General features: G+C 34.8%; 32 protein-coding genes and 1 pseudogene (1 of these 33 running past the window's edge). 29 read left to right on the top strand and 4 right to left on the bottom strand.

Translation table 11 applies throughout. The annotated features are described in order from the left end of the window. Positions 1-443: 443 nt before the first annotated feature. Complete coding sequence (locus ASD98_RS09235) at positions 444-1436, bottom strand: proline-specific peptidase family protein (protein WP_369814758.1); 993 nt, start codon at positions 1434-1436, stop codon at positions 444-446. 191 nt (positions 1437-1627) lie between these two features. Here ASD98_RS09235 and ASD98_RS09240 point away from each other — a divergent pair, with 191 nt between their 5' ends. Together ASD98_RS09240 and ASD98_RS09245 are read left to right on the top strand one after the other, a co-directional pair. Beyond that, a complete protein-coding gene (locus tag ASD98_RS09240; protein WP_056203323.1) occupies positions 1628-6832 on the top strand; it encodes an HYR domain-containing protein in 5205 nt (1734 codons plus the stop codon). 3 nt (positions 6833-6835) lie between these two features. After that, on the top strand, positions 6836-7753 hold the full coding sequence (locus ASD98_RS09245) for a type IX secretion system membrane protein PorP/SprF (RefSeq protein ID WP_056203326.1): 918 nt from the start codon (positions 6836-6838) through the stop codon (positions 7751-7753). A gap of 1 nt (position 7754) precedes the next feature. Here ASD98_RS09245 and ASD98_RS09250 read toward each other — a convergent pair whose 3' ends face one another. Next, entirely contained in the window at positions 7755-8396 is a 642-nt protein-coding gene (locus ASD98_RS09250) for a response regulator transcription factor (RefSeq protein WP_056203329.1), read from the bottom strand. Between the two features lie 12 nt (positions 8397-8408). Further along, positions 8409-10598 (bottom strand): sensor histidine kinase, encoded by a 2190-nt coding sequence (locus ASD98_RS09255; protein ID WP_056203331.1) that lies wholly within the window; start codon positions 10596-10598, stop codon positions 8409-8411. 304 nt (positions 10599-10902) lie between these two features. Between ASD98_RS09255 and ASD98_RS09260 the strand changes: the two genes are divergently transcribed. The 22 genes and pseudogenes from ASD98_RS09260 (at position 10903) to ASD98_RS09365 (ending at position 44520) form a co-directional block, all read left to right on the top strand. Next, positions 10903-11340, top strand: a complete 438-nt coding sequence (locus ASD98_RS09260; protein ID WP_056203334.1) for a PepSY-like domain-containing protein — start codon at positions 10903-10905, stop codon at positions 11338-11340. Between the two features lie 138 nt (positions 11341-11478). Beyond that, entirely contained in the window at positions 11479-12507 is a 1029-nt protein-coding gene (locus tag ASD98_RS09265) for a LacI family DNA-binding transcriptional regulator (protein ID WP_056203337.1), read from the top strand. 65 nt (positions 12508-12572) lie between these two features. Next, on the top strand, positions 12573-13433 hold the full coding sequence (locus tag ASD98_RS09270; protein ID WP_056203340.1) for an AraC family transcriptional regulator: 861 nt from the start codon (positions 12573-12575) through the stop codon (positions 13431-13433). A 66-nt stretch (positions 13434-13499) separates the two neighbouring features. Next, positions 13500-14041, top strand: a pseudogene (locus tag ASD98_RS09275) (YbhB/YbcL family Raf kinase inhibitor-like protein). Between the two features lie 302 nt (positions 14042-14343). Further along, positions 14344-16494, top strand: a complete 2151-nt coding sequence (locus tag ASD98_RS09280) for an alpha-glucuronidase family glycosyl hydrolase (RefSeq protein WP_056203344.1) — start codon at positions 14344-14346, stop codon at positions 16492-16494. A 17-nt stretch (positions 16495-16511) separates the two neighbouring features. Further along, positions 16512-17249 carry an SDR family NAD(P)-dependent oxidoreductase gene (locus ASD98_RS09285; RefSeq protein WP_056203348.1) on the top strand — a complete coding sequence of 246 codons (738 nt, stop codon included), beginning with the start codon at positions 16512-16514 and terminating at the stop codon, positions 17247-17249. 49 nt (positions 17250-17298) lie between these two features. Further along, a complete protein-coding gene (gene uxuA, locus ASD98_RS09290; protein WP_082577835.1) occupies positions 17299-18462 on the top strand; it encodes a mannonate dehydratase in 1164 nt (387 codons plus the stop codon). 158 nt (positions 18463-18620) lie between these two features. After that, positions 18621-21491, top strand: coding sequence for a glycosyl hydrolase 115 family protein (locus ASD98_RS09295; RefSeq protein ID WP_056203353.1), 2871 nt, complete (start codon positions 18621-18623; stop codon positions 21489-21491). A gap of 162 nt (positions 21492-21653) precedes the next feature. Further along, positions 21654-22763 (top strand): endo-1,4-beta-xylanase, encoded by a 1110-nt coding sequence (locus ASD98_RS09300; protein ID WP_056203356.1) that lies wholly within the window; start codon positions 21654-21656, stop codon positions 22761-22763. 269 nt (positions 22764-23032) lie between these two features. Further along, positions 23033-24466, top strand: coding sequence for an MFS transporter (locus ASD98_RS09305; RefSeq protein ID WP_056203358.1), 1434 nt, complete (start codon positions 23033-23035; stop codon positions 24464-24466). Positions 24467-24489: 23 nt separating this feature from the next. Then, entirely contained in the window at positions 24490-25524 is a 1035-nt protein-coding gene (locus tag ASD98_RS09310; RefSeq protein WP_056203362.1) for a glycoside hydrolase family 43 protein, read from the top strand. 263 nt (positions 25525-25787) lie between these two features. Continuing rightward, complete coding sequence (locus ASD98_RS09315) at positions 25788-26798, top strand: GntR family transcriptional regulator (protein ID WP_056204351.1); 1011 nt, start codon at positions 25788-25790, stop codon at positions 26796-26798. Positions 26799-26800: 2 nt separating this feature from the next. Further along, the gene (locus ASD98_RS09320) at positions 26801-28282 is read left to right on the top strand and encodes a xylulokinase (RefSeq protein ID WP_056203366.1); all 1482 of its coding nucleotides are present in this window, start codon (positions 26801-26803) and stop codon (positions 28280-28282) included. Between the two features lie 8 nt (positions 28283-28290). Next, positions 28291-29616 (top strand): xylose isomerase, encoded by a 1326-nt coding sequence (xylA, locus tag ASD98_RS09325; protein WP_056203368.1) that lies wholly within the window; start codon positions 28291-28293, stop codon positions 29614-29616. 633 nt (positions 29617-30249) lie between these two features. Then, positions 30250-30906 carry a fructose-6-phosphate aldolase gene (fsa, locus tag ASD98_RS09330; RefSeq protein WP_056203373.1) on the top strand — a complete coding sequence of 219 codons (657 nt, stop codon included), beginning with the start codon at positions 30250-30252 and terminating at the stop codon, positions 30904-30906. A gap of 533 nt (positions 30907-31439) precedes the next feature. Next, on the top strand, positions 31440-34607 hold the full coding sequence (locus ASD98_RS09335; protein ID WP_128414809.1) for a TonB-dependent receptor: 3168 nt from the start codon (positions 31440-31442) through the stop codon (positions 34605-34607). A 13-nt stretch (positions 34608-34620) separates the two neighbouring features. Further along, positions 34621-36252, top strand: coding sequence for a RagB/SusD family nutrient uptake outer membrane protein (locus ASD98_RS09340; RefSeq protein WP_056204357.1), 1632 nt, complete (start codon positions 34621-34623; stop codon positions 36250-36252). A gap of 34 nt (positions 36253-36286) precedes the next feature. Next, a complete protein-coding gene (locus ASD98_RS09345) occupies positions 36287-37654 on the top strand; it encodes a glycan-binding surface protein (RefSeq protein WP_056203378.1) in 1368 nt (455 codons plus the stop codon). Positions 37655-37666: 12 nt separating this feature from the next. Then, positions 37667-39865 carry an endo-1,4-beta-xylanase gene (locus tag ASD98_RS09350; RefSeq protein ID WP_056203380.1) on the top strand — a complete coding sequence of 733 codons (2199 nt, stop codon included), beginning with the start codon at positions 37667-37669 and terminating at the stop codon, positions 39863-39865. A gap of 82 nt (positions 39866-39947) precedes the next feature. Then, complete coding sequence (locus ASD98_RS09355; RefSeq protein WP_056203382.1) at positions 39948-41576, top strand: DUF5597 domain-containing protein; 1629 nt, start codon at positions 39948-39950, stop codon at positions 41574-41576. A 196-nt stretch (positions 41577-41772) separates the two neighbouring features. Next, positions 41773-43686, top strand: a complete 1914-nt coding sequence (locus tag ASD98_RS09360; protein WP_056203385.1) for a sialate O-acetylesterase — start codon at positions 41773-41775, stop codon at positions 43684-43686. A 222-nt stretch (positions 43687-43908) separates the two neighbouring features. After that, positions 43909-44520 carry a DapH/DapD/GlmU-related protein gene (locus ASD98_RS09365; RefSeq protein ID WP_056203388.1) on the top strand — a complete coding sequence of 204 codons (612 nt, stop codon included), beginning with the start codon at positions 43909-43911 and terminating at the stop codon, positions 44518-44520. A 304-nt stretch (positions 44521-44824) separates the two neighbouring features. On the opposite strand, the gene ASD98_RS09370 is transcribed toward ASD98_RS09365, so the two are convergent. After that, positions 44825-48775 carry a two-component regulator propeller domain-containing protein gene (locus ASD98_RS09370; protein ID WP_056203391.1) on the bottom strand — a complete coding sequence of 1317 codons (3951 nt, stop codon included), beginning with the start codon at positions 48773-48775 and terminating at the stop codon, positions 44825-44827. Positions 48776-49165: 390 nt separating this feature from the next. Here ASD98_RS09370 and ASD98_RS09375 point away from each other — a divergent pair, with 390 nt between their 5' ends. The 5 genes from ASD98_RS09375 to ASD98_RS09395 all read left to right on the top strand — a co-directional run. Next, on the top strand, positions 49166-52174 hold the full coding sequence (locus ASD98_RS09375) for a TonB-dependent receptor (protein ID WP_056203394.1): 3009 nt from the start codon (positions 49166-49168) through the stop codon (positions 52172-52174). Between the two features lie 17 nt (positions 52175-52191). Then, positions 52192-53715, top strand: coding sequence for a RagB/SusD family nutrient uptake outer membrane protein (locus ASD98_RS09380; protein WP_056203397.1), 1524 nt, complete (start codon positions 52192-52194; stop codon positions 53713-53715). A gap of 84 nt (positions 53716-53799) precedes the next feature. Beyond that, on the top strand, positions 53800-54975 hold the full coding sequence (locus tag ASD98_RS09385) for a cellulase family glycosylhydrolase (RefSeq protein WP_056203400.1): 1176 nt from the start codon (positions 53800-53802) through the stop codon (positions 54973-54975). Positions 54976-55098: 123 nt separating this feature from the next. Beyond that, entirely contained in the window at positions 55099-56133 is a 1035-nt protein-coding gene (locus ASD98_RS09390) for a glycoside hydrolase family 43 protein (protein WP_128414810.1), read from the top strand. A 252-nt stretch (positions 56134-56385) separates the two neighbouring features. Beyond that, positions 56386-57671 carry the 5' portion of a glycoside hydrolase family 2 protein gene (locus ASD98_RS09395; protein WP_056203406.1) on the top strand. It continues 529 nt past the right edge of the window, so only the first 1286 of its 1815 coding nucleotides appear in the window; its start codon is at positions 56386-56388; its stop codon lies off the right edge, out of view.

Below are 57671 nucleotides of genomic sequence, written 5' to 3' on the forward strand. Positions count from 1 at the left end.
GAGTAGTTAAGCCCGCCTGCGCAGATGGTACTGCAGTATTGTGGGAGAGTATGTCGTCGCCTTTCTTTTAAGAATCCTCATCATTTTTTTGATGAGGATTTTTTGTTTTATAATACTTTTGGAATTAATTACTAAATCTCCCTCCTTTTAGAAATCTTTAATATAAAAAATACTGGCTAGTTCTAAAGTCATGTATCGAGGCCATCTAAAACGATCCTGCGGTTTCAACCGCAGGCAATATTTTTAAAGCTTAGAATTGGAAATTCGAAAAGAAATATTATGATACCATTACGGATCGAAGTGATATTTCTTTGATTTTTTTCTTTAAAAAAATCAAAGATTCAACTGATCGTCCGGCATGAAGGGAAGCACTCTAATCATTAAATAATTATTTTTTAATAATTAAAGTGTTTTAAATCAATGTGTTATAGATTTGTATCTCTTTATATTTTTTTATTGTCAACATCGTTTATAAATTGAATTACGCCATTCATAAATATTTTTTGATCATCCCACATGGCTAAATGACTTCCATTTGGGCAATATAGATAATGCCCTTTTTTGACTAATTTGCTTTGTTCTTCCATTGCTTTTGGATCCATTGTGTCATATTTTGCACCAATCATAAGTGTTGGAATCGTAATTTCATGTAATCTGTTTTTAATATCCCATTTGGCTAATCTTCCACTTATTCCAAACTCACTTGGCCCTTGCATTAAAGTGTAAACTTCTCCATTTACATGTTTGATCGCTCGATTTAACCCGTCTGGCCATTCTTTTAATCTGCATAAATGTTGTTTGTAAAAATTAGGAATTAGTAATTCCATATATCTTGGATTGCTGAAATCTTTTTTAGCTTCAAGAGCTCTAATTTCTGTCAAAATTTCGGGTTTCATTTGCTTTGCTAAAACTTCATCGGCATATTTTCCATATTCTGGAGCACTTGCCATCATATTTGATACTAATAAACCTTTCATATTTTGTTGATATTTTAGAGCATATTCCATGGCAAGAATCCCTCCCCAAGAATTTCCTAAAACATAGAAATTATCTTTATCTGCATTAATTGCTTTTCTTACTTGCTCTACCTCATCGACAAATCTGTCTGTTGTCCATAAACTGCTGTCTTTTGGCTGTTCGCTGTAATAAGACCCTAATTGATCATATTCATAAAATTCAAAACCTTCCCTTTGAAAAAATGTTTCAAAGCATTCCATATACTCATGTGTCATTGCGGGACCTCCATGAAGCAGTAGGATCTTTATTTTTGGATTATTCCCAAAACGTTTTGTCCATACCTTGAATTCTCCTGCAGCTGTTTTTATGGGAATCATTTTAACTCCAGCCGATTCTACATTATTTTGATTGTAAGTAAAATAATTTGTTAGTACATCAGATTTGGTCTCATTTTTACATGATGTTAAAAGTATAATCATTGATATGATTGCGGTATAGCGCATATGTTTAAAATTTAATGGTTTAGACTAAATTACAAATTATTATTTAATGAATTTTGATAGGGATATAGTTAACTTAATTGTTAAAATCATTATTTATAGTGATGTATGAAATTCAGTTGAGTTATAGTTTTGCAACTTGTGAAAAAGGTAAAATATATAGCTGCAGAATGAAAAGTAATAGAACTATTTTAAAAAAAGCGCCAAAGTTTCAAATTTTCGTATTCCTGTTTTTTTTTGCTGGAATATGCATTTCAAAAGGTCAGAATGGTTGCCCGCAAATACCTGTTTCTGTTTTAAACGGATCGAATGGGTTCTTACTGGAAGGTAAATCTAACGAAGACGATTTTGGTTATACGACAAAAAGTGCTGGAGATATCAATCATGATGGTATACCCGATATTATGATTGGAGCTCCAGGAATAGATTTTGGAGGAGTTAAAAATGTTGGCGAGATTTATATCATTTTTGGCGGATCGGGATTTTCATTTAAAACTTTTGATGTTGCTGCCTTAAACGGAACTAACGGTTTTATAATTCGAGGCATTACTGCCGACGAAAAATTAGGAAGTATGTTAAGTTCGGCTGGTGACTTTAATAATGATGGTATTGATGATATTATTATTGGAAATTATTCTGAGGACGGTATGGCAACCGCACAAATATTTTTTGGAGCCAATACGTTTCAGGCACTTTACAACAGAACCGATATTGATAATACAAAAGGAATCTCTATTACCTTTGATGGAGGTGCAAATACATATATAAGAGATGTGAGCTATGCTGGTGATGTAAATCACGATGGTATATCTGATGTTGTTATTACTGAATTTTACAGTGGAAGAACTAATAATTATGTTGTTTTTGGAGCTGCAGCTATTACAGATTTAGTTACTTCATCTTTAAATGGTACAAATGGATTTAAAATTGCAGGCTATTCAGTTTGGTATGGAGACACTATTAGTCGCAATGCAGGAGATATAAATAATGATGGAATCGATGATTTGGCTTTAGGATATCCGTCCTATGAGGATGGAACTAATCCATATTCAGGAAGAGTTGTTCTAATATTTGGTAAAAACTTAATTTTTCCTGCAATAATTGATTTAGATGTTTTAAATGCGTCACAGGGGACAGTCATCACAAATTCAATAAAAGAAAACCGGATGGGAAAATCAGTTGCATCTGCAGGTGATTTTAATAATGATGGTATTGATGATGTTATAATAGGAATTCCAAATAAGGATCTTGACGGAGTTACCAGTGTTGGTGAAGCCTACGTTGTTTTTGGTAGAAATACATTTCCGGCTTCATTTTCTATAACAAGTATAACACCAGCAACAGGTATAGTTTTTCAAGGAAATAAATATAATGATCAGTTTGGGTTTTCAGTAGCTGGTGTAAAAGATATTAACCATGATGGAAAGGATGATATTGCAATTTCGTCTAAAAGAGGAATCTCCAACAATGGTGCCTTATACCTTGTTTTTGGAGGTAATACCGCCACAGGAATTGTAAAAGAAAAGAAAATTTTAAATACGGTTGGGTATCAGATTTTTGATGATTTTGTTGGTTATTCTACTGAGACTTTTGCACGTGACGCAGCAGGAATAGGAGATTTTAATAACGATGGGACAAATGATTTTATACTGGGATCTACCAGGAAAGAAGATTATTATTGGGATCACGGAAGTGCATATATTTTTTACGGAGAAACTTTAGACCGTATAGATAATGTTAAACCAATTATAGAGTGTCTTGTAAATCAGGAGCTTTATGTAAATTCAACATTGCCTAATTATATTACGTTATTACCTAATGTAACAGATAATTGTATGTTTACCAGCAATTATGATTTGGTAATAACTCAAAATCCACCTCAGGGCACTTTATTTAAAAACGATACTAATGTAACCATAACTGTTACGGATTTATCTGGAAATACAAATTCATGTAGTTTTTTAGTAAAATTGAAAGCACCTCCGCCAGCACCTGTATGTAAAACTGTAAATTTTTCGTTGGAAGAATTAAATGGTACAAATGGTTTTGTAATATATGGAGAGACAGGCTTTATACAAACGGGGTTCAGTGTGAATAAAGCAGGGGATATAAACAATGACGGTATTCCAGATTTTATATTAAGTTCAGTAGGAGATATAAGGAGTTCTTCAGGAGCTTTTAAAAATGCGCAGGATATAATAAAAGGAAGTGTATATATAGTGTATGGTAAAACCACCGGATTTCCGCCTACTGTTCATTTAAAAGATTTAAATGGGACGAACGGATTTGTTATCCGTGATGATGTAGATCTAATTGGAGAATACGAAACAGGCACCGTAGTAGCTTCTGCAGGAGACATAAATGGTGATGGAATTGATGATTTAATGTTGAGTGCGCCTCACAAAAAAAACGTTAATTATGATGCCGGTGCAGTTTATGTAATTTTTGGAAAAACAGGAGGCCTAGCCGCTCAATTCTTTTTATCAGGTTTAAACGGAAGTAATGGATTTGTGTTTTCTGGTACAGAATATTACGAAACAGTAGGTGCAGGTATTGATTCTATTGGCGATTTTAATAACGACGGTTTTGATGATATTGCCGTTTTAGGAAGCGGACAATTAAAAAAAGGATACATAATTTATGGTAAAAACGGCGCTTTTCCCGCTTTACTATTATCGACAGATTTAAACGGAAACAATGGTTTTTCTATTACCGGTGATCCCGCAGTTGATAAAATTGCTAATTCCTTAACAGGATTAGGAGATGTTAATGGAGATGGAATTCCTGATATTGGGGTAGCTACTTATGAAGGAGAGAAAAGATATATTATTTATGGAGGCTCTGGTTTTCCAAGTGTATTTGATGTTACAACTCTAAATGGCAGTAATGGTTTTATTGTACAGCATTCAACATCATCATTAAAATACACCGGGATAAATAAAGTAGGAGATCTTAATCATGACGGCTTAAATGATATTGCATTCAATAGAGATTATGTTCTTTTTGGTTCTGCCAGTATTCCGGCTTCCGTAGATTTAAAGAATCTTGACGGTACAAACGGATTTAAAATAGAAAATATCTTTGGCTCAGTAGGCAAGTTTGGAAGTATCGGTGATTTTAATAAAGATGGAATCGATGATTACCTTTTTGCAGTGAATAATTCAGGAGCTGTTATTATTTATGGTAGAGATAGCTGGAAAAATTCTATAGATATGTTCAATTTTACTGCTAAGGATGGTCAAAGACTGACCTTTTCTCAAGGATATACAACAGCATTTAATTTTACCGGAGATATTAATAATGATGGTTTTGATGATATTATTGGAAGTAATATTATATATAATTATTCGAATTCTTTAAAAATAAATGAAGACCCGGGAAGAGCGTATGTTATTTACGGGAGAAAAAATATAACCGATTCCGAAAATCCAGTTATAGCTAACTGTCCATACAATGAAATTTTTGCCGAAGGAGAAATAATTCCGGATTATAGAACCAATATAATGGTAACCGATGATTGTGATGAAAATCCTGTAATCGAGCAAAGCCCGCCTCCGGGAACCATTTTTACAGGAGGAATTCAAACAGTAACCTTAAAAGTAACCGATGCCAGCAGTCATTTTCAAACTTGTACTTTTACTATCTCAGATGGTATTGATCATCTTCCACCAGTTTTAACCTGTCTGGGAAATCAACAATTAGCTTGTGGGGAAAAAGTTCCTAACTATCTTCCTTTACTAACTGTAACAGATGATATAGATACAAATGTAGGGCTTATACAAAATCCGCCCGAAGGAACCGCTTTTTATGACGGAATGGAAATTGTTTTTACAGCACAAGATGATGCTGGACATAGCACTATTTGCAGTACAATTATCAATGCGTCTGGTCCGGATACCAAAGCGCCAACATTTACAATTCCATCAAATGTAACGCTATATTGTGGAGAATTTATTCCCAATTACGCATTTAGTCCTATAATGAATCTGGAAGATAATTGTAGTGATGATATCACAGCTGAAATGACGCCGCCAGCCGGAACCCGCTTTTATGACGGAATTTCAATCCATATAAAATACACAGATGAATCTGGAAATTGGGATGAATGTACTTTCGTTGTACATTCAGCAGAACAAGATTTTACACCGCCTGTAATTAATTGTATAGGAAACCAGACTTTGGATTGCGGTTCAACAATTCCAGATTATATGCTTTTACTTTCAGCAACAGACGAATGTGATCCTTCGCCAGTAATTACTCAAGATCCAGTTGCGGGAAGTCCTTTTACAGACGGAATGACGGTTACCATAACCGCTACAGATGCATCAAATAGATATTCAGAGTGCAGTTTTATAGTCAACGTTTCTGCAGATACTACTCCGCCAGTTATAACCTGTATTGGAGATCAGAATCTGCTTGTGGGTACGTCGCTTCCAGATTATCGTTCAATGATTACAGTTTCAGATAATTGCGATTCAAACTTAACGATAACACAAACCCCGAGCCCTGGTGCTGCAATTTCTGATGGAATGAATGTAGTAATGAGTACTACAGATAATAGTGGTAATGAGATAAACTGTTCCTTTACGATACATATAGTTTTAGATAATCAAGCTCCAGTTTTTATTTGTCTTACAGATCAAACACTGGAATGCAATACAACCGTAATTCCAGATTATACAAAAATGATTATTGCAACAGATAATCTAGATCCAAATCCTTCAATTGTTCAAAATCCCGCTGTAGGAAGTAATTATTCAGAAGGAATGACAGTTAAAATAACAGTTTCGGATCAAAGTGATAATTCAAAAGATTGTTATTTTCAATTATTTACAAATCCAATTGTTGTGGAGGCAGGAAATGATCAGCAAATTACAGAAGGACAATCTGTAAACCTTGAAGCGGTGACTTCAGAAAATGGAACTTTTTTATGGCTGCCATCAGATGGATTAAGTAATAATGCTATTGCAAACCCAATCGCAACACCTTTAACAACAACAACCTATAAAGTGGTTTTTAAAAATGAATACGACTGCGAAGCCGAAGATTTTGTTACAATAACAGTTGTTCCGGTGGACACAGACGAAACAAAATATGGCTTTTCTCCAAATGGGGACGGAATAAATGATTTTTGGCAAATCGATGACATAACGAATTATCCTAATAATCAGGTTTTGATTTACAGCCGCTGGGGCGATTTAGTTTTCGAAACCGAAAACTATGATAATACCACAAATGTATTTACCGGAATCGCAAACAAAAGTCGAAATCTAGGCGCCAGCCAATTACCAGAAGGAACTTATTTCTTCGAAATACGTGTAAATCAACCACATCATTTTAAAAAACTCAAGGGATATCTTGTTTTAAAACGTTAATTCATGAAAAGTATAATAAATAGTATTGCAGCCTTACTCCTCATAATCATTTTTTTAGAAAAAGCCTACGCACAGCAAACACCGGTTTTTTCAAGTTATAATTATAATACCGTTTTAATAAATCCGGCTCAGGCCGGATATTATTCAGATATAGATATTGCAATGACAACAAATGGATATTTTAACTCTTTTGATGGAAGTCCCAAAAATGTTGATCTTTCGGTAAACAAATCAGCATGGTCAGATAGATTGGGGTTAGCTGCCGGAATATCTCATGATGAGATTGGAGTAACAAATACAACCAATTTTTTTACTTCTTACTCATATAAAATTTATTACGGTTCAGATTATAAAGCCGGACGGCCAAGATCAGCCAATTCAAAAATGATTTCGTTTGGAGTCACAGCCGGAGCAATGCTTTATAATGAAAATTTAACAGAATTAGGGTTAGAATTTGATCCGGAATTTCAAGAAAACATCCACACTTTAACGCCAAGTGTAGGAGTAGGTTTTTTATACAATTACAATAAATTTTACTTAGGATTATCAGCACCAAACTTGTTAAACGAAGCCTTCAATTCAAAGAATAATACCAATTTAAAAAACGTGTATTATAGTTATTTAGGCTACCGATTTTTTACAAACAGCCATCAAGATCTACTTTTAAACCCAAGTGTTTTAGTAAAATATATGGAAGGTGCGCCTTTTCAGGCCGATTTTAATTTATTAGTAAATTACAAAAACAAACTCGAATTTGGAGGAGGTTATCGAACTTCAAATACAGTGAATGCTCTTGCAGGATTTCATATTTCAGATAATTTCAGAGTAATCTGTACTTATAATAAATCCTTTGATAATGTAGTAATTCCAGATACTTTTGGGCTCGTTTTAAATTACAGAATGGGAAAAGGATTCGAATAAATTAATCAACCAAACCATTTTCAACTGCATATTTTACTAATCCCGCCGTATTTTTAGCATTCAGTTTTGATAGTAAATTACGGCGGTGTGTATTTACAGTATTTAAGCTTATAAAAGTTTTTTCGGCAATTTCAGCCGTATTATATTCGTGCGCAATCAAAACTAAAATTTCCTTTTCGCGCGAACTCAGTTCCGTTAAATTAGAAACCTGTTTTTCAATTTTAGAACTGTTCGAAAGATGTTTTTCTTCCAGCTCTTCAGCAAAATAATTTTCTCCCGAAGCAATCGTATTGATTGCTTTCAAAAGTTCAGATTTCTCAGCATTCTTGAGCAAATAACCATTTACGCCAATTCTAATTAATCTCGAAATAATCATCACATTACTGTGTGTGCTCACAATCAGAATTCGCACATTCGGATGTTCTTTTTTTAGAATCTTACTCAATTCAATGCCATCCATTTCCGGCATACTAATATCCAGGATAATAAAATCAATATTTCCCTTTTTAATTATTTCCAATGCTTCAATCCCGTTTATTGCCGTATCAACAATCGTAATATTCGGTTCTTGCTCCAGTAAAGACATAATTCCCTGAAGGAACATCGTATGATCATCGGCAATAAGTAAATTTATTTTATTCATCAAACAAGTATATTAGTTGCTTTTTAATTCGTCGAGCTGATTTTTAAAATCAATGCCCTTAATTTTATTTTTTGATTTTTTTTCTAAAACCGGAATCTCAATATTGGCAATCGTGCCGCGTTTCAATTTAGAATCAATTACAAACGAGCCCTTTAATTTATCAATTCGCGTTTCTAAATTAATAAAACCAATTCCTTTTGAACTTTTATCTGTATCAAAACCAACACCATTATCCTCAAATAAAAGATTTAGAATATTCTCAATATAATTCAATTGAATCTCCACTTCAGAAGCCTTTGCATGTTTAATTGTATTTGTCAAAAGTTCCTGAATAATTTTAAAAGTTTCAATTTGAATATCTTCATTCAATTCATTAATCTCTTTTTTCGGATACGGGATAAACGAAATTTTAATCTGACTGGCATCGCTTATATTTTTCAAATAAGATTCTAAAACTTCTAAAAATTTATTTTGGCTGAATTTCTTCGGAAGCAAAGTATGAGATAAACTTCGAACCTGCTGATACGTTTCGTCTAATTGCAGACTAATTTTCTGAACATTCGAGAAATTAGAAACATCTAAATGATTCACCTGCAGTTTTATTGCTGCCAGATTACCGCCAATACTATCATGTAATTCCTGAGAAATACGCTGTCGTTCCTTATCCTGACCGCTTATTGAAGCTTTAATCAACTCTAATTCCTGATCTTTTAGGATTCCGTCTATTTTTTGAGAACTTATTTCGGCCTGTTTAATATTCAGTAAATGCTGCACTTTAAAACGCTTATAATACTGAAATAAAAGCCCAATAATGGGCAGTAATAAAATCAGAAAAGCAATTATAGTAAACAATTTTGTTTTTTTCTGCTGATTGATTTCCAGAGCTTTCAACTGCTGATCTTTTTTTAAAAGCGAAATTTCGTTTCGTTTCTTATTCGATGAATTTTGAAAAGACAAAATTGTATTTTCATTATTTTTATTGGAGATTTCTTCCTGAAGCAGCATATTTTTTATCGCCTCTTGCTGATTTTCCAGCGTTAGTTTTTTAGCTTCATTTTCAAATTTCAAAACCTCGATTTCCTTTTGTTTTTGAGCTGTTTTATATTTGATTTCCAATTCATTAATTTCCTTTATTTTCTGAAGTTTATCAATAGAATCTTTAATACGTGCAGCTTTTTCAAAAAAAGAATAAGCACTTTTATAATCTTCCTGCAGAATTGCGATTTTTCTCAGCTCATCATAAATATAATTCTGATTTTGAAGTAACCCGAAATGAATCGATTTTTGAAGTGCTTCAGAAAATATCACTTTAGCATCATTGTATTTTTTCAATGCAATATAAGTATCGCCAATGTTACTTCTGGCGACAACAGCTAACTGATTCAGTTCATTTTTATCAGCAATAACAACCGCTTCCTGATATACTTTTAAAGCTTCATTATTTTTTTTCTGTATTTGATAATTGGCACCAAGACCAATTAAAATCACGGTTTTGGCCTGATCATTATTTGTTTTATCACAAAGCGTTTTTCCTTTTTTATAGAAATAATTTCCATTTTCATAATCCTTGATTTCAGAATAAATATCTCCAAGATTAATGTAACTTCCTAAAATTATTTCTTCATCTTCTTTATATTCAAGACATTGTTTAAATAATGAAATAGCATTTTTATAATCGCGCAATTCACTGTATGTCAATGCTAAACCATGTAAATGCGTATAATAAAGATTCTTTTCATTGTATTTTTGAGATGCTTCAATACCCTTTAAATGCCACTTTTTACTTTCATTAAGTAAACCTCTCGTTTTATAATTAATCGCAAGTAGATTGTATCCCAAAGAAAAAAGCCTGTTTTTTAAAGAATCATTTACAACCGTATTAAACTTTAAAGCCTGATTGGTATAATAAATAGAAGAATCTATAATCGCTCTTTTATTAAAATAATAACCTAAAAGTAAATCAGCACAAGCAGTAGTGCGGTTATTATGTGTAGATTTTAATATAGAATGTGCTTTATTGTAGGCTTTTTTTTCATCGCCATTATTATATAACGCATAAAGTGATTTAATGATTTTGTCTTCCTCTATTTCTGAAGAATTTTTGGAAACGAAAGACTTCTTTTTATTCTCAATCTGGGCCAGCAGATTAAAAGATAAAAAGAGAAAAATCAATAAATAAATTCTTCCGGACCGGATTGCCATACATTTTTGGTTTGTACCCTAAACCAGAATTAGAGTGATTTTTAAAGCTTGTAAACTTGGGGTTTATAAAATCTGTTCAATTTTAGACAGACAGGTAAAAATAATACAAAACAATTAAATACCAGTTTCTTAAAATACATTTTTTAACCAAAGTTGTGATATAATCTTTTTATAAAAATAAAACCAAAAAGATTGTAAATCAGTTAATTGGTAAATAGAAAAAAAAACTAAAAGTTTCTTAAATAGGTTTGAAGCCAAATTTTCTTGTAGTAAATTAGTAATACTATACTTAAATAAATGAATTATGAAAACGAGAATATTTTTAGCCATAGTATTGTTAACCCTGACAATCTCGGCCAGCGCGCAGAAGAAAATAGAAGTTACAGAACTCCCACAGCCAGCCCAGGATTTTTTGAAAAAGCATTTTAGTAATACAGCTGTTGAAAGCGCAAAAAAAGATGCAGAACACGGTGAAAAAGGTTTTGAAGTAAAATTGAAAGACGGAACAGAAGTAGAATTCTGGAAAGACGGATCTTATCGAGAAGTAGATGGTGGCGACAAACCAATTCCAACCGCTTTTATTCCGGATAACATTAAAGCTTATGTTGCCAAAAATCATCCAAACGAAAAAATAACGCATATCGACTATGGACACAAAGATTTGGATATTGATTTGACAAACAATATTGATTTGGAATTTACAAAAGACGGTAAAATTCTAAAGGATAAAAAAGACAAATAAAAAGCACTGCTAAAATATTCCTGAATACCCCGACATTTAAATGACAGGGCTATTCAGGAATATTTTTATTTACCCAATTTTTAAGAAAGAACATCCTGTTAGAAAATAGTTTATATTTACATTTCTATTTTTTATTTCATGGAAGAGAATAAACATGTAACGATTTACGATATTGCCGAAAGATTAAATCTGGCGACATCAACAATTTCACGAGCTTTAAAAGACCATCACACCATTAGTGATAAAACGATAAAGAAAGTGAAAAAAACTGCTGAGGAAATGGGATTTGTACCCAACACTTTAGCAGCAGGTTTGCGCGGAAATAAAACAAGAACCATTGGAGTTTTAATTCCAACCGTTACACAGCCGTTTTTATCATCCTTAATCAGCGGAATCGAAATTACAGCTCAAAAATCTGATTATACCGTAATTATTATGCAGTCGCATGACTCTTACGAAGAAGAAGTAAACATGGCTAAATCATTGTACAGTAATCGTGTAAGTGGTGTAATTTGCTCTCTTGCAATGGAAACCAGAGATACGACACATTTCCATCAGTTTTCAAACAATAATATTCCGTTGGTTTTTGTCGACAGGGTGCCAAAAGATTACAATACTTTTAGAGTCGTTATCGATAATTATACAGCAGGTTACAAAGCGACGAAACATCTTATAGAACAAGGCTGTATTCGTATTGCACATTTAACTGCCGGTTCTGAATTGGGAAATCTGTACAACGAAAGAAAAAGAGGCTATATCGAAGCCTTGAAAGATCATAATATTCTTGTAGAAGAAGAATTAATCATTAATCTGAATTCGGTTACTTACGAAGACGGAGTAAAAGCCAGTAATGCCTTATTTGATTTAAAGCCAATGCCCGACGGATTATTTGCTCCCGGAGATATTCTAGCCGTAAGTGCAGTGCAGACCGCTAAAAAACGAGGTATTAAAGTTCCCGAAGAATTTAAAGTAATCGGTTTTAATAACGATCCAATTTCACAAATTATAGATCCTAATTTGTCGACTATTACGCATCCTGCCGAGAAAATGGGTAAAGCTGCCGCTGAAATTATTATCAAAAATTTGAAATCATCTAAAAATGATGATGCCAAAGAAATTACATTTTTAAATACAGAAGTACTGGCAAGAGAATCTTCTCAAAAATAAATTTAACGTAATTCTAATTTATGACTTATCAATTCGTTTATAATTGAGTAAGTCGTTGACTTTATATGAAAACAATTACACTTCCCGATGAAATGAATTTAGAAAAAACACAACTCATACACGTTGTGGATTATAGAAGTTCTAAAGATGTTTCGAAACAACAGATTATTCTAAATCAGAATATAATTAGTTTTCTGATGGAAGGTACAAAAGAAGCTATTTTTGAAAACGCAGCCTTGTCTATAGATCCTTCTAAGTTTTTAATAATGAGATCAGGCAATTGTTTAATGACTGAAAAAAAGATTTCTGAAGCCTCTAATTATAGAAGTATGCTGTTGTTTTTTTCTAATGAAATGATTCATAACTTCATTAGAAAAATGGAATTTAACGAGTTCGATTCAATAGTTCCAAAATCTGTTTATGCTTTTGATTATGATGAATTTATACAACGATTTGTACACAGTTTAGCTGATATTTCTAAACTTTCAGGAGATGTTAAATTCAAATTATTAGAAGTTAAGTTTGAAGAAATCATGCTTTATTTAACTGGAAAGTATGGAAGAGAATTTCTATATTCCTTAACCATAAACAGTGATAATGCCACTCAAAAATTTATTCAGATAATTGAAAACAGCCATTTGAGTAAATTAACACTAAAAGAACTGGCATTTTTGTGCAACATGAGTGTCTCAACATTCAAAAGAGAATTTGAAAAACATTACGCCGAATCTCCAATAAAATGGTTTCAGAATAAAAGGCTTGAATTTGCACATTATTTATTACAGCAAGAACAAAAGAATCCATCAGAAATTTATTTTGAAGCAGGTTATGAGAACTTATCCAGCTTTACACAGGCTTATAAATTAAAGTACGGTATAACGCCAAAACAAAATCAGAAAAACTGGACTTTTCGCAACAGTTTTTGATCTTTTTCCTAAAGTTCTTTAACATCGCCGAACCTAAATTTGCTTAAAATTTTAAAACGAAATAAAATGAAAAAGCTAAATTTAATTTTGGTGTTGTCTTTAATTTTCACAACAACAATTTTTGCCCAAAAACATTTACCCTAACCAGTAAAGATTTAGGAGGAGAGACCACTAAAATTCAGGAATTCAACGGATTTGGCTGTTCAGGCGAAAATCAATCTCCAGAGTTGTCATGGAAAAACGCTCCCGAAGGAACAAAAAGTTTTGCTATCACAATGTATGATCCAGATGCGCCAACAGGAAGCGGATTCTGGCATTGGATAGTTGTTGATATTCCGGCAAACGTAAATGAATTGATAATCAATGCAGGAACTAAAAACCTTGTTCCAAAAGGAGCCATTCAAAGTATTACAGATTATGGAATCAAAGGATTTGGAGGCCCTTGCCCGCCGGTTGGTCACGGATTTCATCAATATATAATTACGGTTTATGCATTAAAAACAGATAAACTGGGAACCGATGAAAATACAAATCCAGCCGTAGTTGGTTTTAATCTTTGGAACCAAACTTTAGCAAAAGCAAGTATCGTAGCGTATTACAAACGATAAAAATCAAATTTAGAATATCAGAATTTCCGGATTTCGAATCTTGAATTCAACCCCGCTAAAGCAGGATAGTTTTTATAATTATCCTGCTTTTATTTGTTAAAGAAATATATTTTAAGAAAAAAAGAGAACTAAAATTTTTTTCTTAAACAACAATCTTATATTTTTACGCAACCGATTGCAATTGTTGTTTTATTTGTAATAATATATTTTTTAGAGTGAAATTTTATCAAATAGTATTATTAAAGTATAAAATATTGATGTTGTAAAAATGAAAGTTTTTAAAAGAATAAACTAATTAGTAAATGACTTCATTAAGATTTGTTTTCCTGTTTCTTTCTATTTCCTTTTCGGCTTTGGGGCAAAAGGATTATAAATTATGGCTTCAATATGATAAAATAACCAACTCGGTAATTGCTTCAGAATATAAAACCAATATTCAGGGAATTGTTTCTTTGGTAAGTTCCGAAACTTCTCAAATTTCCCTAAAAGAATTAGAAAAAGGAATCGCTGGAATGCTAGGGAATAAACCGGGAATTAAATCAGAAATTAAAGGAGAAAACAATCTGATTATAGGTTCTCAAAATTCTTTAAATCCGGATTTACAAAAAATATTAAAAGAAGATTTTGACAAAATAACCAACGAAGGTTTTATCATTAAAGCAATCAGTTTTAAAAATAAAAAACAGATTATTATTTCGGGAAAAAATGATGTTGCCGTTTTGTACGGCGTTTTTAATTTTCTAAGATTGATGCAGACTAATAAATCAATCCAAAATGTAAATATTACCGATTCTCCAAAAACAAATATCCGAATCTTAAATCACTGGGATAATCTGGACCGAACTGTCGAACGTGGTTATGCTGGTTTTTCATTATGGAACTGGCAGAAATTACCCGAATTTATCGATCAGCGTTATATAGATTACGCCAGGGCAAATGCATCAGTTGGAATTAACGGAACGGTCTTGACAAATGTAAATGCAAACGCTTTAATTCTAACTCCCCAATATTTAGAAAAAGTAGAAGCCTTAGCCAATATTTTTAGACCATACGGAATAAAAGTGTATTTAACCGCAAGGTTTTCGGCGCCAATTGAAATAGGGAATCTAAAAACTGCCGATCCAAAAGATCCGGAAGTAATTAATTGGTGGAAAAATAAAGCAGCTGAAATTTACAAACGAATTCCTGATTTTGGAGGGTTTTTGGTAAAAGCCAATTCAGAAGGGCAGCCCGGTCCTCAAAATTATGGACGTAATCATGTTGATGGTGCAAATATGCTGGCAGATGCCGTTGCGCCTTTTGGCGGAGTAATTATGTGGAGAGCGTTTGTATATTCAGAACATGATGCGAATGACCGTGCCAAACAAGCTTACGCCGAATTTCAGCCGTATGATGGAAAATTTAAAGAAAATGTAATCATTCAGGTTAAAAACGGTGCAATTGATTTTCAGCCCAGAGAACCTTTTCACCCGTTATTTGGAGCGATGCCTAAAACGCCTTTAATGATGGAATTTCAAATCACGCAGGAATATTTAGGATTTAGCACCCATTTGGTTTTTCTGCCAAAATTATTTCAGGAAGTTTTAGAATCAGATACGTATCAAAAAGGAAAAGGCTCAACCGTTGCCAAAGTTATTGACGGTACTTTATACCAAAATAAATTAACTGGAATTGCCGGAGTTTCGAATATCGGGAATGATTTAAACTGGACGGGACATCCTTTTGCACAAGCAAATTGGTACGGTTTCGGAAGATTGGCTTGGAATCCTTATTTGAATGCTGAAACGATTGCCGATGAATGGTTACGATGTACATTTTCAAACGATGAAAATTTTGTAAAACCAGTTAAAAAGATGATGACCGAATCGCGCGAAGCGGTTGTCAATTATATGACACCGCTTGGTTTACATCATATTATGGATACAGGACATCATTACGGGCCTGGGCCATGGGTTTCTAATTTATCACGACCAGAATGGAATCCTACTTATTATCATAAAGCAGATAAAAACGGAATTGGTTTTGACAGATCAAAGTTGGGAACAAATGCCACTTCGCAATATGCTCCGGAAATAGAAAAACTTTTTGATAATGTAGAAACCTGCCCAGAGAAAGATTTATTATGGTTTCATCATGTTTCATGGGATTTTAAATTGAAAAACGGACAAACGCTTTGGAATGGTTTGGCGTTGAAATATCAGGAAGGTGTAAATCAGGTTGTATCAATGCAGAATGTCTGGAATAAAACAGAAAAATGTGTTGACAGTGAACGTTTTAATGAAGTGAAAATGTTGCTCGAAATTCAGCAGAAAGAAGCAAAATGGTGGCGGGATGCCTGCTTATTATATTTTCAGCAATTTTCAGGAAAAGAACTTCCCGCCGGAGTTGAAAAGCCAACACAAACGTTAGACTATTTTAAATCATTAAAATTTCCATTTGCCCCTGGAAATTAAAATTATATATCAAAATTATGAGCAAAAAAAACGCAATAGTAACGGGAGGGAATTCGGGTTTAGGATTTGCAACCGCAAAAAAATTATGTGACAACGGAATCAAAACGTATATAATAGGAAGATCAAAAGACAAGACGGAAGAAGCCTGTCGTGAAATTGGAGAAAATGCAATTCCGGTAATTTTTGATTTGAATGATTTGGATGGAATTCCATCAATGATCGAAAATTTAACTAAAGATAATTCAATAGATATCTTGGTAAACAACGCGGGAATTAATCTAAAAAAGGAAATTCCAGAGGTTACCGATGCCGATTTTCTTTCGGTAATTCATACCAATCTTTTGAGCGTTTTTGCAGTAAGCAGGGAAGTGATCAAAAATATGAAAGAAAATGGGGGAGGAAGCATTATCAATATCAGTTCGATGGCATCACAATACGGAATCCCAAAAGTAATTGCGTATTCGGCTAGTAAAGGCGCAATCGAATCGATGACACGCGCGATGGCTACAGAATTGGCTCCGTCTGGCATTCGCGTGAATTGCATTGCTCCGGGATTTATAAAAACCAAAATGTCTGCAGCAGCATTGGATAATGATCCTGAAAGAAAAAATAAAGTACTGGGCAGAACGCCAATGGGCTTTTTAGGAGAACCTTCGGACATTGCAGATGCCGTTTATTATTTCGCTTTAAGCGAATCAAAATATACAACCGGAACGGTTTTGCCAGTTGATGGCGGAAATAGTATTGGGTTTTAAGAATCTATGAAATTGCGAGATTAAACAAAAAACAGCTAGTATGATAAAAATGCAGCAAACCATGCGATGGTTCGGGCCAAACGACAAGGTAAGTTTGATCGACATTAAACAAGCCGGAGCAACAGCAATTGTAACCGCTTTGCACCAAATTCCGGTTGGCGATGTCTGGACAATTGCTGATATAAAAGAAAGACAGGAAATCATTCGAAATTACGGACTGGAATGGACTGTGGTTGAAAGTCTTCCGGTTCACGAAGAAATAAAACGAGCCATTGGAAATTATCTGCAATACATCGAAAATTATAAAATCAGTTTGCGAAATCTGGCAGAATGCGGAATCAAAATCATCACTTACAATTTCATGCCGATTTTGGACTGGGTAAGAACCAATCATAATTTTATCAACGAAGACGGAAGCAGAGCTTTGCTATACAATCAGGATGCGTTTACCTATTTTGATATGTTTCTTTTGAAAAGACCGAATTCGGAAAACGATTATTCGGATACTGAAAAAGAAAAAGCATTGCAATTTGGAAATCAGTTATCTGTAGAAGAAAAAGCATTATTGTTCAAAAATGTTTTATTGGGATTGCCGGGAAGTAAAATCAATTTTACGGCAGAACAGATTTTGTCTCTTTTAGAAAATTATGCTGAAATCGACAATCAAAAGCTAAGAGAAAATCTGATTTATTTTTTATCAGAAGTGACTCCAATTGCAGAAGAAATAGGGGCAAAACTAGCCATTCATCCAGATGATCCGCCGTTTTCGGTTTTAGGTCTTCCCAGAATCGTTTCTTCAGAAGCCGATTTGAAAGCTATTTTCAGCGCCGTTCCGTCAACAGCCAACGGATTATGTTATTGCACAGGTTCATTAAGTGCTGAACCGAAAAATAATTTGGAGAAAATTATAGACGATTTTGGTGACCGAATTCACTTTTTGCATCTTCGAAATACCATCCGCGAAAGCGAAACCATTTTTAGGGAATCGGAACATTTAAATGGTGATGTTAAAATGGAAGTTATTCTTGAGAAATTATTGTTGTTAATGAACAAAACAAAAATAAGTCTGCCCATGCGTCCCGATCATGGTTTTCTTCATAGAGTTGATGAAGAAACAGAAACGTATCCAGGTTATTCTTTGACAGGAAGACTGAAAGGTTTGGCTGAGTTAAGAGGTTTGGAAATAGGGATTGCTTATAAATTGAATTTGTAATTATTTTAGAGATTGCAAAAGTGTTTAGTGCCGAGAATTTCTCGCAAAGACGCCAAGTCGCCAAGTTTTATTGAAAAACTTTAAAAAAAAAGAAACTTAGCGACTTGGCGTCTTTGCGAGATTAAAAAGAATAGATTAAATAAAAAGTTTGTAACGCTATGTATTCAAAAATTAAAACTTCATACCTAATTCTATTGCTTTTCCTAATCGGATTAAGCACAAATTCGTATTCCATAAATCCAGAGAAATATATAGTTAATCAGGCTTCCGACGAAAACTTTCCTTTGGTTTCAAAAGGAAAAACGGCTGCAATTTTAGTCAGCGCAAATGATTTTTTGGGCGTTTTAAAAGTGGCAGGACATTTAGAAAATGATATTTTTCAGGTTTCAGATTTACATCCCAAAAGAGTAAATACCATTTCAGAAGCTCAGGATTTTGTTGTAATTATAGGAACACTCGGAAAAAGCGAAATCATCGATCAATTGGCAAAAGAGGGAAAAATTGATGCGAATCAGCTTCAGGGAAAATGGGAAAAATTCACCTCGCAAATTGTCGAAAATCCGTTTAAAGGAATCAAAAAAGCGCTGGTAATTGCGGGTTCGGATAAAAGAGGAACGATTTACGGAATCTATGATTTATCAAATCAAATTGGCGTTTCGCCTTGGTATTTTTGGGCTGATGTTCCAGTGAAAAAACAATCAGAATTACATGTTTTGCCTGGAATTCATTCGCAAGGAGAACCAAAAGTAAAATACAGGGGGATTTTTATAAACGATGAAGCGCCTGCTTTATCTGGCTGGGCTTTTGAAAAATTCGGCGGATTCAATTCGAAATTCTATGATAAAGTTTTTGAATTAATGCTGCGAATGAAAGGCAATTATTTATGGCCGGCAATGTGGGGCAGAATGTTTTATGTCGAAGATCCGCAAAATGCTGTTTTAGCCGATGAATACGGAATTGTGATGGGAACTTCTCATCACGAACCGTTGACGAGAGCACATGCCGAATGGGGAAAAGCAAACGGAAAATGGGATTTTAATACCAATTCTGAAAACTTGATAAATTTTTGGAAAGACGGAATCAAAAGGATGGGAAATAAAGAAACCATTGTTACAGTTGGAATGCGTGGCGACGGCGATGAGCCTATGACTGAAGGAACTGCCATTGATTTATTAGAAAATATCGTAAAAACCCAAAGGAATATCATTGCAGAAGTTACTAAAAAACCGGCAGAAGAAACACCTCAAATGTGGGCGCTTTACAAAGAAGTTCAGGATTATTATGACAAAGGAATGACGGTTCCTGATGATATTACGCTTTTGCTGTGCGATGATAATTGGGGAAATATCCGAAAACTGCCGGAACTCGATTCAAAACCAAGAAAAGGCGGTTACGGAATTTATTACCATTACGATTATGTTGGCGGGCCAAGAAATTACAAATGGATCAACACGAACCAAATTGAACGTGTTTGGGAACAAATGGATTTAGCGTATCAATACGGCGTCGATAAAATTTGGATTGTAAATGTGGGTGATATCAAACCAATGGAATTTCCAATTGAGTTTTTTCTTGACATGGCGTGGAATCCTGAAAAGTTCAATGCTGGAAATTTAAACCAATATTATGTGAATTGGGCGAAAGAAAATTTTGATGATCAATACACAAATGATATTGCCGAAATTTTAAAATTATATACCAAATACAATTCTCGAAGAAAACCCGAATTACTCGATGCTAAAACTTATAGCATTACTAATTATAATGAAGCGGAAAGAGTTGTTGCGGATTATCAGAAACTGGTTGAAAAAGCGAATTCAATAAATGAAAAACTGAAACCGGAATACAAAGATGCTTTTTATCAGCTGGTTTTGTTTCCGGTTTTGGCAAGTTCGAATTTAAATGAATTGTACATCGCAACTGCTAAAAATCAGTTATATGCAAGTCAAGGAAGGGCTTCGGCCAATGTATATGCTGAAAAAGTAAAAGAATTATTTAAAAAAGATAGTTTGTTGACAAATTATTACCATACCCAATTAGCAAATGGCAAATGGAATCATATGATGTCGCAAACGCATATTGGTTATGATAATTGGCAGCAGCCGGATAAAAATGTTATTCCAAAAACCAAGCTTGTTTTTTATGATACTGCAGAAAATCCCGGAATTATGGTCGAAGGCAGTGATGAGATTTATGATTCAAATAATACAAAAATAATTGTTTTGCCGGATTTTAGTTCTCTTGAAAACAAATCTTCTTATATCAATTTATGCAATAGAGGAGTAAAATCTTTTCAATTAAAAGTTGAGAATAAAAACAATTGGATTTTATTTTCTTTTACTAAAGGAACAATTCACGCAGAACAAAAAATTATAGTAAATATCGACTGGAAAAAAGCTCCAAAAGGAATAACCAAAACTCAGTTTACAATTTCAGCTGGTGATAAAAAGTATAAAGTTGAGCTAAATACCAATAATATTGATTTAAGTAAAGTTCAGGGTTTTGTTGAAAACAACGGTTATATTTCGATCGAAGCTCAAAATTATTCAAAAGTAATAAATTCTAATCTGGTAAAATGGACTACAATTTCGAATATCGGAAGAACAGAATCTGGCGTTACTTTAAAACCTTCGAATATAAAAAGTATTGAAATCTCAGAACAATCTCCGAGGTTAGAATATGACGTTCATTTTTTTAGCAAAGGAAATATAAAAGTACACGCTTATTTTTCGCCAACTATAAATTTTACGATTCGTGACGGCTTGAAATACGGAATTGCTTTTGATGATGAAAAGCCTCAAATAATCAATTTTAATCAGGATAATGCAGAGAAAAACTGGGCTGAATCTGTCTCAAATAATATCAAAATAATAACATCATCGCATAAAATTAAAAACTCAGGAAATCATGTTTTGAAAATTTACGGAATTGATTCAGCTTTAGTGCTCCAAAAGATTGTTGTTGAGACTGAAGAAGGTAAATTATTGGAGTCGTATTTAGGCCCGCCGGAGAGTTTTAGAAAAAAGTAATTACGTTCTGTTTGTCATTCCTCGTTCCTCGGAATGACAAGATTGGGAATAAATCATTCTGATTGTAAACCTGACAGGTTTTAAAAGACTGTAAGGTTTACAATGAGAAAACTATGTTTCTATGTGTTAAAAAAAAACTATTAACTATTAAACCAAAAATATATGAAATTTATTAAATCTTATTTGTTTGCCGTCACAACTTTGCTGGCCGTAAGCTGTACATCGCAAAAAGAAACCGCTTCATTAAAAGACGTTTACAAAAATGACTTCTATATCGGTACAGCTTTAAGCGCAGACCAAATTGAAGAAAAAGACAAAAAAGTAGATTCATTGATTAAGAAAGAATTTAATGCAATCACGCCAGAAAACATCATGAAATCGATGTTCACGCATCCGCAAAAAGACAAGTATGATTTCGCTTTATCAGACAAATTTGTGGCTTACGGCGAAAAGAATAAAATGTTCATTCACGGACATACTTTGATATGGCACAGTCAATTAGCGCCGTGGATGGAAAAAATTGCAGATAGTACCGAAATGAAAGCTTTTATGAAAGATCATATTACGACGATTGTTTCAAAATACAAAGGGAGAATCAATTCGTGGGATGTGGTAAACGAAGCTTTAAATGATGATGGAACTTTGAGACAATCCGTTTTTTTGAAAACGCTTGGCGAAAAATATCTTGTAGATGCTTTTAAACTGGCAGAAAAAGCCGATCCAAAAGCCGAGTTGTATTACAATGATTATAATATCGAAGAACCTGCAAAAAGGGCAGGAGCAATCGCTTTAATCAAAAAAATAAAAGCTGAAGGAGGAAAAGTAGACGGAGTTGGTATTCAGGGACATTGGAGATTGCAAAGCCCATCGATTGAAGAAATTGAAAAAAGTATTTTGGAATATTCGGCTTTAGGAATTAAAGTAGCTTTTACAGAATTGGATATCACAGTTTTACCAAATCCGTGGGATTTAAAAGGCGCCGATGTCAATCAGAATTTTGAAGGGAGTGCCAAGATGAATCCATATCCTGAAAAACTGCCGGATTCAGTTCAGACTCAATTGGCAGAACGTTACGCATCGATTTTTAAATTATTTTTAAGACATAAAGACAAAATCAGCAGAGTTACTTTTTGGGGAGTTCACGATGGACAATCGTGGCTAAATGACTGGCCGATAAAAGGAAGAACGAATTATCCGCTTCCATTTGATGCAGCTTTAAGACATAAACAAGCCTATGATGGTATTTTAAAGTTGAAGAAAACGGAAGAATAACGAGTTAAATGAGTTTTGAATTAAAATATTATTAACAATCGGTTGTTTTTAAAAATATTCTTGAAATAAAGTAAAGTAAATTTGCATAATATGTTTTTTTGCATAATTTTACACAACCGATTGTTTTAATCACAATTCGCTTTCCTGTAAGGTTTCCAAAAACCTTGCAGGTATATTTGAGAAGTATTGCAAAAACAATTTTAAACCTACAAGGTTTTTGGAAACCCTGTAGAAATAAGAACTAACCCAAAATAACCACAAACCATAAAATGAATAACCTTTCACAAAAATTATCCATCAAAGAAAAAATTGGATACAGCTTAGGAGACTTGGCAGCCAATTTAGTTTTTCAAACTTTGATGACGTATCTGGCTTACTTTTATACTGATATTTACGGATTATCGCCAACAGATTCTTCTATCATCATGCTGATTGTTGGTTTAGTTGCGGCTTTTATTTTCAATCCTATTATTGGCGTCTTAGCAGACAGAACCAGTACCAAATGGGGAAAATTCAGACCGTGGATTTTGGCAACCGCAATTCCGCTTGGAGTAGTGGCGTTGTTAGCATTTTCAACTCCTGATTTCTCTTATAAAGGAAAAGTAATTTATGCCGTTGTAACTTATACTTTATTATTGCTTTTTTATGCCGGAAATAATCTGCCATATTCTGCTTTAAGTGGTGTAATTACAGGCGATATGTCCGAGAGAAACAGTATGTCGTCATATCGTTTTGTGGCCGTTATGTTTGCGCAGTTTTTTGTTCAGGTTTTTATGCTCGGAATTATAAAAAGTGCCGGAAACGGAGACAAAGCAATTGGTATTGAAAAGGTAATGACGGTTCTGGCAATTATTGGAACGATCATGCTTTTAATTACATTTTTGACCACAAAAGAAAGAATCATCCCGAAGCCGGAACAAAAATCAAGTGTAAAAGAAGATTTAAGCGATTTGGTAAAAAACAGACCGTGGGTAATCATGCTTTCACTTACAACTTTGGTTTTTATTACACTGGCAATGAAAGGCGGTTCGTATGTGTATTACTTTGAAAATTATGTAGATAAAAAGCAATTGGCTCTTTTTATTCAGCCTATTTTAGATACTTTATCGAATATCGGACTAAATCATTTTGGAAATGATCCCATTTCAGCCGGATTTGGATTGTTTAATGCGGGCGGTATTATTTTTATGATCGTTGGAATTACGTTGTCTAAAAACCTGGCAGATAAATACGGAAAACGAAATGTATTCCGGTTGTTTTTATTCATTTCAACACTTTTTATTATCGCTTTCTATTTCTTTTCGCCAACATCAATCAGCTTAATATTTTTCTCCCAAATTTTACACGGATTTTTCTACGGAATTACAATCCCAATTCTTTGGGCAATGATTGCTGATGTTGCCGATTATTCAGAATGGCTGAACAACCGCAGAGCCACTGCAATTATTTTCTCTGCCATGATGGTAGGTTTAAAAGCCGGATTAAGTATTGGCGGCGCCTTAACAACATTGTTTTTAGGCTATTTCCATTACGCTCCAAATTCTGCTGTACAAACCGAAACGGCGATTAACGGAATCAAATTATTGGTCAGCATTTTTCCTGCAATTCCATTTTTAGTTGGAGCCGGATTGTTGTTTTTCTATAAAATCAATAAACAAATGGAGGTGCAGATTGAAACCGAATTAAAAGAAAGAAGAACTTAATTATTTAAAACCAAGATATTACTATGCCTGAAGATAGCATTGAACAAATTAATTTCGAGGAAATTAATGAACTGGCAATTTCAAAGCCTTTAGTTTCTCACATTTATACGGCCGATCCGTCGGCGCATGTATTTAATGGTAAAATTTATATTTATCCGTCGCATGACATTGATGCCGGAATTCCGTTTAACGATAACGGAGATCATTTTGGGATGGAAGATTACCACGTTTTTTCGATGGAAAGTATTTCATCAAAAGCGGTGGATAATGGTGTTGCGCTTCATGTAGATGATGTTGCCTGGGCCGAGAAGCAAATGTGGGCGCCAGATGCGGCGCATAAAGATGGAAAGTACTATTTGTATTTCCCTGCAAAACGTGCCAACGGAATTTTCCAAATTGGAGTTGCAGTGGGGGATTCTCCAGCAGGACCTTTCAAGCCGGAACCAGATGCAATAAAAGGAAGTTACAGTATCGATCCGGCGGTTTTTGAAGACGAAGATGGTAAACATTATATTTATTTTGGCGGAATCTGGGGCGGACAGCTGCAGAAATACAGAAACAATAAATATGATTCTGACAACGAAGAACCTTCTGGAAACGAACCCGCTTTAGGGCCAATTGTAGCGCTGCTTCGTGACGATATGCTGGAGCTTGCAGAAGATCCAAAAGAAATTAAAATTCTGGATGAAAATGGAGAAACTCTGTTAGCTGGGGATAATAGCCGTCGTTTTTTTGAAGCTTCATGGGTTCATAAATACAACGGAAAATATTATTTCTCGTATTCAACTGGAGATACGCATTTTATTTGTTATGCAATTGGTGATAATCCATATGGGCCGTTTACGTATCAGGGAAGAATTTTGAATCCGGTTGTAGGATGGACTTCGCATCATTCTATTTGTGAGGTTGAAAACGAATGGTACTTATTTTATCACGATTCTAGTTTGTCAAAAGGCGTGACACATTTAAGAAGCATGAAAGTAACTAAAATTGATTATCTGGAAGATGGTTCGATTGTTACAATTGATCCGTATGGAATAAGAAGATTAATAGATTAAAAAAATTTCATAAAAAAATACAATCGGTTGTGTGGGTTTTATTGTTTCTTGTAAGGTTGGTTTGCGTGAGGGATAGAAGTGGAAAGCCCACAGCCTGACGAAGGAAGTGCGAGGACTTGAAACGGATAGCCCGACCCGGAGGGGCACGCCCAAAGTATTATTTTGAAGGGAATAAAAAGATAACAATTTTTAATGTAAAAGTATTTTTTTATAAAAGACAATTAATTACTTTAGCAAACCATAACAGAACGGAACAGAACGGTATGCTAAACGAAGAACAAGAGAAATTTGTATTTGCTATAAATCATGAAAGTGACATTCCCAAATACCAGCAATTGGTAGACGGAATAACAAATGCAATTGCTGAAAATATATTGCAAAAGGGAGATTTGCTTCCGTCCGTAAATAGTATTTGTAAAACGAATCAGTTGTCTAGAGATACGGTTTTTAAGGCGTATACGATTTTAAAAGATCAGAATACGATTGAATCTGTACCAAACAAAGGATATTATGTTTCGGGAGAAACGAGAAAAGTGCTTTTGGTTTTAGACACTTTTAAGGCATATAAAGAGGTTTTGTACCATTCGTTTGTGAATAACCTGCCCGATAATGTGATTACTGATGTGCAGTTTCACCATTATAACATTGATGTTTTTAAAACGATTATCAATAATGGAATTGGGAAGTATTACAAATATGTGGTGATGAATTTTGATCACAAAGAAATTGCTCCGGCTTTGTCGGCCATTTCGAAAGATAAACTGCTTTTGATTGACTGGAATATTCAGGCAGATAAAAGTTATAATTATGTTTTTCAGGATTTTGGGAAAGCTTTTTATGAGTCTTTGACAGAGGCGGCTGATTTGTTTAAAAAGTATAAAAAGATACAATTTGTGTATCCGGATTTTACAAATCACCCAAAAGAAACGGTTGACTTTTTTAAGAAATTCTGTGCTGATTTCAACTTTGAATATGAGATTGTAACAGATCCTAAAAAATTCAATATCGAAAAAGGAATGGCGTATATCAGTGTAAGTGACAGGATTTTAGGCTATTTTTTAGAACAGTGTAAAGAGAAAGATTTAGAGCCCGGAAAAGACGTTGGTTTTTTGTCGTACAACGAAACGCCAATGAAGAAATTTATATACAAAGGGATTTCAGTTGTATCAACTGATTTTAAGGAACTAGGAACCAAAGCAGCGGCATTTATTACGCATGATGAAGATACTCAGTGTTATGTGCCGACAAAATTAATAATAAGAGAATCATTGTAAGTATGTATTATATCGGATATGATATTGGAAGTTCTTCTGTCAAGGCAGCCTTGGTAGAAGCGGAAACAGGTAAAAAAGTAATCGTTTTGAATGAACCGCAGAACGAAATGGAAATCCTTTCGATTCACCCGGATTGGGCAGAGCAGGATCCTGAAATCTGGTGGCAGCACATTTGTACGGCAACTAAAAGAGCGATTCGAGAAGCTAATATTGATGCATCTAAAATTCAGGGAATTGGTATTTCGTACCAAATGCACGGATTGGTTATTGTAGATGCAGCCGGAAATGCGCTTCGAAATTCGATTATTTGGTGCGACAGCCGTGCGGTTGAAATTGGAAATACCGCTTTCGCCGAAATTGGAGAGCAAAAATGTATGGAGCATTTATTGAATTCTCCTGGAAACTTTACGGCTTCGAAACTAAAATGGGTAAAAGAAAACGAACCCGAAGTTTATAATAAAATTGCTAAATACATGCTTCCGGGAGATTACATCGCTTTGAAATTAACAGGGGAAGTAACGACAACCAAAAATGGTTTGTCTGAAGGAATGCTTTGGGATTATAAAGAAAATAAAGTTGCTGACTGGCTTTTGGATTACTATGGAATCGATAAGTCTTTGACGCCAAAAATTGTAGAAAACTTTACAAACCAAGGAGTTGTTACTGAAAAAGCTTCGGCAGAATCAGGTCTTCCAGCAGGAATTCCGATTGTGTATAGAGCAGGAGATCAGCCAAATAATGCTTTGGCTTTAAATGTTTTGAATCCGGGAGAAGTAGCGGCTACGGGTGGAACTTCAGGTGTTTTTTATGCAGTAAGCGAAATGTCGTTAGGAAAAAGTACGAGAGTAAACAATTTCGTTCACGTAAACTACGAACTGGAAACGCCAAGAGTTGGTAAACTTTTGAATATTAACGGAGCAGGAATTCAGTACAGATGGCTTCGAAATAATATGGGGAATGAAAGCTACGAGGCTATGAATGAAAAAGCTTCGAATATTGAAGTGGGTTCAGAAGGCGTAGTGGTGATTCCGTTTGGGAATGGTGCTGAGCGTATGTTCAACAACAAGAATATTGGAACACATTTTTTAAACCTCAACTTAAATATTCACAATAGTGCGCATTTGTTTAGAGCTTCTCTTGAAGGAATTGCTTTTTCATTTGTGTACGGAATGGAGTGTTTAAAAGAGGATAATGCGACAATTAATGTCATAAGAGCCGGAAATGATAATCTTTTCCGTTCTGAGATTTTCTCGAATACTGTGGCGACTTTAATTGGTCACGAAATTGAAATTTATAATACAACCGGAGCAGTGGGTGCCGCAAGAGCAGTTGGCTTAAAAGATGGTGATTACAACAAATTCGGAGCTAATGTGAGTGACAACGATCACGTGATGACGTTTTTACCGCTGCACAACAAAGAACCTTACGAAACGGCTTATAAAAAATGGAAACAAGAATTAGAATTAATATTAACAACTAAATAAAAGAACAAATGATAGTTTTAGGAGATAAAGAATACTACAAAGGTATTGGCCAAATAAAATTTGAAGGAAAGGAATCTGATAATCCATTGGCATTTAAATATTACAATCCAGACCAAATTGTAGCTGGAAAAACAATGCGTGAGCACTTTAGATTTGCTATCGCTTACTGGCATACATTCTGCGGACAGGGGAGTGATCCATTCGGACCAGGAACACAGCAATTTGCTTGGGATAAGTCTTCAGATCCGTACCAAGCAGCAAAAGATAAAGCTGATGCTGCTTTTGAATTTATCAGCAAAATGGGATTCGATTATTTCTGTTTTCACGATTACGATTTGATTGCTGAAGGATCAACTTTCGCAGAATCAGAAAAACGTTTAGCATTTATTACGGATTACTTAAAACAGAAAAAAGCAGACTCTGGAATTAAATTGCTTTGGGGAACTTCAAACTGTTTCTCAAACCCAAGATTCATGAACGGAGCAGCTACAAATCCTGATTTTAATGTAGTAGCAAGAGCAGGAGGGCAAGTAAAATTAGCACTTGACGCAACAATCGCTTTAGGCGGAGAAAACTACGTATTTTGGGGTGGTAGAGAAGGTTATATGTCTTTATTAAATACCGATATGGGAAGAGAATTAGACCACATGGCACAATTCTTAACTATGTCAAGAGACTATGCAAGAGCACAAGGTTTTAAAGGAACTTTCTTTATCGAGCCAAAACCAATGGAGCCATCAAAACACCAATACGATTTTGACTCGGCAACAGCAATTGGATTCTTAAAAGAATATGGTTTAGATAAAGATTTCAAAATCAATATCGAGGTAAACCACGCTACATTGGCACAACACACTTTCCAACATGAACTTGAAGTTGCGGCAAAAGCGGGAATGTTAGGAAGCATCGATGCAAACAGAGGAGATTACCAAAATGGCTGGGATACAGATCAGTTCCCAAATAATATCCAAGAAACAACTGAGGCAATGTTGGTTTTCTTAAAAGCTGGCGGATTACAAGGTGGAGGTGTTAACTTTGATGCTAAAATCAGAAGAAACTCTACAGATTTAGAAGATGTTTTCTTAGCGCACATCGGTGGTGCTGATACTTTTGCAAGAGCTTTATTGACTGCTGATAAAATCATTACTTCTTCTCCTTATGAAAAATTAAGAAAAGAAAGATACAGCTCTTTTGATGCAGGAAAAGGAAAAGATTTTGCAGAAGGAAAATTAACCCTTAAAGATTTATACGATATCGCAAATCAAAATGGAGAATTAACGCTTCAGAGCGGTAAACAGGAATTGTTTGAAAATATTATTAACCAATATATTTAATTGGTAAGATTTTAAAAATATATTAAACCTAACAGATTTTGAAAACCTGTTAGGTTTCTACAAAAATATTTAGTGAGATAAAATATCTAAAAAAAATCAAAATCTTTATATGATAGCTGTAGAAAGTAAAAATTATTTCAACAGTTAATTTTAGATAAAATTGAGAAATGTGTATTAAGATTATGACTTGTTTTTGAGATTTAGATTTGAAGAAAATAGATTGAAGGTTTAGTTAGCTATTTTTTAATGATTAAAACGAAAAAATGAAGTCAGTTTGATAAAATTATTAAGTGAGTTATTTTTTTATTGAAGGTTTTTTGAAGAGCAGAATCGGTCGAAATGCACATTTTTTTCTCACTAACAGTTTACACACAATCTTTATCAAAGTTTTAAACTTTGACAAAGATAATTACACAAAGAAATACCCACAATCTTGTCATTTCGAGGAACGAGAAATCTTCGCAAGAAACTCTACAAAGATTGGCGATCCTTAGTGAGGAGCTACTGACGAAGATTTCTCGTTCCTCGAAATGACAAGATTGAGAGGAATTCAACTCATTAAAACCACACAACTTACTCCATTAAAACAATTACAGACCACAAAATAACCACCAACCTTAAACCAAAAAACTTATGAAATTTTTTATTGATACCGCTAATCTGGAAGACATTCGAGAAGCACAATCTCTCGGAGTTCTTGACGGCGTAACCACCAATCCTTCTTTAATGGCAAAAGAAGGTATTACCGGAAAGGAAAATATCCTAAAACATTATCTTGACATTTGTAATATTGTCGACGGCGATGTTTCTGCTGAGGTAATCTTAACCGATTATGACGGAATGATAAGAGAAGGAGAAGAACTTGCCGCTTTACATCCGCAGATTGTGGTGAAGTTACCCATGATTGGCGACGGTATAAAAGCTTGTAAATATTTTTCTTCAAAAGGAATTAAAACCAATGTAACTTTAGTGTTTTCGGCAGGGCAGGCATTATTGGCTGCGAAAGCCGGAGCGACTTATGTTTCTCCATTTTTAGGAAGATTAGATGATGTTTCGACAGATGGAATGCATTTAATTGCTGAAATCAGAGAAATTTATGATAATTACGATTATCAAACGCAAATACTTTCTGCTTCGGTAAGGCATACGATGCATATTGTAAATTGTGCTAAAGTAGGATCAGATGTTATGACCGGGCCGCTATCAGCAATTAAAGGATTATTGAAACATCCGCTTACTGATATTGGTTTAAAACAATTTGTTGAAGATGCAAAAAAAATGAATCTCTAAACTCAAATACGCAGCACAATGACTAAGCCCTTTTCTTTTGGAAAAGGGCTTTTTTTGTAACTTTTCAACAACCGATTGCCTTTTTGAATTGTTTTAAAATCAAATATTTTTCGAGAGGCACTCGTATTCAGCTTTCCTTTAGAATATTAAGTTAAAAATTCAATTATTCTGTAATTTTAGTATTACTAAAACGATGTAGATGTATTGAAAATATCTTAAATTCTATATTTTATACTTTTTTTAATATTTTGAATGAAACAGCTTTTTATTCATAATCTTTTAGTTGAAGAAGTTGAAAAATATGTATATAATTTAATTTTTTGGCAATATAAATAAACTATATGTTTTTTTAAGATAATATTTTTTTAAAATTCTTAAATAAAATTAACGCAACCGATTGTGTGTTGTTGTTTTTTATATATATTTGTTTCAATAATGATTATAAGTATTTTTTGTTCTAAAAACCAGCTTCTATATCATTTCATAAAAAAAACTAACTAAACCATACTATTAACTCATTAAACTAATTATTTATGACTAACCTTTTAATTACTAAAAGCAAATCAAAATACTTTAAAAATTTAGGATATCTAATCCTGATGTTAGTATTTTCTGCTGCGGTAAATGCACAAACCACTGTGTCAGGAACTGTTTCTGATAGTAACGGACCAATACCGGGAGTAAACATTTTTGTAAAAGGAACTAAAATCAGTTCAGTTTCTAATTTTGACGGAACGTATACCATCAGCCCGGTTCCCGCAAATGCAACCTTATCTTTCAGCTTTATTGGTTATAGCTCAAAAGACGTTGCAGTTGCTAACAAAAGTAAAATAGACGTAATACTGGAAGAAGATGTAAGCAGCTTAAAAGAAGTTGTAGTGGTAGGTTACGGTACCATGAAAAGATCAGATTTGACAGGTTCTGTTTCATCCGTAACGAGTCAGGCCGTTGCCCAGTCAGTTACTACATCAATCGAGCAGGTTTTACAAGGACGTGCTGCGGGTGTAAATGTACAGGCAAACAACGGTGCACCAGGTGCGAGTTCTTCCATTCGTATTCGTGGTATCAGTTCGTTAACAGGTTCAAATGAACCAATCTTTGTAATCGACGGCGTTATTATTGACAATACTACAAGTTCTGTAAACACAAACCCGCTTTCTATGATTAATCCGTCAGACATTGTTTCGATGGACGTTTTAAAAGATGCTTCTGCAACTGCAATTTATGGTTCCAGAGCAGCAAACGGGGTTATTATCGTAACTACAAAGCGCGGTAAAAAAGGCGATCTTACTTTAAACTTTGACAGTTATGTAGGATGGCAGGAAATTCCGAAACACTTAGATTTATTAAACCTTAGAGAGTACGGAACATTAAAAAACACACGCTCAGATTTAGGAATTGTACAGCGTGACAATACATTCATTCGTCCTGATTTATTAGGAGAAGGAACAGACTGGCAGAAAGAATTGTTCAACACAGCCTTAATGCAGAGCTACAATTTATCAGCTTCCGGAGGTTCGGAAAGTACAACTTACTCTTTAGGGATAGGATATTTAGATCAGGAAGGTATTGCAATTGGTTCTTCATTTGACCGTTTCAATTTAAGAGGAGTTGTAGATTCACAGGTAAAAAGCTTCTTAAAATTGGGAGTAAATTTTGCTCTGAGTCAATACAACCAAACGACTACGGTTACAGACGATGCTTTAATCATAACTGCTTTAAAACAAACTCCAAACGTTGCGGTTCGTAATGCCGACGGAACTTTTGATGGTCCGGACACTACAGAATTCGTTCAAAACAACCCAATAGGTTTAGCGTCTATAAAAGACAATCACAATAAAAATTACGCAATCAGAGCTAATACGTATGCTGAAATTGGTTTTACAAAAGACCTTAAATTCAAAACACAATATTCATTAGATTACGGATTTGCAAACAATTATACTTTTAATCCATCTTATACTTTTGGAGCATTGGTAAACGATGTACGTGAAGGAACAAGAACAAAATCAAACAGTGCATTTTGGAGCTGGAATAATTTATTGACTTACAATAAAACTTTTGGTGTCCATACCATTAATGCAATGTTAGGTCAGGAAATGCAGGAATCAAGCTGGGAAAGCCTTTACGGATACCGTTCTGGGTACATCACAAATGGTGCTACAGATTTAAATGCCGGAGATGCTACAACAGCAAGAAATTCAAATTCAAGCAGCGTAAGTTCTATCAGCTCATACTTCGGAAGATTGTTTTATTCTTTCAATGATAAATATTTGCTGACTGCTACTTTAAGAAGAGACGGATCTTCAAAATTTGCAGAAGAAAATCGTTGGGGATGGTTTCCGTCAGCTGCTTTGGCCTGGAAAATTTCAAATGAAAATTTCTTAAAGGAAAATAAAACTATCAACAATTTAAAATTACGTTTAGGTTGGGGAGCAGTTGGTAACCAAAGCGCGCCAAACTATGCTTACACTTCAATTTACGGATCTTCGGCAACAAACTGGGGAACTGGGCAGTTGGCAGGAAATACGGCAAATCCAGACATTAAATGGGAAACTACTTATTCGAGCAACTTAGGTTTAGATCTTGGTCTTTTTAATAACAGAGTAGAATTGGTTGCTGATGTTTATTACAAAAAGACAAACGATTTACTTCTGGAACTTCCATTGCCTGCTTACGTAGGAACAACAGGGCAAGGCGCTACAAGACCGCCAACAGTAAACATTGGATCTCTTGAAAATAAAGGATTTGAGTTTAGTTTGAATACCATTAACATGGAGAGAAACGATTTTATATGGAAATCTAATATTGTTTTCTCGATGAACAGAAGCAAAGTTCTGGCGCTTAATACAGAATCTGGCGTATTAAATAAAACAATTCAGCAAGGTTCTGATGTTACAACCGTTACCAGAACGGCTGTTGGAGAAGCAATAGGGCAATTTTACGGATATAAAGTTATTGGCCGATTTGAAAAAGCTACGGATTTCTATTATAAAGATAAAGACGGAGTGGTAAAACCAACGGCTTTACCAGAAGGAATGGCGATTGGCGAAAACGGCGTTTGGATTGGGGATTATATTTTTGAAGACGTAAACAAAGACGGAATCATCAACGAAAAAGACCGTGATTATATCGGAAATCCGGCTCCTGATTTTACTTTCGGTATCGGAAACACATTTTCTTTTCAGGGATTTGATATCAATATTTTGCTGACAGGTTCTTACGGAAATGATATCGTAAACTACCAAAGACGCTGGTTAGAAAATCCTCGTGAAAATACCAATTTATTGAAATCTTCTTTAGGATATGCGCAGTTAGAATTAATCGATCCAAACGGGCCAAACGATTATCGTAATGTGCAAATTGTGGGCGGAGATCCTTATATGACCAGAATTGCTGCGTCGTCTGCATCATCAGCTTCAAACTACCGTTTTAGCAACCGTTTTGTAGAAGATGGTTCTTATGTCAGAGTAAAGAATATTTCGATAGGATATAATCTTCCAAAGAAATTATATTCTAAATACGGAATCTCAAACATTAAGATATATTCTAATGCGCAAAATGTTTTAACATTTACAAAATACAAAGGTTACGATCCAGAAGTGGGATCAATTAATCAGGATGCGCTTTTAAGTGGTATTGATAATGGACGTTATCCTTCGCCAATTATTACAACGCTTGGATTGAATGTTAATTTCTAAAATTTTACAAACTATGAAAACAAAAAAAATATTTTACACGGTTCTTATGATCGCATTGCCATTTGTTTGGACTAGTTGTAGTGATCTTTTAGATGTCGAACCAGAAGATCAAATCACAAAAGAGAATTTCTATAAATCAGAATCAGATTTTCAGTCGGCAACAGGCCCGCTTTATAACAGAGTTTGGTTTGACTTTAATGATAAATTCTATTACGGTTTAGGCGACGGACGTTCAGATAATTTGTACGCTCCCTATTCTGATTACGTTTATCCGTTTACAGATTTATCTGAAACAGGATTAACCGGACCTTTAGTTTCGGCTTGGGGATCTTTATACAATGTTGTACAGCAGTCAAACAACGTTATTATCGGTATTTCCGATAGTAAAGTAGACGAAAGCGTTAAAAACAAATATATCGCCGAAGCACGTTTTATGAGAGGAACCGCTTATTGGTATTTAGCCTCTTTATGGGGAGATGTAATTATTTCTACAGACCCGAGAGAATTGGTTAAAAATCCAATTGTAAACAAAAATCCATTAAAAGATGTTTACGAATTTGCCATTCGCGATTTAGAATTTGCAGCAAAATATCTGCCGGAAACTGCAGGACAAGCCGGACGTTTAACAAAATACAGTGCATTCGGAATGCTGTCTCGTGTTTACTTATCATATTCGGGAGTAAGCGACAATCCAAACAGCGGATCAAGAAATCAGCAATATTTAGATTTAGCCAAAAAAGCAGCCGAAAAAGTAATTACTTCAGGGCCATACAGTTTAATGACAAACTACGCTGATTTGTTTATGATTGATAACAACAACAATACAGAATCGATGTTTGCCCTGCAATGGGTTCCAAACGGAGATTATGGAGTTATTAATACACATCAGGCTTATTTTGCTTTAGGTTCTGATATTACAGGAGATGATGCAGCCTGGGGTTACTGGACAAGAGCTTCGAATGATGTTTTAAAAGAATACGAATCAAAAGATCTTCGTCGTAAAGCAACCTGGATGGGTGATGATGATTTCTATCCGGAAATCAACAAATCAAACGGAGGTTATACAGTTGATCACGCAAAAGAATTCTTAACCGTAAAAAAAGGAGTTGTAGGTTCTACAAAAGACAATTCAAAAATTAGCCGTATGAACTCCGCTTTAAATACTTATATGCTGCGTTTAGGAGAAGTATATTTAAATTATGCCGAAGCTGCTTTAGGAAACAACGCTTCAACAGCAGATGCACTTGCTTTAGATGGCGTAAACAAACTTCGTGTTCGTGCAGGTCTTGACCCAAAAACGACTTTAACCTACGCTGATATCATTCATGAAAGAAGAGTTGAATTAGCAATGGAAGGACAATATTGGTACGATTTAGTGAGACGCGCTTATTACAAACAGCAAGAAGTTATTAACTACGTAACAGCACAAAATCGCGGTACAATTGAGCCCATTCTTTATGATTCAGCAACAAATACGGTATCTATAGACCCTGCAAGAAGCAGCAGTCCGCGTTCTATTGGCGTAATCGATGCTACAATTTTCCTTCTGCCTTATCCGGAATCAGAACTGGTTCAGAATCCATTGTTGAGAGAAAATCCGGTTCCATATCAATTTACAGAAGAAAAAATAACAGACTTGTTCTAGTATTTTGAAAAACAACAATCTAAAAAATATTAATATGAAATATATTTTAAATAAAAAATATTGGGCACCCATCGCACTGCTGGGAATAATGTTCTTTAGTACGCTATTTACTTCTTGTGACAATAACGATTCTGAAGGCGGAACCATAACCATATCAAAAGTTTTTCTGGAAGATGTAAACTCATCTGTTCCGGATAGAGAAGTGACTTTTGCCCGTTTAGGACAAGCTTTACGTATACAAGGTTCTGGTTTTACAGGTTTAAAAAGAGTGTACATCAACGGATATTTAACTTACTTCAATGTAGTTTTTGTATCTGATAATTCGATGCTGATCAATGTTTCTGCCGATACACCAATTTTAGAGGCAGATCCATCTGTAAGAAACACTATAAGATTTGTAAACGATAATAATGAAACTACATTTTCATTTGAAATTCGTTCAGGAAAACCTGCAATCACAAACATTTCAAACACAATGCCTAATGCTGGAGAAACCATAACTGTTTCAGGAACAGGTTTAACCGAAGTAAGTAAAGTAGTTTTCCCGGGAAATATCGAAGTAACAACAGGAATCACTTCAGATGAAGACGGTGAGTTTTTTACCGTGGTTGTACCAAATGGAGTTTCAGACAACGGAGGTTCGTTATTTGCAGAAACTTCAAACGGAGGTGTTTATTCGCCGGCATACTTCAACTTTAAAAAAGGTGTTTTACTAGATTTTGACGGAAGAGGACAGCACGGTTATTGGGGAACTTCTACGAGTATGATCCAGCCAGAAGATTTAGAATCACTTGCTTTAGGGACAGGAAATATTTCACAAGGGAAATACATACCGCACCGTCCGGCAAGAATTGCTTCTTTTGATGCGGCTAAAAACAGATGTTCTGAAGTTTGGACAGCAGGAAACGGAGTCGATAACTGGAGAACACAATTAACACCCTATATTCCGGCAAGCACACCGCTGGACAAAGTAGCATTACAGTTTGATGTATACGTTCCCGATGCCTGGAAAGATTCCGGATTCTTAAAAATATGCATGGTTAATAATTTTAATGGAGGAGAATGGACAGGAGCTGTTTATAATTATGTGCCGTGGATTGTTGACGGAAAATCGGTTGCTTTTCAAACTACAGGATGGACAACGGTTACTATTCCGCTAAATAAATTTTATGCATGGTCTAAAGAAGCATTCACTTTTGAAACAGTTTTAGCATATCGTGAAGCTGCAACGTATCAAAATTTCGGCTTTTTCTTTGAAAATTCTGATGTAAAACTAAAAGACGTTACAGGAACTGCAAGTGAAGTAGAATTTGCTTCAAAACCAACTTCAGTAAAAGTGTACACAGACAACTGGAGAATTGTATCCTTAGATACTCCGGTTTACAATGATTTTGCTAACTAAAAAAATACCAAAATGAAATATAAATATATAATACCAGTAATTGCTTCATCCTTAATGCTTCTGGCATCCTGTGATGATAATTTAATGGAATGGGAAAAAGATCCTGAGCATGGCGAGGTTACAGGAGCAGAACTTCCATTAGAATTAGTAGAAAAAATAAGCCGATACGAGCCTTTGAAAACCTACACAGATTTTGTTTTAGGAAACGGAATTGGTGCCGATTTATACATGACCGATGCAGCCTATCGTAAAATTGTGAACGATAACTTTGATGAGGTTACGCCGGGTTATGAAATGAAACACGGAGCAATGGTAAACTCTAAAGGTGAAATTAATTTTAGCAATGTAGATGCCTTTATTGCCGAAACAAAAAAAGCAGGATTAAAAGTTTTCGGTCATACTCTGGTTTGGCATTCGAATCAAAATGCGAGTTATTTAAACAGTATTATTGCGCCAACTGTAATTCCCGGTTCAAGCGGAACGAATACATTAGATGTAGCAGGTTTAAAAAACGGAACATTTACAAACTGGGCAAGAAACAATCCCGGAAAAGGAATTTCTATTGTGGCAAATGAAGGACTTGCAACGGGTTCGCAAGCTATTAAATTAGAATCAAGTGCGACATCTGCAGCGGCTTATAGTCTGCAGTTAACCTCTCCGAATGTATCGATTGTAAGCGGTCACAATTATGAGATTTCTTTTTACATTAAATCAGATGTAACCGGAAAAGGACGTATTTCTTTCAACGCTTCATTAACCAACCAATATCCGTATAAAGACTGGTTCAGCACGGGCGGATCTTGGACAGAAGCTTTTGCAACAACATCAGCATGGCAGCAGGTTAAAATTAAATTAGCTCCCGGAGATTTTGTTGGCGGAAGCACCAATTTCAAGTTCAATATCGATTTAGGATATCTGCCAAATGTGACGTATTTAATTGATGTAAATACGATTGCAGTTGTAGATCTTGATGCCGCAGCAACAGTTACAAATTTGGTTGCCAATGGTAATTTTAATACAGATATTAGCGGATGGTCAAAATACAATGGTGCTAATGATGCTTTAAGCGCTGCAGGTGCAGCCAATGCATATGAAGGAAACGGAGCGATGAAAGTTGTAAACGCAACTTCGGATGCAGCAAATCAATGGAAAACACAGATTCATGCTGATTTTACATCAGTCTTAACATCAGGAAAAGAATATACAATTTCGTATATGATTCGTTCTGAAGCAACTGGTTCTGTACGATGTTCAACAACAGGAACAACAGCTCATTATCAAGGAGATCAGGCAACAACGCCAACATGGAAATTAGTGGAATGGAAATTTACCGGAAATGGAACAGAAACAGGTTTAAACTTTGATTTAGGAGGAACTGCCGGAACTTATTACATAGATAATGTTTCAGTAACGGATGGATCATCAGGCGGAGGACCAACAGCACCAATAACCATCGATAAAACCGATGCCGAGAAAACAAAAATCATTGGAGACGCAATGGCCGACTGGATTTCTAAAATGATGACACACTACAAAACAAGCGTTTTTGCCTGGGATGTTGTAAATGAACCAATGAAAGAAGACGGAACATTAAGAACAGGAAATGAAAGTGATACCGCAGCTGATTATTTTTCATGGATAAAACACCTAGGAAAAGATTACGCTGTAACGGCATTCAAAATGGCCCGTCAATACGGAAATGCAACAGACAAACTTTTTATCAACGATTATAACCTAGAATCGAGATTAGACAAATGCGACGGATTGATTCAATATGTTGAATATATAGAAAGTCAGGGCGGAAAAGTAGACGGAATAGGCACGCAAATGCATATTGGTTTAACTACAGATAAAGATAAAATTGCTCAAATGTTCCAAAAACTGGCAGCAACAGGAAAATTGATTAAAATTTCTGAATTAGATGTTCGATTAGGAACAAATGCTCCAACCGTTGCACAGCAGGCATCACAGGCAGAAATGTATCAGTATGTGGTGGATATGTATAAAAAACATATTCCGGCAGCGCAGCAATACGGTATTACAGTTTGGGGAGTTTCTGATAACTCTAAAGAGCATGAATTCTGGCTTCCGGACGAATCTCCAAATCTTTGGGATGCAAATTACGTTCGTAAACACGCCTATAAAGGAACCGCTGATGGTCTTGCAGGAAAAGATGTAAGTAAAGATTTTTCAGGAGAGTTGGTTAAGTAAGTTAAGTGTAGTCTTAATCCATAATATGAATCCGAAAGGATTTGTATTATGGATTATTTGTTTTTAATTTTAAAATAATCAGATGTTTACGTTCCCAAAAAATACAATTGTTTTCTTGTTTTTTGCTTTTTTACAATTCGGATATGCTCAGGAAAAAATACCGCATCTTCAAAAAAAAGGAAATAAAACACAGCTCATTGTCAACGACAAACCTTTCATTATTCGCGGTGGAGAATTAGGCAATTCTTCGGCAACTACTATGGAAAGTATGGAACCCATTTGGGAAAAATTGACAAACATGAACCTCAACACGGTTTTAACTCCGGTTTACTGGGAATTAATAGAAAAGGAAGAAGGTAATTTTGATTTTTCGTTAGTGGATAATTTGATTTTAAGAGCCCGAAAAGAAAACCTAAAACTCGTATTTCTTTGGTTCGGATCATGGAAAAACAGCATGTCAAGCCATGCACCGGAATGGGTAAAATTAAACCAGAAAAAATATCCGAGAATAAAAGACGACAAAAATAAAAGTCATGAAATTCTAACACCTTTTAGCGAAGAAAACCTGCAAGCCGATTTAAAAGCTTTTCAAAAACTAATGTCCCACATTAAAGATTTCGACCAAAAAGAACAAACTGTAATTATGGTTCAGGTCGAAAACGAAATCGGAATGCTGCCAATCGCCAGAGATTATTATCCTTTAGCCAATGAAGCTTTCAAAAAAGAAGTTCCAAAAGAATTCATTCAATATTTACAGAAAAATAAAGAAAAACTAGTTCCTGAATTCTCAGCAATCTGGAAGAAAAACGGATTTAAAACAACTGGAAACTGGGAAGAAATCTTCGGAAAAAGCCTTCAGACCGATGAGGTTTTCATGGCTTGGTATTTTTCAAAATTCACCAATACTATTGCCAAAGCCGGAAAAGACGCTTACCCAATTCCGATGTTTGTAAACGCAGCTTTAAATGCGCCAGAAAAAAAGCCCGGAGAATATCCAAGCGCAGGTCCGCTGCCGCACGTAATGGATGTTTGGAAAGCAGCCGGAAACTCGATAGATTTTCTTTCACCGGACTTTTATAATCCGTCATTCAAACAATGGAATGATTTATTTACACGACAAGGCGATCCGTTATTTATTCCCGAACATCGTTTTGATGAAACTGCACCTTTTAAAGGTTTATACGCAATTGGACATTATGAAGCCATTGGTTTTTCGCCTTTTTCGATAGAATCTGTAACCGATGCCAAAAAAGAACCACTCGGAAAAATTTACGATTTAGTACAGCAGTTAACACCAACTATTGAAGCCAATAAAGGACAAGGAAAAATAGACGGCGTTTTGTTAGATAAAGAAAACAATACACAGATAGTTAATTTAGGAAACTACGAATTTACCTTTAAACACGATTACACCTTAAATTGGTCAGACGGCGCAAAAGCAGAAACCTGGCCAGCATCAAGTGCCATAATTATAGAAATCGCACCCAATGAATTTTACATCGCAGGTTCCGGAATTGTTGTGACTTTTAAACCTTTAAAAAACAAAAACGGCAACGCAGGAATATTAAAAACAGATCAGGGAAAATTTGAAAACGAAAAATGGAGAACCATCAGGCATTTCAACGGAGATCAAACCCATCAGGGAAGGCATCTGAGAATTTCAGCAGGCGATTATGAAATTCAAAAAATAAAACTATACATTTATGATTAGTTTTTTTCGCCACGAATTTCACGAATTGGCACTAATTTTTTAATATTAAATTCAATTTCACAAATCAAAAAAATCGTGAAATTCTATAAATAACACAAAGTAGAGATTAGTGCCAATTCGTGAAATTTGTGGCGAAAAAAATCAGCATCAATTCGTACAATCTGTATAATCCGTGGGCAAAAACAAACAATATTATATGAGAAAAACAATAGTACTAATTGCATTAGCGATAGGTTTTGCAGCCAATGCTCAAATAAAACTCCCAAGACTAATAAGCGACGGAATGATATTGCAGCGCGATACAAAAGTCAATATCTGGGGCTGGGCGTCACCAAAAGAAAAAATCGAGCTTGATTTCAATCACAAAATATACAAAACTACTACCTCCGAAGACGGAAAATGGTTAATCGAACTTCCATCACAAAAAGCAGGCGGACCTTACGAAATGACCTTAAAAGCTTCCAACACAATTACCCTAAAAAATATCCTTTTTGGCGATGTTTGGGTTTGTTCCGGTCAATCAAATATGCAGCTGTCGATGGAACGGCTTAAAGATAAATATCAGGAATATATCGCTAAAGCGGAGAATCCAAACATCAGACAATTTCTAGTTCCCAATCAATATTTTTTTGAAAGAGAAAATACCGATTTTTCTTCCGGAGAATGGATTGCAGCAAACCCAAACAGCGTTTTGAAATTCTCTGGAGTGGCATATTTTTTCGCTTTAGAAATCTATGAAAAATATAAAATTCCAATTGGGCTAATCAATTCCTCTTTAGGCGGTTCTCCCGCAGAAGCCTGGATCAGCGAAGAAAACATTAAAAAATTCCCGGATTATTATCAGGAATATTTAAGATTTAAAGACGGAAGTCTGGAAAAGCAAATCGAGGAAAACGACGATAAAGTAAGTTCAGACTGGGACAAACTACTAGATGAAACAGATCCAGGACTAAAAAATAAATGGGCAGCTGAAATCGATAATTCCGATTGGAAAACGATGAACGTTCCCGGATATTGGGCAGACGGTGAACTCGGAAATATAAACGGTTCGGTTTGGTTTAAAAAAGAATTTACACTGGAAAAAATAAAAGAAAATCAGGCTAAAATTATTTTAGGAAGAATCGTCGATGCCGATTCGGTTTTTGTAAACGGAAATTTTGTTGGCACAACTTCCTATCAATATCCGCCGAGAATTTATTCTTTTAATGCCAATATTTTAAAAGAAGGAAAAAACGAAATTACCGTTCGGGTTATCAGTAATTCGGGAAAAGGCGGTTTTGTATTTGATAAACCATATGAACTAATCATTGGCGATCAAATCCTTGATTTAAAAGGAATTTGGAAATACAAATTAGGTTCAAAAATGTTACCGCTTCCGGCACAGACCTTCGTCAGATTGAAACCAGTCGGACTTTATAATGCGATGATTGCGCCTCTTAAAAATTATACCATAAAAGGCGTGCTTTGGTATCAGGGCGAATCGAGTACCAAAAAGCCATCAGAATATCTTCCTTTAATGGAAACCTTGATTGGGAACTGGCGAGCGCAATGGAAACAGGAAAAACTGCCTTTTTTATTCGTTCAGCTGACCAATTATATGGAAACAAAATCAGAACCGGTCGAAAGTAATTGGGCCGCTTTAAGACAACAGCAACTGAATACCCTAAAAGTTCCTAATACGGGAATGGCTGTAATAATCGATGCAGGCGAGTGGAACGATATTCACCCTTTAAACAAATACGATGTTGGGAAAAGATTGTCACTTCAAGCAAGAAAATTGGTTTATGGCGAGAAAAATTTAGTCGCTTCTGGACCGCTTTTCAAATCAATAAAAAAAGAAGGGAACAAGTTAATTCTAAGTTTTTCAGATGTTGGAACAGGACTACAAATCAAAAATGGAAATGTATTAAAAGAATTTGCAATCGCCGGTAATGATGGAAAATTCGTCTGGGCAAAAGCAATTATCGACGGCGATAAAGTTATCGTTAGTAATGATTCCATTTTAAATCCAGAGAAGGTGAGATATGCCTGGGCAGATAATCCGGCAGAAGCCAATTTATACAATAAAGAAAATTTGCCTGCATCGCCTTTTGAAGCAGATATTAAATAATTTTCAAACCCATTATATATATTCAATTGCCTCCAGCTAAAGCAGGAGGCAAGTTATTTACACCCATTTTATTCCGTAGAGACGCACAGCAGTGCGTCTAACACAACGGATAGCACTAATTTAAAGATTTGTAGTTTGTTTTTTAAATAGTAAAAATTCAGGTTTTCGAAAATGTTATCTTTATAAATTAAATAAAACCTTCTCTTTTTAAATTTATAAACCATGATAAAGCCAATTGATTTCATAGATAACTTTGATTTTTACTTTCCAGATTATACAACTACTGGACCTTGGAATATTGTCAACGAACTGGATAAGATACTCTTAGGAAAAATAAAACAACTTTCAGCTGATTATAAGATAGAAGAAACAGTTGCCATACACAAAACAGCGGTAATAGAAGAAGGAGTAACCTTAAAAGGAACAGTTATCATTTCTGAAAATTGTTATGTTGGTGCGCACGCTTATTTACGCGGCCCAATATTATTAGGGAAATCTGTAAAGATTGGCCCAGGATCCGAAATAAAGCAATCGTTTATTTCTGATAATTCGGCTGTCGCACATTTTAATTATATAGGAAACAGTCTGATTGGTCAAAACATTAATTTTGAAGCTGGCTCTATTTGTGCCAATCATTACAACGAAAGAAAAAACAAAAACATTTCGGTTAAATACAAAGAGAATATTATTAATACCCATTCGGATAAATTCGGGTCATTGCTGGGAGATAATTCTAAAGTTGGTGCGAATGCGGTTTTATCGCCGGGGACAATTTTAGAGAAGAATACGATTGTGAAGCGATTACAGTTGATTGAACAATTGATTGAAGAATAAAACTTTGTGCATAAGACGCACTGCTGTGCGTCTCTAGAATATGCTTTGTGTTGATATTTTTTAATTGCCTCCAGCTTTAGCTGGAGGAATAAAGTGTGTTGTTTGCAAGGCTTTAGCCAAACGTCAAAGTTCGGCTAAAGCCTTTTTTTGTTTTTATAAGTTAACCTCCAGTTAAAGCAGGAGGCAAATGATTTACACCCATTTTATTCTGTAGAGACATACCGCAGTGCGTCTACGCAACGTAACAACGAATATCGACGATTGTAAATGAAAAACAAAACTTCTCACATTTCACAAATCATATTTACTTATTCATAGCAATATATTCCGAAGGCGTCATCGTAAAATGCTTCTGGAAATTACGTCCAAAACTCGTTTGCGATTTATAACCCACCATTTCCGCAATCTCATACATTTTGTAATTCTCGTTTAAAAGCAATTCTGCGGCACGTTTTAAGCGTACAAGATTAATCAACTCATTCGGACTCAAATTCGAAATGTCTTTAATTTTTCGGTATAAAGTGGAACGGCTCATATTCATAATTTCCGCCAGAGATTCTACACTTAAATCAGAATCAGTAATATTTTTCAGGATTTCTTCGTCTAGTTTTTTCAGGAACTTTTCGTCGGTTTTGTTGTGTGCAATGCTTTTAATGTGCGAAAGCGGAGAACTCGCATAATAATTCATAATCTGCTTTCTGTTTTCGATTAGATTATTCACCTGAACTTTTAAATAATCCACTGAGAAAGGTTTCGCGATATACGCATCGGCACCCACTTCAAGACCGTCAATCTGTGATTTCAGTGAGTTTTTGGCGGTAAGCAAAATCACCGGAATATGACTTGTTTCTAAATTTGTTTTAATCTCTTTACACAATGTAATCCCATCCATAATTGGCATCGAAACATCACTTATAACCAATTGAATATTCTCGTTATGAATTATTTTTAAAGCATTTTCGCCATTATCCGCTTTTAGAATGGTGTAAAACGGAGCTAATTCAGCCGTAATAAAATTCAATAAATCTTCATTGTCTTCAACGACTAAAAGCTGTGGTTTTTCATGCTTATTTTCAATTTCAATTGTTTCAGATTCCGTTTCTGTTTCTTCTTTTTCAGACTCGTTATAAAACATAAATTCTTCTTCCTGACGAAGCGGAACTACAAGTTCAAAAATATTCACTTTTGAATCCGGAATCACCTGCAAGTTTCCGTTATGTAATTGTGTTAACGAATGCGCAAGTGAAAGCCCGATTCCAGTTCCCGAAGTCGTATCCATGTTATCAACTCTGAAAAATGGCTCAAAAATTTTATCTTTTAAATGAAACGGAATTAAATTCCCATCATTTTTTACAATTAAAGTCAGTTTCTTTTCATCTCTAAAAAGTGTGATCGAAGCTTTATCTGTAGAATATTTAATGGCATTGCTCATCAAATTGCTCAGGATTTTTTTGAAAGCTTCTTTATCTACAAAAGCAAAAATGTCTTTTTCTCCCAACTCCAGTTCAAATTCAATTCCTCGTTCTTCAATTAATTGGCTGAATCTCAAATGTAAATTCCGAACCATTGACGAAATATTCGCTTCCACGAAAGTGAGTTTTAAACCGCCAATTTCTGATTTTCTAAAATCCAGTAATTCATTTACCAGTTTTAATAAACGCGAGGTGTTTTTCTTCATTATCGAAAGATTCTGCGGTACTTCGGGCAATATGTGATCCATAACCAACAGTTTCTCCAAAGGCCCTTTTATCAGTGTCAAAGGCGTTCTGATTTCGTGCGCTACATTGGTAAAAAAGTCAATTTTTGCCTGATAAATTTCTTTCTCTTTTTCATCGTTTAAATGCTTTATTTTTCGGTTATGTTTAATCTGAGTAAGATTTTGCGAATAACGAATGATGTAATAAAACGAACCGCATATCAACAGAAAATAGAAAAAGTATGCATAAGAACTTGCCCAAAACGGCGGCAGAATCCTGATTTTTAATTCCACTTCTTTACTCCAAACGCCAAAACTATTCAACGACTTTACTTTAAAAACATAATCGCCCGGCGCCAGTTCCGTAAAGAATACTTTGTTGTTTCGTTCCAGATAAACCCAGTCATTGTTTACGTTTTCAAGTTTATACCAATATTCGGTAAGTTCCGGTGCCGTATAATTTAATGAAGCAAATTCAAGATTAAACGACGACTGGCTGTTGTTGAGTTCCAGTTCATCAATATGTGAAATAGATTGTTTTAAAGGCGAATCATTTTCATTGGCATCAATATCCTTATTATTAATCTGAAGATTGGTAATAAAAATCGAAGGCGTGTATTTGTTTTTGGTAAAATTTTTCGGGTTGAAACTGATCATCCCATTTAAATTTCCGAAATACATATCGCCATTCGAATCCTCAAAAGCCGATGCGTAATTAAACTGATCGCTCAGTAAACCATTTGCTGTTGTATAAATTTTAATGCTTTTGTGATCCGGGCCAAACTTAACCAAACCTTTAGAAGTCGTAAGCCATAAATTTTTAGTTTCGTCTTCTAAAATCGAATAAACGACATTACTCGGGAATCCGTTTTTGGTTGTGAATTTTTTAAAAGTTCTTGTTTTTTTATCGAATAAATCCAGTCCGTTTTCGGTAGCAAACCATAAATTTTTAAAACTGTCTTCAAAAATATAATTAATTGAATTATTACTGATTCCGTTTGGATTTTTGTAATCATAAATAAAAACCTCTTTCTTTTTGGTTTTCGGATTATAATAAAACAAACCATCGCGATAACTTCCCGCCCATAAATTTCCGTCGCTGTCTTCTTTGTAAGTCGTGTAATGTGTAGTTTCGGGAAAAGTTTTTAAAGTTTCAAAATTGTCATTTTTTTCATTGTATAAATAAAGTCCCATTGTGGTAATAACTATCAGCTCCTCTTTTTTAGTTTCATAAAAAGAAAAAATGAAATTACTGCGCAATCCCGACGCAGGATTATTAGCACTGTAGTGTCGTATAACGTTACCCGAATTTCGGTCTAAAACATCCAAACCATGCTCAAAAGTTCCCACCCAGATTTTATCTTTTCTGGGCATTAAAGCATGGATGTTATAATAAGAAACACTGTTTTTACTTCCGTTTGGTAAATAAGATGTAAACTGCTGTGTTTTAGGATTAAATCGGTTTAAACCGGCATCTTCGGTTCCTATCCACAAATCGCCTTTGTCATCTTTATGAATTTCCCTAACGGCGCTTCCGCTGATGGAATTCTGTCCTTTCTGCGGAAAATATTTTTTGAATTGAGTGTATTGCTTTTGATGGTAATTGATTCCTCCAAAATACGTTCCCACCCAAATTCCGTTTTCCTTATCGATAGTTATAGAATATGCCGCATTGTCTGAAATCGCATACGGATCATTATAATTTTTTCGGAGATTAATGCTGGATTTCGTTTTTAGATTGTAAACATAAACTCCGGATTCGCTGGCAATCCAAAGTTCGTCATTGCCTCTCTTTTTAAATTGGCGGACATAGACAGGTTTTTTTGTCGAAAATTCTAAACTCGAAGTTGTTTTATTGTGAATGTTATAAAGCAAAACACCGTCGTCTTGCGTACCAATCACGATATTGTTTTTATCTAAAGCATAAATAATGGTAATTCTAAAATTTGCAGAACTTGCCGGAGGCACAATCGGAATGTTTTCAAACGAAAGATTTTCTTCAGAATAACGATACACTTTATTTAAAGAAGAAGCCCAGATTTGACCATTTGCATCTCTTGAAATCGAAGTGGCTATAAAATACTTATTCGGATTAAAAGTTTTAGTTTCCTTTTTTGTTGTCGAATATTTATAGAGAATATTTCCGGAGATAAACCAGATATTTCCGTTTTTATCATGATTAATATCGTTGATACGATCGTTAATCGCTTCGTTTAAAACCGTAAACTGATCTGTTTTTTTATCGTATTGATACAGACCTTTATCTGTTCCTACCCAAATTACACCTTTATATTCATGTAATGACTGAATGTAATTGCTTCCTAAACTGTGAATTGGGTCAGCATTACTTCTGTAAGTTTTAAAACGATAACCGTCAAATCGGTTTAAACCATCTTTTGTTCCAAACCACATAAAGCCATCTTCATCCTGTAATGAAGTCAAAACCGTGTTGTTAGAAAGTCCTTCTTCAACCTGAAAATGTTTGAAATAATATTCCTGTGCCTGAATAAAATTTATCGAAAAAAGCGAAAAAAATAATAAAAGAAAGAATTTACGCATAGTTGTGTTTTTTAGGATAAAACAAGGGCTTATTCAAATCGTGTCAATATTCAACAAAATGTTGCAAGCCGCTATATTTCTGATCTTTTTTATACAATTTGAATCATTTGAGATAGAAATTGACACAAATGAATCATTTTATTTTGAATTAAAATCATCTACTTTGAATTTTCAAACAAATCATATTGATAATTTTTAGGCTAAAAAAATACAGCATCAATAAAATAAAGTTTGAAAAAATACACCATTAATAATTTTGAATTAAAATGAACACATTATTATTATTGAGCAATATTAATTATTTTTTTGCTCGCATCAGAGATGATTAGAATTTTTAAAAAACAATTGTAAAACCAACCAAAAAATGAAAACTATCTAAATGACAAATCAATGAAAACAAAGATCACTCAAATTTTAAAGCAGAGATATTACCTCTTGTTTTTCTTTAGTTTATTATTACAACAAACGTATGCACAACAGCAAATAACCATAACGGGAAAAGTAGTTTCTGCAACAGGAGAATCAATTCCGTTTGCTAACGTTGTCATAAAAAACACAAAAAATGGTGCAGTTACCGATTTTGACGGAACATACAAAATAGCGGCAGCGGGAAACCAGACACTGGTTTTTAGTTCACAAGGCTATAAAACAACAGAAATTGAAATCAATAACAAAACTTCTATCAATGTTACTTTACAAGAAGATGCAATGAAATTGGATGAAATTGTAGTTGTAGGTTACGGTTCACAGCAGAAAAAAGACCTTACAGGAGCTGTTTCGCTGGTAAAAGCTACAGAAATTCAAAAAAGACAGGTGACTACTGTTGCTGATGGATTACAAGGTTTAGTCACAGGAGTTAAAGTTCGCGGCGGCGGACGCCCGGGACAGGAAGCCAGTGTAGAGATCCGTGGTCTTAAAAATCTTCAAAACACAAATCCATTATATGTAATTGATGGGTTAGTTACTTCGGCAAACAGAGATTTTAACCCAAATGATATTGAAAGCATTCAGGTTTTAAAAGATGCATCTGCTGCAGCAATCTATGGTTCAAGAGCAGCAAATGGTGTAATTATTATTACCACAAAAAAAGGTAAAAAAGGGCCGCTTCAAATTGATGTTTCTGCAAAAAGCAGTTTTACAACTATGCCGCGCTATGATTTGGCGGGAACTGAAGAGTTTGCCAGATTAAATAATATGGCTTACGATAATGCCGGAATGACAAGACAAAACCTGAATATGGCAGTTAATACAGACTGGCAGGATGCAGTTTTTAGAACAGGAATGATGCAGGATTATAATGCCAGCGTTTCTGGTGGGAATGAAAACTCTACATTCTTTATGTCGGGGAATTATTTTGGAAATGAAGGAACGGTAATCGGAACTGATTTTGACAGAATTTCATTCCGTGTAAATTCAAGCGGAACAAAAGGGATTTTCAGTATTGGAGAAAACTTAGCGATCAGTAATTCTAAAACAGATGAAATGTCTGGAAATCCAATTATTGATGTGTACAGAATGACACCAACAATTCCGCTTTACGACGCATCTAATCCTGGAGGATATGGTTACGGTAAACAAGGTGTTGCAGATACTTTTGGAACAAACCCTCTTGCAATTGCTGATTTTGCCAATACGATCAACGAAAATTTCAGAATTAGAGGAAATATCTGGTCTGAACTAAAATTTGCTCCATGGTTGAAATATCGTTTCAATTTTGGATATGAAACTAGTTTTGACTCTTATAAATTCATGAGAAAAGTAGGGAACTGGACGTTAAATCAACCGATAGACCCATCTCAGACAGATCAAAATAAAGGAAGATCACAAACAACATTGTTCGAAAACACTTTGACTTTCAAAAAAGAATTTGGAAAACATGATATAACAGTTTTAGTTGGTCAGACTTTTCAAAAAGACAAATACGATCAAATTTATGGAACAAAAAGAAACCTGCCAATAAACTCCGGAAATGGACAATATTATGAGGTTTTAAACCAAGGAGATTCGCCAGTGGTTGGTGGTTTTATTAATGAAGCAGCTCTTGCATCTTATCTTGGAAGAATTGAATACAATTATGATAACCGTTATTTATTAAATGCTGTTTTAAGACGCGACGGATCATCAAGGTTTAGTGATGCAAACAAATGGGGAAATTTCCCTTCTGTTTCAGCAGGATGGAGAATAAGCAACGAATCATTTTTTAAATCAGAGTTCATTAAAGATTTAAAATTAAGAGCGAGTTATGGAGAATTAGGTTCTGGAAATATTAAAGAGTACGAATACAAAAGTTTCGTTAATAATTTTGGACAGATTGTGTTAGGAAACGATCAGAATTTATATCCTTCTGCAACTCAGGTAAAATTGTCAAATTCACAACTACGCTGGGAAAAATTAAAACAAACCAACATAGGATTAGATCTTGGTGTTTTAAATAATGATTTACGCCTTACAGCAGATTATTTTATTGCCCGTACAGAAGATGTATTATTTGGATTTCCAATTTTATTAACGACAGGAAATGATGGAGGAAATCCAATTTCTAATGCTGCAACTGTCGAAAATAAAGGTTTTGAATTAGAATTAGCTTACAGCAAAAAAATCAATGAATTCTCGTTTAATGCTTCTGTCAACTTTACAAAAGTTAACAACAAACTAGTTTCACTAGGTAACGGTCAAAATGAAAATATTTCCGGAAATACGATCACAAGAGCTGGTATGCCAGTAGGAATGTGGTATGTTTTACAAACTGATGGATTGTTTCAAAATCAGCAGGAAATTGATAACTATAAAAATGCTAATGGACAAGTAATTATGCCAAATGCTGTTCCTGGAGATATTCGTTTTAAAGATACTAATGGCGACGGACAAATTACAAGTACAGATAAGTCTATTGTTGGAAGCCCATGGCCAGAATTCGAAATGGGGTTAAATGCAGGAGCAGAATATAAAGGTTTTGATTTTTCTATGAACTGGATCGCTTCTCACGGGGCAACTGTTTATAACGGATTTAGAAGTGTTGTAGACAGATTCGATGACAATAGTAATTACAGAGCCGGGATCCAGCCTTGGACACCTGAAAACCCAAATACTGATTTTCCTAGAATAACAAAAGGTTCAACTTTAAATTCAAGAGGAGACAGCGACCGTTTCTTAGAAAATGGAGATTTTATCCGTCTAAAATACATCGGATTTGGTTATAACCTGCCTCAAAGTGTCTTGAAAAATTCAGGTATTTCGAGAGCAAGATTAACATTATCGGCACAAAATATTATTACAATTACTAAATATAAAGGTTTAGATCCTGAATTTACAAACAGTAATATTTTTGAAAGAGGCGTTGATAATGGTGCTTTCCCAAATCTTCAAACTTATTCTTTTGGTGTTGATTTTAGCTTTTAATTTAAAAAAATAGCATAATGAAAAAAATAATAATAATAACCGCAGCTTTTCTGGGTCTTGTTTTTACAGCTTGTGAAAGTGAATTAGACCTGAACAGCCCAAATGATATTACAGTAGACCAATATTGGAAAACTGAAAGTGATGCTCAGGCTGGTGTAAACTCAATTTACGCTATGTTTTACAAAGATGGTCTTTGGGCAAGATGGATGTATTTTCGTTTAGATTTGACTTCTGATGAAGGGTATAGTGTTAGTCCATGGACAGAATTAGCAGATTGGACTCGATTTAATTATATCAATTATAATTTTTGGGAAGGAAATGCGGTGACATGGAGAGATACCTACAAAGCCATTTTTAGATGTAATCAGGTTTTAGCGAATGTTCCGAATATCGCATTTCAAAATGAAGATGATAAAAAGAAAATCATTGCTCAGGCTAAATTTTTAAGAGCAATGCATTATTACTATGCAGCAGTAATCTGGGAAGATATTCCGTTAGTTTTAGATCCATCTACACCAGCAGATTTGCCACAACAAAAAAAGGTTGATGAAATCTGGGCTCAGGTTGAAAAAGATCTGAACGAAGCTTTTGTGGATTTACCAGCACAATGGCCATCTGATCAAACAGGAAGACCCGATAAAGGAGCAGCCAAAGCATTTTTAGCAAAATTATACATGCAGCAGCACAAATGGCCAGAAGCCAAAACGGCTTTAGAATATTTGATTACAGGCCCAGGTGCAAGATATGGTCTGGTTACTAATTACAGAGATAATTTTACAGATGTAAACGAAAACAACAGCGAGTCTGTTTTTGAAATTCAGTTTGGAGATCAAAGAAAAGGAGGAACTGGTGAAGATCCAAATGCTGCAGTTTCCAGCAACCGTGGTCAGTTTTTTGCACCAAGAGGAATTGGATGGTCTGACGGACAAGCACGTTTATGGCTTGTAAATGCTTTCAAGGCCGAACAAAATAAAGATGGTGATCTTGATATTCGTTTAAGATGGACTTTATACTATCCGGAATTATTAGCTGATTTTGGAGATAAAACCTACGGAAGAAACTGGGAATGGAACAATAATGAAGCTTGGTTTAGAAAAGGAAGTCGTGATTATTACAGAAATAATGAAGATTATTACAGCCAGGTAAATTACAGATTAGTTCGTTATGCTGATATTTTGCTCCGCTACGCCGAAGTTTTGAACGAAACAGGAAATACAGCACTAGCTTATCAATATGTTGATTTAGTAAGAGCCCGTGTAAATATGAACACTTTAGCAGTTGCTCATCCTGAAATAGGAAATGATCATGATAAATTTTTAGAGCGTTTAAAAACAGAAAGAGTTTTAGAATTAGCCGGCGAAAGCGTGCGTTGGGAAGACTTAAAACGCTGGGGAGATTTAGATTCTCAAGCTTCTGTTGATAAAATTGCGCTTCGTGATCCAGATTTTAAAAACTTCAAAGTGGGTAAAAATCATAGAATGCCAATTCCACAAAGTGATGTAGATAATAATCCAAATCTGGAACAAAATTCAGGATATTAAAAACTAATTTTTTTAAGGGAATCAGATGTATTTGCCTGATTCCCTTATCATAAAGAACGATTGTTCATAATAACAAAATTTATAATGAGAAAAGTAAAATTGTGTCTGACATTTATGTTGGCAGGACTAGTATTGCTAAGCTGCAACAACAAAAAGAATACTACCGAAGAAAATAAAAATGAAACCGCTGCAGTAGAAAAAAGAGAAATCTGGACAAAAGATCAGGCCAATAAATGGTATGCAGAACAACCTTGGTTAGTAGGTTCAAATTATTATCCTAGCACAGCTATAAACCAGTTAGAGATGTGGCAGGAAGATACTTTTGATCCAAAAAGAATTGATCAGGAATTAGGCTGGGCAGAAAATTTAGGTATGAATGTAATGCGTGTCTATCTGCACGATTTATTGCATCAGCAAGATGCAGAAGGATTTTACAAACGTATGGACCAGTTTTTAGCAATTGCAGATAAACATCATATCAAAACACTTTTTGTTTTATTTGATTCCTGCTGGGATCCGTTTCCTGCTTTAGGAAAACAACGTGCGCCAAAACCGCATACGCACAACTCAGGCTGGGTCCAGAGTCCGGGACAAAAAGTACTGCAGGATTCTACACAATATCCTCGTTTAGAGAAATACGTAAAAGAAACCGTTGCACATTTTAAAGATGACAAACGTATTTTAGGCTGGGATGTTTGGAACGAACCCGATAACATGACAGGTCCATCTTACGAAAAAATCGAAATCAAAAACAAAGTCGATTTGATTCTGCCGCTTCTAAAAAATGTTTTCGTTTGGGCAAGAGAAAGCAATCCGTCACAGCCATTAACTTCTGGAGTTTGGGTTGGAGACTGGAGCGATGAAGCTAAAATGAAACCAATGCACAAAATGCAGATCGAACAATCAGATATTGTTTCTTTCCACAATTATAACACACCTGCAGATTTCGAAAAAGTAATCAAACAATTACAGCGTTACGGAAAACCTTTATTGTGTACCGAATACATGGCAAGACCAAACGGAAGTACGTTCGAAGGCTTTTTACCAATCGCCAAAAAATACAATGTTGGAATGATCAACTGGGGATTTGTGGATGGAAAAACACAAACAAAATACGCTTGGGACAGCTGGACGAAAACATACGATGCAGAACCAAAAGTATGGTTTCACGAAGTATTGCACACTGACGGAACTCCATACATAAAAGCCGAAACAGATTTAATCAAAAAGATGACTTCTGAGGCGAATAAGATTAATTAGATAATGTGTCAATTTGATAAGGAGATAATTTTTGAAAGGTGTTAATTGACTAATTTTCTAATTGTCGCATTTCTTCATTATCTCCTTATCAAATTGACTAATTGACACATTAAAAAAGAACTTATGAAAACAATAAAACAACTTCTTTTCTTAATAGTAATTCTGGCTGGATTTTCTGCGAAAGCACAACAACCAGACCCGCCGGGACAAGTAAAAGGAAGCGAAAAACCCAAAAATGAGGCCTATCTTTTTGCGCACATGACGCACAACGATTACGGCAGATTGTACTATTCCGTAAGCCTTGACGGTTTACATTGGGAAAACCTCAACAGCGGAAAACGAGTTTTTGAAGAATACAAAGGACATCCCGATATCTGCAAAGGGCCGGATGGAAAATATTACATCGCAGGAAATACAGGTGACGATGCAAAAAGTATTAATATTTGGGTTTCAGATGATTTAATTACCTGGAAAAAACATTCAGATTATACGCCTGATTTAAAAAGTACCCCCGATTATTCAAATGCTTTGCAGCGAATTGGAGCTCCAAAATTATATTACGACAAAGATTCGGAAAAGTTCCTTATGACATGGCACACGCCGCATTTAGAAGGAACAAAAGAAGACGGAGAACGTTATTGGGCAAGTCAGCGAACGCTGTATGTTTTATCTAAAGATTTAAAGACTTTTGAGGGAACTCCAAAACGTTTATTCGATTGGGATATGGGAACTATTGATGTTTTCATTCGTAAAGTAGGTGATTCTTATTACGCCGTTATTAAAGACGAAACCTATCCAACTTTGTATTGGACAACCGGAAAAACCATTCGAATTGCCAAGTCAAAATCCCTTTTAGGACCTTATTCTTTGCCCCAGCAATCTATCAGTCCAAACTTTAGAGAAGCCCCAATGTTAATTCCTTCTCCAGATGATAAAATATGGTACATGTATTATGAACAATACCCGGGAGTTTCCTACGGATTATCTATTGCAGATAATTTAAACGGACCTTGGTTTCAAGCCTCAGGCTACACTTTTTTCTCCGATTGGGATAAATACAGTTTCCCTGAAAAAGTACGCCACGGCTGCATGATTACAATCTCTAAAAATGAATACGACAGTTTGGTGAAGAAATTTGGAATCACTAAAAAATTATAAGTTATGAATTATGAGTTATGAGTTGAGGCCGTAAGTTTTGAATTTTGAGTTAATAAAAAACGGATTATTTAATCGGAAATAAAATAATTAGTAACCCAACTCATAACTTCTAACTCATAACTCATAACTAAAAGAATTGGTTAGTAAAGTTAGTGTTTGAAATTACCAGACTATGTGGATATGGTCTGGTAATTTATTTAGTAAAGAAGAAACAGCAGTAATCGAGGAAATTATTGCGTAAAACGATATAAAATGAATAAGAAAACTACAGTTCTCGTGGCGCTTTTTTTAAGCTGTCTGGTTCATGCACAATGGAAACCGCAAGGCGATAAAATCAAAACAAAATGGGCAGAGCAGGTTGATCCGAACAAAACATTACCAGAATATCCCCGTCCGATTATGGAGCGCGGCCAATGGAAAAACCTGAATGGTTTATGGAATTATACCATTCAGGAATTTGGCAAAACAGCGCCTTCAAAATATGACGGGCAAATTTTGGTTCCGTTTGCGGCAGAATCTAGTTTGTCCGGAGTTATGAAAGAAGTTGGTGTAAAAAATGAACTTTGGTACGAAACCCATTTTTCAATAGAATCAAACTGGAGCGGAAAAAACATTCTGCTGCATTTTGGTGCTGTAGACTGGAAAACAGAAGTTTTTATAAACGATATAAAAGTTGGTTCACACACAGGAGGTTATACGCCGTTTTCATTTGATATTACACCATTTATCCAAAAAGGAAAAACTCAAAAACTGGTTATAAAAGTTTGGGATCCGTCAAATGATGGCCCCCAGCCAAGAGGAAAACAAGTTAAAAAACCAGAAGGAATTTGGTACACGCCTGTTACCGGAATCTGGCAGACGGTTTGGATTGAACCTGTAAATGTTAAAAATATTAGCGAGTTAAAAACGACTCCAAATATCGATCAAAATACAATCAGTATTAAAGCTGATGTAAACGGAGCAGAAAAAGGTGATTTAATTGAAATTTCTGTTTTTGATAACGGAAAAGAAATTGCAAAAGAAAAAGCGGTTGTAGGCGAAAGCAATGAGATTACTTTAAATTCTCCAAAATTATGGTCGCCGGAAAATCCGTTTTTATATCAGACAAAAATCCGTTTAATCAGCAGAAACAAAATAGTTGATGAAGTGAAAAGTTATTTTGCGATGCGAAAAATTTCATCAAAAAGAGATGAAAATGGAATCATGAGAATGCAGTTAAACAACAAAGATTATTTTCAATACGGCCCATTAGATCAAGGCTGGTGGCCAGACGGGTTGTACACTGCCCCAACAGACGAAGCTTTAAAATACGATATTATTAAAACCAAAGAATTAGGTTTTAATATGATTCGTAAACACGTAAAAGTAGAACCGGAACGCTGGTACACACATTGCGATCAATTAGGAATTTTGGTTTGGCAGGATATGCCAAGCGGAGACGATCAGCCAATTTGGCAAAACACAAAATACTTCGACGGAACAGAATTAAAACGTTCACCAAAATCAGAAGAAATCTACAAAAAAGAGTGGCGTGAAAT

This window comes from Flavobacterium sp. Root186 (genome assembly GCF_001428525.1).
In the GTDB taxonomy this organism is placed as follows: Bacteria; Bacteroidota; Bacteroidia; order Flavobacteriales; family Flavobacteriaceae; genus Flavobacterium.

Coding starts and splice junctions, on each gene's coding strand:
- ASD98_RS09295 (WP_056203353.1), top strand. CDS start 18,621: ATGTATTCAAAAATTAAAACTTCATACCTAATTCTATTGCTTTTCCTA.
- ASD98_RS09265 (WP_056203337.1), top strand. CDS start 11,479: ATGGAAGAGAATAAACATGTAACGATTTACGATATTGCCGAAAGATTA.
- ASD98_RS09255 (WP_056203331.1), bottom strand. CDS start 10,598: ATGGCAATCCGGTCCGGAAGAATTTATTTATTGATTTTTCTCTTTTTA.
- ASD98_RS09320 (WP_056203366.1), top strand. CDS start 26,801: ATGTATTATATCGGATATGATATTGGAAGTTCTTCTGTCAAGGCAGCC.
- xylA (WP_056203368.1), top strand. CDS start 28,291: ATGATAGTTTTAGGAGATAAAGAATACTACAAAGGTATTGGCCAAATA.
- ASD98_RS09370 (WP_056203391.1), bottom strand. CDS start 48,775: ATGCGTAAATTCTTTCTTTTATTATTTTTTTCGCTTTTTTCGATAAAT.
- ASD98_RS09360 (WP_056203385.1), top strand. CDS start 41,773: ATGAGAAAAACAATAGTACTAATTGCATTAGCGATAGGTTTTGCAGCC.
- ASD98_RS09375 (WP_056203394.1), top strand. CDS start 49,166: ATGAAAACAAAGATCACTCAAATTTTAAAGCAGAGATATTACCTCTTG.
- ASD98_RS09380 (WP_056203397.1), top strand. CDS start 52,192: ATGAAAAAAATAATAATAATAACCGCAGCTTTTCTGGGTCTTGTTTTT.
- ASD98_RS09240 (WP_056203323.1), top strand. CDS start 1,628: ATGAAAAGTAATAGAACTATTTTAAAAAAAGCGCCAAAGTTTCAAATT.
- ASD98_RS09340 (WP_056204357.1), top strand. CDS start 34,621: ATGAAAACAAAAAAAATATTTTACACGGTTCTTATGATCGCATTGCCA.
- ASD98_RS09305 (WP_056203358.1), top strand. CDS start 23,033: ATGAATAACCTTTCACAAAAATTATCCATCAAAGAAAAAATTGGATAC.
- ASD98_RS09300 (WP_056203356.1), top strand. CDS start 21,654: ATGAAATTTATTAAATCTTATTTGTTTGCCGTCACAACTTTGCTGGCC.
- ASD98_RS09345 (WP_056203378.1), top strand. CDS start 36,287: ATGAAATATATTTTAAATAAAAAATATTGGGCACCCATCGCACTGCTG.
- ASD98_RS09385 (WP_056203400.1), top strand. CDS start 53,800: ATGAGAAAAGTAAAATTGTGTCTGACATTTATGTTGGCAGGACTAGTA.
- ASD98_RS09260 (WP_056203334.1), top strand. CDS start 10,903: ATGAAAACGAGAATATTTTTAGCCATAGTATTGTTAACCCTGACAATC.
- ASD98_RS09280 (WP_056203344.1), top strand. CDS start 14,344: ATGACTTCATTAAGATTTGTTTTCCTGTTTCTTTCTATTTCCTTTTCG.
- ASD98_RS09250 (WP_056203329.1), bottom strand. CDS start 8,396: ATGAATAAAATAAATTTACTTATTGCCGATGATCATACGATGTTCCTT.
- ASD98_RS09335 (WP_128414809.1), top strand. CDS start 31,440: ATGACTAACCTTTTAATTACTAAAAGCAAATCAAAATACTTTAAAAAT.
- ASD98_RS09355 (WP_056203382.1), top strand. CDS start 39,948: ATGTTTACGTTCCCAAAAAATACAATTGTTTTCTTGTTTTTTGCTTTT.
- fsa (WP_056203373.1), top strand. CDS start 30,250: ATGAAATTTTTTATTGATACCGCTAATCTGGAAGACATTCGAGAAGCA.
- ASD98_RS09235 (WP_369814758.1), bottom strand. CDS start 1,436: ATGATTATACTTTTAACATCATGTAAAAATGAGACCAAATCTGATGTA.
- uxuA (WP_082577835.1), top strand. CDS start 17,299: ATGCAGCAAACCATGCGATGGTTCGGGCCAAACGACAAGGTAAGTTTG.
- ASD98_RS09350 (WP_056203380.1), top strand. CDS start 37,667: ATGAAATATAAATATATAATACCAGTAATTGCTTCATCCTTAATGCTT.
- ASD98_RS09315 (WP_056204351.1), top strand. CDS start 25,788: ATGCTAAACGAAGAACAAGAGAAATTTGTATTTGCTATAAATCATGAA.
- ASD98_RS09270 (WP_056203340.1), top strand. CDS start 12,573: ATGAAAACAATTACACTTCCCGATGAAATGAATTTAGAAAAAACACAA.
- ASD98_RS09390 (WP_128414810.1), top strand. CDS start 55,099: ATGAAAACAATAAAACAACTTCTTTTCTTAATAGTAATTCTGGCTGGA.
- ASD98_RS09245 (WP_056203326.1), top strand. CDS start 6,836: ATGAAAAGTATAATAAATAGTATTGCAGCCTTACTCCTCATAATCATT.
- ASD98_RS09365 (WP_056203388.1), top strand. CDS start 43,909: ATGATAAAGCCAATTGATTTCATAGATAACTTTGATTTTTACTTTCCA.
- ASD98_RS09285 (WP_056203348.1), top strand. CDS start 16,512: ATGAGCAAAAAAAACGCAATAGTAACGGGAGGGAATTCGGGTTTAGGA.
- ASD98_RS09310 (WP_056203362.1), top strand. CDS start 24,490: ATGCCTGAAGATAGCATTGAACAAATTAATTTCGAGGAAATTAATGAA.